Source organism: Bradyrhizobium sp. WYCCWR 12699 (assembly GCF_032144035.1).
In the GTDB taxonomy this organism is placed as follows: Bacteria; Pseudomonadota; Alphaproteobacteria; order Rhizobiales; family Xanthobacteraceae; genus Bradyrhizobium.
The window spans coordinates 227,272-284,942 of record NZ_JAVTJN010000003.1; the positions used below are offsets into that span (position 1 = coordinate 227,272).

General features: G+C 57.6%; 48 protein-coding genes and 2 pseudogenes (2 of these 50 only partly in view). 24 read left to right on the forward strand and 26 right to left on the reverse strand.

The window, feature by feature from the left end; all coding sequences use genetic code 11:
• The 10 genes from RPS27_RS03150 to RPS27_RS03195 form a co-directional block, all read right to left on the reverse strand.
• Positions 1-135, reverse strand: the 5' portion of a protein-coding gene (locus RPS27_RS03150; RefSeq protein WP_128930006.1) for a zinc-binding alcohol dehydrogenase family protein. 861 nt of this gene lie to the left of the window's left edge; 135 of the gene's 996 nt are visible here — the first part of the coding sequence; it begins with the start codon at positions 133-135; its stop codon lies beyond the left edge, outside the window.
• Positions 136-259: 124 nt separating this feature from the next.
• On the reverse strand, positions 260-1,108 hold the full coding sequence (locus RPS27_RS03155) for a fumarylacetoacetate hydrolase family protein (RefSeq protein ID WP_128955136.1): 849 nt from the start codon (positions 1,106-1,108) through the stop codon (positions 260-262).
• 40 nt (positions 1,109-1,148) lie between these two features.
• The gene (locus RPS27_RS03160; RefSeq protein WP_128930004.1) at positions 1,149-2,420 is read right to left on the reverse strand and encodes an MFS transporter; all 1,272 of its coding nucleotides are present in this window, start codon (positions 2,418-2,420) and stop codon (positions 1,149-1,151) included.
• A gap of 25 nt (positions 2,421-2,445) precedes the next feature.
• Complete coding sequence (locus RPS27_RS03165) at positions 2,446-2,883, reverse strand: nuclear transport factor 2 family protein (protein ID WP_128930003.1); 438 nt, start codon at positions 2,881-2,883, stop codon at positions 2,446-2,448.
• Positions 2,884-2,889: 6 nt separating this feature from the next.
• Positions 2,890-3,522: a VOC family protein gene (locus RPS27_RS03170; protein WP_128930002.1), complete on the reverse strand. Its 633-nt coding sequence runs from the start codon at positions 3,520-3,522 to the stop codon at positions 2,890-2,892.
• 311 nt (positions 3,523-3,833) lie between these two features.
• Entirely contained in the window at positions 3,834-5,159 is a 1,326-nt protein-coding gene (locus RPS27_RS03175) for a carotenoid oxygenase family protein (RefSeq protein ID WP_206733113.1), read from the reverse strand.
• A 13-nt stretch (positions 5,160-5,172) separates the two neighbouring features.
• Positions 5,173-5,304, reverse strand: a complete 132-nt coding sequence (locus RPS27_RS03180) for a hypothetical protein (RefSeq protein ID WP_276575769.1) — start codon at positions 5,302-5,304, stop codon at positions 5,173-5,175.
• Between the two features lie 15 nt (positions 5,305-5,319).
• Positions 5,320-8,775: an indolepyruvate ferredoxin oxidoreductase family protein gene (locus tag RPS27_RS03185; protein WP_164933586.1), complete on the reverse strand. Its 3,456-nt coding sequence runs from the start codon at positions 8,773-8,775 to the stop codon at positions 5,320-5,322.
• Between the two features lie 51 nt (positions 8,776-8,826).
• Positions 8,827-9,708 (reverse strand): SDR family oxidoreductase, encoded by an 882-nt coding sequence (locus RPS27_RS03190; protein ID WP_128930000.1) that lies wholly within the window; start codon positions 9,706-9,708, stop codon positions 8,827-8,829.
• A complete protein-coding gene (locus tag RPS27_RS03195; RefSeq protein ID WP_164933585.1) occupies positions 9,705-11,387 on the reverse strand; it encodes an FAD-dependent oxidoreductase in 1,683 nt (560 codons plus the stop codon). The genes RPS27_RS03190 and RPS27_RS03195 overlap by 4 nt, the downstream gene beginning before the upstream one ends.
• 440 nt (positions 11,388-11,827) lie before the next feature.
• On the opposite strand from RPS27_RS03195, the gene RPS27_RS03200 reads away from it, so the two are divergent.
• From RPS27_RS03200 to RPS27_RS03215, 4 genes are all read left to right on the forward strand, one after another.
• The gene (locus RPS27_RS03200) at positions 11,828-12,475 is read left to right on the forward strand and encodes a PadR family transcriptional regulator (protein WP_128929998.1); all 648 of its coding nucleotides are present in this window, start codon (positions 11,828-11,830) and stop codon (positions 12,473-12,475) included.
• Between the two features lie 166 nt (positions 12,476-12,641).
• The gene (gene nhaA, locus RPS27_RS03205; RefSeq protein ID WP_128929997.1) at positions 12,642-13,982 is read left to right on the forward strand and encodes a Na+/H+ antiporter NhaA; all 1,341 of its coding nucleotides are present in this window, start codon (positions 12,642-12,644) and stop codon (positions 13,980-13,982) included.
• 312 nt (positions 13,983-14,294) lie between these two features.
• The gene (locus RPS27_RS03210; RefSeq protein ID WP_128929996.1) at positions 14,295-15,299 is read left to right on the forward strand and encodes an IclR family transcriptional regulator; all 1,005 of its coding nucleotides are present in this window, start codon (positions 14,295-14,297) and stop codon (positions 15,297-15,299) included.
• Between the two features lie 458 nt (positions 15,300-15,757).
• Positions 15,758-16,714 carry a fumarylacetoacetate hydrolase family protein gene (locus tag RPS27_RS03215; RefSeq protein ID WP_164933584.1) on the forward strand — a complete coding sequence of 319 codons (957 nt, stop codon included), beginning with the start codon at positions 15,758-15,760 and terminating at the stop codon, positions 16,712-16,714.
• 233 nt (positions 16,715-16,947) lie between these two features.
• Here the strand turns inward: RPS27_RS03215 and RPS27_RS03220 are convergent, their stop codons facing one another.
• A complete protein-coding gene (locus RPS27_RS03220; RefSeq protein WP_128929994.1) occupies positions 16,948-17,691 on the reverse strand; it encodes an SDR family NAD(P)-dependent oxidoreductase in 744 nt (247 codons plus the stop codon).
• Between the two features lie 495 nt (positions 17,692-18,186).
• Between RPS27_RS03220 and RPS27_RS03225 the strand changes: the two genes are divergently transcribed.
• The 5 genes from RPS27_RS03225 (at position 18,187) to leuD (RPS27_RS03245) (ending at position 24,813) form a co-directional block, all read left to right on the forward strand.
• A complete protein-coding gene (locus RPS27_RS03225; RefSeq protein WP_164933583.1) occupies positions 18,187-20,298 on the forward strand; it encodes an alpha/beta hydrolase fold domain-containing protein in 2,112 nt (703 codons plus the stop codon).
• Between the two features lie 63 nt (positions 20,299-20,361).
• Positions 20,362-21,270: a fumarylacetoacetate hydrolase family protein gene (locus RPS27_RS03230; protein ID WP_128929992.1), complete on the forward strand. Its 909-nt coding sequence runs from the start codon at positions 20,362-20,364 to the stop codon at positions 21,268-21,270.
• A gap of 96 nt (positions 21,271-21,366) precedes the next feature.
• Positions 21,367-22,437, forward strand: a complete 1,071-nt coding sequence (locus RPS27_RS03235; RefSeq protein ID WP_128929991.1) for a cupin domain-containing protein — start codon at positions 21,367-21,369, stop codon at positions 22,435-22,437.
• A 316-nt stretch (positions 22,438-22,753) separates the two neighbouring features.
• Positions 22,754-24,163, forward strand: a complete 1,410-nt coding sequence (leuC, locus tag RPS27_RS03240) for a 3-isopropylmalate dehydratase large subunit (RefSeq protein ID WP_128929990.1) — start codon at positions 22,754-22,756, stop codon at positions 24,161-24,163.
• 17 nt (positions 24,164-24,180) lie between these two features.
• Entirely contained in the window at positions 24,181-24,813 is a 633-nt protein-coding gene (gene leuD / locus RPS27_RS03245; protein WP_128929989.1) for a 3-isopropylmalate dehydratase small subunit, read from the forward strand.
• A gap of 38 nt (positions 24,814-24,851) precedes the next feature.
• Here leuD (RPS27_RS03245) and RPS27_RS03250 read toward each other — a convergent pair whose 3' ends face one another.
• A complete protein-coding gene (locus RPS27_RS03250; protein WP_128929988.1) occupies positions 24,852-25,676 on the reverse strand; it encodes an SDR family NAD(P)-dependent oxidoreductase in 825 nt (274 codons plus the stop codon).
• Between the two features lie 594 nt (positions 25,677-26,270).
• Between RPS27_RS03250 and RPS27_RS03255 the strand changes: the two genes are divergently transcribed.
• Both RPS27_RS03255 and RPS27_RS03260 read left to right on the forward strand, forming a co-directional pair.
• Complete coding sequence (locus tag RPS27_RS03255) at positions 26,271-27,173, forward strand: oxaloacetate decarboxylase (RefSeq protein WP_128929987.1); 903 nt, start codon at positions 26,271-26,273, stop codon at positions 27,171-27,173.
• 72 nt (positions 27,174-27,245) lie between these two features.
• Positions 27,246-28,025: an SDR family NAD(P)-dependent oxidoreductase gene (locus RPS27_RS03260; RefSeq protein ID WP_128955134.1), complete on the forward strand. Its 780-nt coding sequence runs from the start codon at positions 27,246-27,248 to the stop codon at positions 28,023-28,025.
• Positions 28,026-28,079: 54 nt separating this feature from the next.
• Here the strand turns inward: RPS27_RS03260 and RPS27_RS03265 are convergent, their stop codons facing one another.
• The 6 genes from RPS27_RS03265 to gcvA form a co-directional block, all read right to left on the reverse strand.
• Positions 28,080-28,787, reverse strand: a complete 708-nt coding sequence (locus RPS27_RS03265; protein WP_128929985.1) for an ABC transporter ATP-binding protein — start codon at positions 28,785-28,787, stop codon at positions 28,080-28,082.
• Positions 28,780-29,535, reverse strand: coding sequence for an ABC transporter ATP-binding protein (locus RPS27_RS03270; protein ID WP_128929984.1), 756 nt, complete (start codon positions 29,533-29,535; stop codon positions 28,780-28,782). The genes RPS27_RS03265 and RPS27_RS03270 overlap by 8 nt, the downstream gene beginning before the upstream one ends.
• Positions 29,532-30,476 carry a branched-chain amino acid ABC transporter permease gene (locus RPS27_RS03275; protein ID WP_206733114.1) on the reverse strand — a complete coding sequence of 315 codons (945 nt, stop codon included), beginning with the start codon at positions 30,474-30,476 and terminating at the stop codon, positions 29,532-29,534. Before RPS27_RS03275 ends, RPS27_RS03270 begins: the two co-directional genes overlap by 4 nt.
• A gap of 61 nt (positions 30,477-30,537) precedes the next feature.
• On the reverse strand, positions 30,538-31,410 hold the full coding sequence (locus tag RPS27_RS03280) for a branched-chain amino acid ABC transporter permease (RefSeq protein ID WP_128955133.1): 873 nt from the start codon (positions 31,408-31,410) through the stop codon (positions 30,538-30,540).
• A gap of 240 nt (positions 31,411-31,650) precedes the next feature.
• Positions 31,651-32,721 carry an ABC transporter substrate-binding protein gene (locus RPS27_RS03285; protein WP_128929981.1) on the reverse strand — a complete coding sequence of 357 codons (1,071 nt, stop codon included), beginning with the start codon at positions 32,719-32,721 and terminating at the stop codon, positions 31,651-31,653.
• 270 nt (positions 32,722-32,991) lie between these two features.
• The gene (gcvA, locus tag RPS27_RS03290; protein ID WP_128929980.1) at positions 32,992-33,867 is read right to left on the reverse strand and encodes a transcriptional regulator GcvA; all 876 of its coding nucleotides are present in this window, start codon (positions 33,865-33,867) and stop codon (positions 32,992-32,994) included.
• Between the two features lie 151 nt (positions 33,868-34,018).
• On the opposite strand from gcvA, the gene RPS27_RS39595 reads away from it, so the two are divergent.
• From RPS27_RS39595 to leuD (RPS27_RS03310), 4 genes and pseudogenes are all read left to right on the forward strand, one after another.
• Positions 34,019-34,393 (forward strand): helix-turn-helix transcriptional regulator, encoded by a 375-nt coding sequence (locus tag RPS27_RS39595; RefSeq protein WP_164933582.1) that lies wholly within the window; start codon positions 34,019-34,021, stop codon positions 34,391-34,393.
• Positions 34,394-34,674: 281 nt separating this feature from the next.
• The gene (locus tag RPS27_RS03300; protein ID WP_206733115.1) at positions 34,675-35,454 is read left to right on the forward strand and encodes an HpcH/HpaI aldolase/citrate lyase family protein; all 780 of its coding nucleotides are present in this window, start codon (positions 34,675-34,677) and stop codon (positions 35,452-35,454) included.
• Positions 35,455-35,625: 171 nt separating this feature from the next.
• The gene (gene leuC / locus RPS27_RS03305; RefSeq protein WP_128929977.1) at positions 35,626-37,038 is read left to right on the forward strand and encodes a 3-isopropylmalate dehydratase large subunit; all 1,413 of its coding nucleotides are present in this window, start codon (positions 35,626-35,628) and stop codon (positions 37,036-37,038) included.
• 9 nt (positions 37,039-37,047) lie between these two features.
• Positions 37,048-37,682, forward strand: a pseudogene (gene leuD, locus RPS27_RS03310) (3-isopropylmalate dehydratase small subunit).
• A 647-nt stretch (positions 37,683-38,329) separates the two neighbouring features.
• Here the strand turns inward: leuD (RPS27_RS03310) and RPS27_RS03315 are convergent.
• The 7 genes and pseudogenes from RPS27_RS03315 to RPS27_RS03345 form a co-directional block, all read right to left on the reverse strand.
• Positions 38,330-38,656, reverse strand: a complete 327-nt coding sequence (locus RPS27_RS03315; protein WP_128929976.1) for a helix-turn-helix domain-containing protein — start codon at positions 38,654-38,656, stop codon at positions 38,330-38,332.
• 9 nt (positions 38,657-38,665) lie between these two features.
• On the reverse strand, positions 38,666-39,997 hold the full coding sequence (locus tag RPS27_RS03320) for a type II toxin-antitoxin system HipA family toxin (protein WP_128929975.1): 1,332 nt from the start codon (positions 39,995-39,997) through the stop codon (positions 38,666-38,668).
• A gap of 610 nt (positions 39,998-40,607) precedes the next feature.
• Positions 40,608-41,713: pseudogene (locus tag RPS27_RS03325) on the reverse strand (IS630 family transposase).
• A gap of 63 nt (positions 41,714-41,776) precedes the next feature.
• A complete protein-coding gene (locus RPS27_RS03330; protein ID WP_128929974.1) occupies positions 41,777-43,126 on the reverse strand; it encodes an alpha/beta hydrolase in 1,350 nt (449 codons plus the stop codon).
• 12 nt (positions 43,127-43,138) lie between these two features.
• The gene (locus RPS27_RS03335; protein ID WP_232995545.1) at positions 43,139-44,305 is read right to left on the reverse strand and encodes a serine protease; all 1,167 of its coding nucleotides are present in this window, start codon (positions 44,303-44,305) and stop codon (positions 43,139-43,141) included.
• Between the two features lie 8 nt (positions 44,306-44,313).
• Positions 44,314-44,889: a M12 family metallopeptidase gene (locus RPS27_RS03340; protein ID WP_232995544.1), complete on the reverse strand. Its 576-nt coding sequence runs from the start codon at positions 44,887-44,889 to the stop codon at positions 44,314-44,316.
• A gap of 102 nt (positions 44,890-44,991) precedes the next feature.
• Positions 44,992-46,080 (reverse strand): hypothetical protein, encoded by a 1,089-nt coding sequence (locus tag RPS27_RS03345; protein WP_128955132.1) that lies wholly within the window; start codon positions 46,078-46,080, stop codon positions 44,992-44,994.
• A 279-nt stretch (positions 46,081-46,359) separates the two neighbouring features.
• Between RPS27_RS03345 and RPS27_RS03350 the strand changes: the two genes are divergently transcribed.
• The 9 genes from RPS27_RS03350 (at position 46,360) to RPS27_RS03390 (ending at position 56,509) form a co-directional block, all read left to right on the forward strand.
• Positions 46,360-47,685 (forward strand): hypothetical protein, encoded by a 1,326-nt coding sequence (locus RPS27_RS03350; RefSeq protein ID WP_128929971.1) that lies wholly within the window; start codon positions 46,360-46,362, stop codon positions 47,683-47,685.
• Positions 47,686-47,761: 76 nt separating this feature from the next.
• Positions 47,762-48,724 (forward strand): helix-turn-helix domain-containing protein, encoded by a 963-nt coding sequence (locus tag RPS27_RS03355; RefSeq protein WP_128955131.1) that lies wholly within the window; start codon positions 47,762-47,764, stop codon positions 48,722-48,724.
• Positions 48,714-49,175, forward strand: a complete 462-nt coding sequence (locus RPS27_RS03360) for a hypothetical protein (RefSeq protein WP_128929969.1) — start codon at positions 48,714-48,716, stop codon at positions 49,173-49,175. The genes RPS27_RS03355 and RPS27_RS03360 overlap by 11 nt, the downstream gene beginning before the upstream one ends.
• Before the next feature lie 297 nt (positions 49,176-49,472).
• Positions 49,473-49,784, forward strand: coding sequence for a type II toxin-antitoxin system HigB family toxin (locus RPS27_RS03365; protein WP_128929968.1), 312 nt, complete (start codon positions 49,473-49,475; stop codon positions 49,782-49,784).
• Positions 49,784-50,158 (forward strand): type II toxin-antitoxin system HigA family antitoxin, encoded by a 375-nt coding sequence (locus tag RPS27_RS03370; protein WP_074274398.1) that lies wholly within the window; start codon positions 49,784-49,786, stop codon positions 50,156-50,158. Before RPS27_RS03365 ends, RPS27_RS03370 begins: the two co-directional genes overlap by 1 nt.
• Positions 50,159-50,794: 636 nt before the next feature.
• Positions 50,795-52,141 (forward strand): IS5 family transposase, encoded by a 1,347-nt coding sequence (locus tag RPS27_RS03375; RefSeq protein ID WP_128963208.1) that lies wholly within the window; start codon positions 50,795-50,797, stop codon positions 52,139-52,141.
• Between the two features lie 161 nt (positions 52,142-52,302).
• Positions 52,303-53,379 carry an AAA family ATPase gene (locus RPS27_RS03380; RefSeq protein ID WP_128929967.1) on the forward strand — a complete coding sequence of 359 codons (1,077 nt, stop codon included), beginning with the start codon at positions 52,303-52,305 and terminating at the stop codon, positions 53,377-53,379.
• Positions 53,282-55,816 carry a S8 family serine peptidase gene (locus RPS27_RS03385; RefSeq protein WP_128929966.1) on the forward strand — a complete coding sequence of 845 codons (2,535 nt, stop codon included), beginning with the start codon at positions 53,282-53,284 and terminating at the stop codon, positions 55,814-55,816. Before RPS27_RS03380 ends, RPS27_RS03385 begins: the two co-directional genes overlap by 98 nt.
• Positions 55,817-56,365: 549 nt before the next feature.
• Positions 56,366-56,509: a hypothetical protein gene (locus RPS27_RS03390; RefSeq protein ID WP_232995543.1), complete on the forward strand. Its 144-nt coding sequence runs from the start codon at positions 56,366-56,368 to the stop codon at positions 56,507-56,509.
• 432 nt (positions 56,510-56,941) lie between these two features.
• On the opposite strand, the gene RPS27_RS03395 is transcribed toward RPS27_RS03390, so the two are convergent.
• On the reverse strand, positions 56,942-57,671 hold the 3' portion of the coding sequence (locus RPS27_RS03395) for a GGDEF domain-containing protein (RefSeq protein ID WP_128929965.1). 527 nt of this gene lie beyond the right edge of the window; the window shows 730 of its 1,257 coding nt (coding positions 528-1,257); its start codon lies beyond the right edge, outside the window; the stop codon is at positions 56,942-56,944.

Here is a 57,671-nt window from a genome sequence, read left to right on the forward strand (position 1 = left end):
CCCGACCCCGATGGTGTCGGTCCGAATGAGGACTTGCCCAGCCGCCGGTGTGGGAATTGGCAGATCGATGTATTTGAGGACCTCGGGTCCTCCCGGCTTTTCGACTTGAACAGCTTTCATCATGGCTGCGGGCATGAACACCTCCGTGCGCTGAATTGGTAAGGTCGTATTGGCGCGCTTAACCGCGGGCCGTTGTTGAAAGCAGATTGTTGGGTCCGCCTATCGGGAAGGTTTTAAGCGGCCGCTTTCGGGCGAGCTTTCACGTCGGTTCGTCGATCACCGCGTTTTCCAAAATTCCGACGCCTGAGATCTCCACCTCGACCCGGTCGCCAGCGCGCAGCCAACGCGGCGGAACGCGACGCGACCCAACTCCTGCTGGAGTACCGGTCGCGATGATATCGCCTGGCAGGAGCCTGAGAACACTGGACAGATAGCTTATAAGCCGCGGTAACCCATAGATCAGCTGGCTCGTCGATGCCTGTTGAACCACCTCGCCGTTTAAGCGCGTGGAAAGCGCGAGGCGGTCCGGATGCGGGACGTCAGTCGCCGCCACGATCCAGGGTCCTATGGATCCGCTCGAATCGAAATTCTTGCCCGTCATGCCAGTGGCAGAGTGTTTTTGGTAATCTCGGACACTGCCCTCGTTTAGACAGGTGTACCCGCCGACGTAGTCGAGCGCCCTTCCCTCCTCCACTCTGTGGCACGTCCGGCCGATGATGAGAGCAAGCTCCCCCTCGTAATCGAGGCGCTCAGACACTTTAGGCCGAAGCAGCAGCTGGCGATTCCCAACGAAGCTCTCGTGCGTTCGCTGGAAAAAAGTCGGGTAAGCAGGCGCCTCGTTTCCGGTCTCGTCTACGTGAGCTTTATAGTTGAAGCCAACGCAGAACACCCTGGCCCTAGCAGACAGGGGAGGAAGAAACTCAACGTCACCAATCTTCAGGTCAGGCTCGCGTGTCATAAGCTTTTCTGCGCGAGCCCAGCCTTCCGCAGCCACTACTTCATCGATATCAGATAGGCCTTTATCAAACGGCGACAGGGAGATGATGCCGTCGCCCTTCACAAGGCCGATGCTGACCGAGCCATTCCGAGCAAATCGAGCTACTTTCATTGAGATACCTTCTTTTTTTGAGGCGCTGATGAAGGCTGACTCAGCCGCTCTTTTCGCCGTTTTGGCTTAACGAGGCGGATGGGATCAAAGCAAAGATGACTGACGCCGCCAGCATCAGGGCGCTACTGGCGATGAGCGCGATGTCGTAGTTTCCCCGCAAGGCTTGAACCGCGGAAAACATCAGCGGGCCAATGGCTACGCCAATGGCGAACACGACGATAAACAGCCCGATCTTTTGCCCCAGCTGGGCAACGCCGAATTGCCGTGCGACAGTGTATGGGATGAGATCCGACTCTGCTCCCGCTCCAAGCGCAAGAAGAGCTGCGGCCAAATAAACCATAGAAGTCTGCCGTGTCGAGACCAACAGCAGTCCGGCAGCCACAGGACCGAGGCAACCAACGACCGCTACCAACCGTGGAGACCATCGATCAAGCATGGACCCGAGCAAGAAGCGGGCTACCAGCATCGTCATGCCGTATGTCGCCATCACAGCCGCCGCATCGACGGGCCGAAAGCCGCGATCGATCAACAACGGTGTCATGTGGACAATCATACCTTGAATGGCGAGCGTCATCAGTAGGAATGCCAACGCAAGCATCCAAAAAATTGGAGCAGACAAAAGCTCACCGAAGACAAGCTTGGAGGATTGCGCGGAAGCGGCGGACTTCTGAAAGCGCTCCTTGCCGGGAATGAGCCAGATGACGGCTACTGCGCCAAGGATTGCGACCCCAGCGCCGATCGCTGCGTAGCTGTTGCGCCAGCCGTATTCTGCAATGGAAAAGGTGGCGATCGCGGGCATTAACATGATGCCGGCGGCCGAGGCTGCATTAATGATGCCGAGCGCAAACCCACGAAAGGTCGAAAAAGTCCGAGTGACTATGTAGGTGAAAGCCGTGATCCCTTGCCCCGCGCCAAGGAGTCCGAGCAGGCCCATAAAGATTGCAAAACTTAAGGGATCACGTGGAAGTTGACCGAGTGCAATCAGGCCGAGCGCAAACAAAGCGAAAGAAAAGCCTGCAAAGACGCGCGGCCCATATCGGTCGACCAGCCACCCGACGATTGGCTGCGAGAAGCCGGAGCAGAGAGCAGCTGGCGCAAGAGCGGCAGCCACGCTGGCCCTCGACCAGCCCGTATCGTTGACAATTGGCAGCAGGAATGTTCCGAAAGTATAGATTACGATCGGCCCGAAATTGGTCAACATGCCAATTCCGGAACCGAGCACGACCTTTGTTGCCTCTATTCCACGTAGCTGAACCTGCGGCGACAGGTCGCCAACGGCCGGCAGCGCAGGCGTATTAACGCTCGTCATCATCTTCCTCCCCTTTTCAGCTCATGTTTTATTTTTTCTTGAGTTCGGTCACCGTTTTCTTTCTTGCGATCAACCAGCGCCCGTCGCTCCGATGCAGCTCGTCTTCGTAACGGCCAAATCCTGCTACGCCATCAAATGGCAGAGGAAACTGTTGAGGAGTGGTCTCACTGCGCTGGCTGAGCAGAGTTACGTACGCGTGAATAAGAATGCGATCTTCGTTCAGCCATTCCGATCTGATGTTGGAGATCAGGTGTCGGACGACCAGGTTGCGATCGCGGCGATTGATAAGATCAACAAGCATGCCCTTGCCGCGTACAAGGCCATCGCCGCGGTGCCAGACACCATCTTCTGTGAAGAGCCCTGCAGCGGCCTCGGCATTGCCATAGTCAAAATGCTCCATGAAGCTCAAGACCGTCGCTTGAGCCTCGAGGATATCCGCCGCTCGTTCTAGCCTATCCCGCTGCATGGGCCCTCAGATCTTAAGCAGCTGGTCTAATGGCTCGCCGGCGCGGAAGCGCGCCAAGAAATCCTTCGGGTCGACATCAATGCCAGAGGGATTGTTCTTGAAAGCGTCAGAGTCGATGAAGGCCTTGAGTTTCTCGGCGTCGTCAAAATTGTTGCAGCAAAGCTCAACGACGTTCTGGTCTGGATCTGAGAAATAATAGCTTGTCACTGGACCGTGGTTGGAAGCGCGGTGGGCTTGCAGACCAGCGCCGAGCAACAATTCCACGCGATCCAGCAGCGCCGCCAGATTTGCGTGACGAAATTGAAAGTGATTCAAGCCGGGATCGCGGCTGGGCGAGTCGGATAGCTCTGGCAGCTCGAATAGCGCCAGGACCTGCCCATGAACCGGCGAGCGGTCCAAGAACATGAAACAGGATCGCACGTCGCTAGCTCGGGTCTGTTTGGGCGAGCCGGCGAAACGGCGCCGGTTTTCCGGGGCACCGCCAGGATTTGTGATGCTCCAGCTCAATCCCAGCACAGATGAGTACCAGTCGCGCATCAGCTCGTACTGTGCAGTTTGCAGAACGATCTCCGAAACGCGCGGCGAAGGCAGCGCGGAGGTTGCCTTGTGCAGGTCGGCGGGTAGCGATTGGACGCTCATGGGGACAGATTCCTCATATGACACTTTTGACTTATAGTTCTAGGTTATCAGGGCTCGACGATATGTCAACTATTACATATGGCGCCATGCAGCATTTGTCTGGAGTTGAGCGCGGGCGCTTGTTCGTGAATGATCAAACGCCCGTCATGCTGAAGCGGCAACATGCAAGGCCGTCCAAGATCGCCGTCCCTGGCGCGACGGTCGCCTCACGAGCGAAATCAGCCACAGGCAGGTCACCACAAGAGATGTTACATCCTCTTGTGGTTGCCTGTGGCTGAGGTCAGCTGGTTGCTGTCCGTAGTGGAGCCGTGTCAGTTTGGTGCAGTGAGCTCGCTTGAAGGCACCGAGTTGCCGTGCAAGCCGTTGCGTAGCCGCAGCGGTAAGTGAGCGACTGCGACCGGGCCATCTGCAAAATGTTGAGTGTCCAAGATGACGAGGCCGCTCCGCCTTTCGTCGAGCCTGTTGACGAGCGCAATGACGTAGCCGTCTCCCTCCGGCGCATTAGGGGATCGGGGAGCAAACACCGGTTCTTGGACAGACGAGGTGGGACCGGGTAGCCAGCGCTCGCTCTTTCCGGTCGCTATATCCAGGTGAGCGAGGCCGTTGAGGAAAGCGTTGACCGAGGGCGGGCCACAGCGATCCGCGTCATACGGAGCGAAGGGGTCGATAAGGGCGAGAAAGGCATGACGATAGGGCCGCGTGGCGTAACGCTCGTCCACATGGGGGAACTCGCCCATCGTTTGGGTAAAGATCTCGGCCTGAGGAACGGGGCTGTTGCTAGATAGATCAAATGTCCATCTCGTCATGGCTTGACGCAGGGACCGGGGATCAGGCACGTGCCCACTATATTCTGGGAAGAACCAGAACACGTTGTCATTGACGACGGGCAGGTCGAGATAGACTTTGTGTCCTTCGTCCCATGCATTGATGGTGTGGCCCTGGAAGCCGTTCGTCGGCACTGTAAACCAACGAATATCTTTTCCGCTGCCGCGGCGGGGCAGAACCCCATAGATTTGGTCCACATTCGGCTGCCAGGCAAAGGCCGGTTCGCCCTGCTTCAGGCGTTCGATGTCCGACGTCAGCGAGCTCACGGGAAAGACGACATAGTTTTCCGTCACGGCGAAGTCGTGTATCATCGCTGCCCGCGGCGCATTAAACCAAGCTTCATGCACCACGTGTCCGCCGCGATCGATGACGTAATAGGCGATATCGGTGGTCGTCACACCCTTGGCGGCATAACCAAAGCCAATCAGCTCGCCATTGGTCGGATCGATCTTGGGGTGAGCCGTAAATGTCTGACTGGTCATCTTTCCGTCAAAACGGTAGTTACCGATCGTTTCAAGCGTATCTGGCCGCATCGCGACCGGCGGTCCGTCCTCCTTCAGCGCGAGCAACAGCCCATGGTGAACGACGACGTTGGTATTGGCCGTGCTTCGGATAGTACCGGCAACCGATGGATCGTCAGTGAACGGATTGCGGTAGGCGCCGTAGAGGGCGCGGCGCGCCGCCCGCTCCGCAACGAACTTGTCGGTCAGGACATATTTCGACGTAAAGTCGACATGACCATCCTTGAAACGGAAGGCGCCAACCATGCCATCGCCGTTAAAAAAGATGTCACGGCCAAGCTCGGCGGCCATTGTGGTTCGGGAGCTACACGAAAAAGGTGCCGTCGAGATCGGTTGGAATGCGTCCTTCAACGTCAAGATCGAACACGTGTGCCTCTACACGGCCAGGAGCGTCGAAGCCATGATAAATCGGATCGTCAGGGAAACGCTTCGTCATTTGTCACCTCGGTTTTCATGCCTTTAGCGTAGTGCGCGCGCTAGCGTCCAAGTGAGGCGCCGCATTTTCGTAACCTGCGAGCGCCTCCCCAAGGCGCCGCCGGAACAATTCGATCGCCTTTTGCTTCACGTGGCCGAAGCCACGCACCTCGAGCGGTAGCTCAGCAATGGCGACAGCCTGTGGAAGCGATGCCGCTGACAATCGACGGGGTAAGCGGTTCAAGGCATCGATGAATTCGGCGATCAGAGCACGCTCGGTGCGGCGCTCGGCGCTCCTTCCGAAGACGTCGAAGGGTGTTCCGCGCAAGATCTTCAAGGCCGCCAAGATTCTGAAGACGGGCAAGATCCAAGCTCCGAACCGGATCTTGCGCGGCTCTCCCGTTGTCTTGTCGCGGCGAGACAGAAAAGGCGGTGCAAGATAGATTGACAGCTTTGCGAAGCTATCAAACTGAGATCGGACTGCCCGCTCGAACTCTCCGCTCGTATAGAGTCTGGCAACCTCGTACTCATCCTTGTAGGCCATCAGCTTGAACAGGGATCGCGCAGCAGCCAGCGTTAGCGAATGGCCAGTATGAACCTTAGTCTCCGCCTCACGGATGTGGTTGATGACATCAAGGAAACGCTGGCTGTAGTCATTGCTCTGATAGTTGCGAAGAAATGTCGTAAGATCTTGGATCTCCGCCTCAGGGGTGCGCTGCTCAGTCTTTTCGGCCAGGCCTGCTGCAACAAAGACGAATTGAGGGTCGGAAGCTAACCGACGCCCCCACTCAAGCGCAGCGAGATTTGCCTCCTTGGCGGCGCCATTGAGTTCGATCGCCTGGTGGAGGTCCTCAAGGTTAAGGCCAAGCCAGCCTTTCTGATAAGCGCACCCGATCATCATGAAATTGGCGGCGATCGAATCGCCGAACAAAGATTGTGCCAAAGCCGTGAAGGGAAACACCGCGAAATGTTCCGGTTCAACTTGTGTGCTCAGCCGTCTCGTCAGCAAACTCGAATTCACGACGGCCTGACGATTAGTGACGAAATCTCCAGTGATGGACACGTCAGCATTGGCGAGGACGCGGCTCCGCCCTCGGTTGAGAGATGCCATCACGTCCGATGCATTGCCGACGATCTGGTCGCAAGCCAGGAGAAGGTCACAGTGCTCCGCTGGAATCCGCAAAGCATGAATGGGGCCGCCAAGATGAACGTGACTTGTAACCGCCCCGCCCTTCTGAGCCATTCCGATCTGGTCCAGCACCGCGGCCCCTCGACCTGCCAGGTGTCCGGCCATTGCCAGCACCGCGCTCGTCGTCACGATTCCGGTCCCACCTACGCCGGCAAGAAGAATGCGGCTGTGTTGCGGCGGCGCAGCGCTCACCAGGGGCAGCAATGGTTGGTCGATCGTAAGCTGCGGTTTTGGCCCGCGGTTCACACGGGCACCCTCGACAGTTACGAAACTGGGACAGAAGCCTCGAATGCAACTGAGATCGGTGTTGCAGCTCGATTGATTGATTCTTCGCTTCGTACCTAGTGGAGTGTCGACCGGCTCCACGGATAGGCAGTTTGACTTGATCGAGCAATCGCCGCAGCCTTCGCAGACCAGCTGATTGATGAAGACGCGGCGGCTGGTTTCCTTCAGTTGGCCACGTTTGCGTTTCCGCCGGCGCTCGGTAGCACACATCTGGTCATATACGATGATGCTTACACCCGGTTGGGCTCGCAATTTGAGCTGTACGGCATCAAGTTCGTCGCGATCCACCACCTCTCCCGCCAGGGAGTGGACCTCGGCATGCTCACGATAGGACGCCAGATCATCGGTGACCAAAATTATTGTGCTGACGCCCTCGGCCCGGAGCTGGCGCAGAAGCCGCTCGAGGGAAAGGTCGCCATCGACTGCTTGACCGCCTGTCATCGCGACAGCACTGTTGTAGAGCAGCTTGTAGGTGATGTTCAGCTTAGCAGAGACCGCCTGGCGGATTGCGAGCAGGCCTGAATGGAAATACGTGCCATCGCCCATATTCGAAAACACATGCGATTCGTCGGTGAACGGAGCGAGGCCGAGCCAGTGGATTCCCTCGCCGCCCATCTGGGAATAGCTGAACGTGTCAGGGCGATTGCGCGCGGCTAAACCGTGGCAGCCAATCCCAGCGAGAGCTCGACTGCCATCTGGCACGGCTGTCGACCGGTTATGCGGACACCCGGAACAGAAGAATGGACGCCGGGATGCGGGCACATCTGCAAATCCGCGTTGGTTCGTGTGCCGGCGCAAGCGTTCGCCTCGTGCTGCTACGACCTGATCACCGGATATCCTTGCGATGACCGCCGCGATCTGGACAGCAATCTGCTCGGGCGTTAGATCGCCCGTTGCAGAAAACATCGGGTGTTGCTCCGGTCCACATTTGCCCCAAACCGAGGGAGCCTGTGACCGGCCGTAGAGTATAGACTTTACTTGGCGCTCGATCAGCGGCGCCTTCTCCTCCACGATGACGAGCTCCTGCAGGCCTTCGGCAAAGGCTGTGAGGCCCTGAGGCTCTAGCGGCCAGATCATCGCCGGCTTGTAGAGAGCCAGCCCGAGCTCGATCAGCCGTGAATCGTGAAGGCCCAGCAGGTCGAGTGCTTCGCGCAAATCATTCCAAGATTTGCCGGCCGCGACGAAACCGACCCGCGCGTCCTTAGGCCTCACCGCGACGCGATCGAGACCGTTTGCCCGGACATAAGCAAGCGCAGCCGGCAAACGGAATTCATGCTGCCGCCGTTCCTGATCGAGCGGCAAGTCAGGCCAGCGGTTATGCAGGCCAATGTCCGGCACAGTGACGTCGGGCCGAACGGGCAAATTACCTAATTCTGCGGCCGGCACGGTGCGTGTACTGTCGGCCACTTCCGTCAGCACTTTTAGCGCAACCCAAGATCCCGTCAGCCGCGACATGGCAAAGCCGTGGAGTCCATAGCTGACGATCTCGCCGGGATCAGCCGGGTAGAGCAGCGGGAGGAGGAGACTGGCGACAGTCTCGTCGCTGTAGCAGGCGACCGTTGAGGATTTTGCCAGATGATCGTCACCCACGGCGACGACCACCCCGCCGTTCGGCGAAGAACCTTGCGAGTTGCCGTGCCTAATCGCGTCCGCCGCGCGATCCAGTCCAGGGCCCTTGCCGTACCACAACGCAAAAACACCATCGACCCGGGCGCCGGGTGATTGATGGATCTGCTGCGTACCGGCCACGGCGGTGGCCGCGAGTTCTTCATTGACCGCCGGCTGCACCACAATCTTTTGGTCGCTCGTTAGCCGCTTCGCAGAGGCAAACGCGGCATCGAGCGTACCAAGGGGTGAACCCCGATAACCGCTGACGAAACCCGCGCTCGACAAGCCATTCATCCGATCTCGCTCGGCCTGTAATAGCATCAGGCGGACGAGCGCCTGCACTCCGCCGAGGAGAACTGTTCCGCCGCGCTTGGAATAACGATCATCGAGCGAGATAGAGGAATTACTCATTCGCAACTCCATTGGATGCGCTGGCGCAAAAGACTTTCCGGCACGCCGGCATTAGCTCCGTGCGGTATCGATAGCGGAGCTGATCTGCACGCCGGGTGGGGCCGGCAAGTCGCCCGGAACGAACATGTCTCCCATCAAAGGCAGCGCCGGATCCACGCTATAATGCGTAAACTCGCGCACCCCCTCGTCATAGAGCACCGTGTCGTCAATCAGAAAGTTGCCCGTGAAGGCGCGCGCAGGCTTTGAGAGGATGGCATGGGCTGCGTCGGCCATGCTCTCCGGCTTGCGGCAATGACGCATTCCGTTCTCTCCGAGCAATGCAAATTGGATGGCAGCCGTCGCAATGGCGGTTCGGGGCCAGAGAGCATTGACAGCAATACCGCGATCGGCAAATTCCGCGCTCATGCCGAGCACGCACATGCTCATGCCGAACTTCGCCATGGTGTAGGCGGTGTGCGGCGCGAACCACTTGGGCGTCATGTCAAGCGGCGGAGATATCATCAAGACATGCGGATTAGCTGCCTTCATCAGGTGCGGAAGGCATGCCTTGGTAGTGATGAAGGTCCCGCGTGCGTTGACTTGAGCCATCAAGTCGAAGCGCCGGATATCCGTTTGTAGGGTGCCGGCCAGATGGATCGCTGATGCATTATTGATGCAAATGTCGATGCCGCCGAACGTCTTTGCCGCTTGGGCAACGCCGGCCTCGACGGAGGATTCATCACGGACGTCGACGGCCAGCGGCAACGCCCTGCCCCCAGCTCGCTCGATGGCTTCGGCGGCAGAATAGATCGTGCCGGGAAGATGCCGGTGCGCCTCGACAGTCTTGGCTGCAATTGCAACGTTGGCGCCGTCTTGCGCGGCTCGCAGCGCAATGGCGAGCCCAATGCCTCGGCTTGCGCCGGTAATGAACAGGGTTTTGCCGGTCAGACTCATGAGGCCACGCTGCCCATGCTCAAGGGAAGCGTTCTTAATGCCGACGTGCCCTGCACGCCGCCCGCGCCGCGGATGCGATCAATGAGCCGCGCCGGCTCTTCAGGAATAGCGTCCCCAATCCAGCTGATGTGTCCGTCCGGGCGGACCAAAGCGTAGCGGCGCCCGTAGACGGCGATGGTGTTTGGCTCCGGGATGAGCTGATGACGGATTGGCAGCCCAACCGCGTGCGCCGCACGGGTCAGACCGCCCACAGCAGCACCCACCTCCGATGCGAACTCCAGCAGCACGAACCCACGACCGAATAAGTCTAACGTGGAGTGGCCCGGCGAGAGCCAAACATGAGGTGCGCGGCCGCCGGCCTCGGCTACTTGCACGAAGTTCGCGACATCGGGCTCGGCTCGTTCGAACGATTCAGCGACGACGATCGGCGAATTGCGATAGACCGCCCCAAGATGAATTCCGAACGACCTCCATTCCCGCTGCATGGCCTGCTGGGTATAGGCTCCTGTTGCGCGCCGCGCCGTCTCGCCCGCAGGGCCTTGGTCGAGCAGCATCGGCTCTGGAGGAACCGAGCGCATCGCGGCTAGGTTCGCGGACGCCTGCGACACGTTGCGCATGGCGATCGGGCGCCGCTCTGTGTCGTAGCTTTCCAGGAGTGTGGGGCCGCCCCACCCCTCCAACACAGCTGCGATCTTCCATGACAGATCAACCGCCTCGGCAATGCCCGTATTCATGCCGTATCCGCCGGTCGGAGAGAGCTGATGGGCCGAATCGCCGACGAGGAAGCAGCGCCCGGAGCTGAACTTCGGCGCAGTGATCTCACGACGGGACCACGGCAACCAAGAGAGCACCTCGTAGTCAACATCGGCTCCGATTCCTCGTCGCACAAAAGTGTTGATCTGCGCCTCGCTCCAATTGGGCCAGGTCTCGTCGCCGAGCAGTTGAAGCCGCCAGGTATCGCGCCCGTCTATATTGACGAAGCTTCCCCAAACCCCCTCAGGCCCGACTAACACGTACCGATACGCCCGTTGGGCGAGCGTCTTCTGCGCCAGAGCCGGACACCGAACGAAGATGTTCGTGCTACAACTCAATACCTTGCTGTTTGTCGGACCAAGCGAGAGTCGCTGTGCGACTGTGCTGCTTGCCCCATCGCAGGCGGCAAGGTACTGCGCACGCACGCATAGTGGTTCGCCACCAAGCAGCGGGCGCACGTGAGCGATGACGTGGTCGCCCTTGTCCTCGAATTCCTCTAGGCGGTGCTGATACAGCAACTGGTTGGTCGAGTAGCTCGAAGCTGCGTTCTGGAGTACGGGGTCGAAAAAATTTTGAGGGCATAGCTCGTGCTTTTGCGGGCTAAACGGTGGCGGGACCGCGTGCGCTTTATCAGGGTAGACATCGCGCGCCAGTTCGTGGCCGAGGACCCCCGTCGCATAGACGATGCTGACCGGCAGATCGCGAGGAAACCCGGCCATTTCGATGGCCTCGACAATTCCCCAGCGTCGGCAGAATTCCATAGTGCGAATGCCGACATTGTCCATGCGAGGATGAACCATCCGGGCCGTCGGCCGCTCCTGCTCTATGAGCAGCGCTTCGACACCGCGCCAACCGAGATCGATTGCAAGCGACAAGCCGACCGGCCCTCCGCCGACTATCAAGACGGGCGTATCGATCGTTTCCACGGACATTCCTCCTGAATTGAACTGCTCGCCGGAGACCGTCTGGCCGCACCGGTCAATGGGCTGCGGCGCTAGAGGTGGTGTTTCGGCAGCGACCGAGGCTTTCCAAGAGGCATGCCCCTGCCCTGCATTTTTGAGAATTGGCCGGGCGCGCTGCTCTCCGGAACGTCCCTCTGCGGGCATGCCACTCATTCTTCAGAGGCCCTCGCAATAACCCGAACGCCGGCTGCGCAACGGGGCTTAGTGGGCATTCGACGCCGGGAAGCATCGATTTCCTCCATATGTCATATATTACATATGTGAGTAACAGGCGAATGTGCATATGTCAAATGTTGCCGATGGTAAAAGCTCGCCCTCCAGACTATGCAGGGTCAGGGCAAGGTCACTGAATGCTCCGTAAGAGCGTGATTGTGCTTGGAGATTAGGCGAGCTTGGAACTAGCGATGGCGAAGAAGAAGACGACCGTAAAACGGAAGGCCCCTGCGGCAACTCCTCCAGCAATTCCGACGCTTGGTTATGTCATTCTGACGAGCTTGGCCCACCATCCTCATACCGGTTATGAGCTGACTCAATTGATGGGCCCCCCGCGCAATTACATGTGGGAGGCCAAGCACAGCCAAGTCTATCCGACGCTGCAGCTGCTAGCGGAACACGGCTATGTCACGTTCGAGGACATTGCGCAGGAAAGCAAACCGGACAAGAAGGTCTACGAGGTTACGGAGCGCGGCCTCGAAGCTCTCAAGGAGTGGGCGAGAAAAGGTCCGACCCATGTGCCTGTCCGGGACGAGTTCAGCGTAAAGATGGCGGCATTGCGGTTGCTTCCGCCCAGTGAAGCTGTGGCCGTGCTCAACCGGCAAATCGAGCTCGTTGAAGGAGAGATAGCGGCCATCAACCTACACTTGGTCGATTTTGTTGATCGTTTCCGTTTGCCGGAGCCGGCACAGAGCAATCATCGCCAATTCTGCCTGCTATCTGCCATTCGACTCTCGCGCGACCTGAAGCTGACGGCTATGGAAGCCTATCGAAAATTGGCCGGCGAATTGTCGCGCGCCACTGAGCCAGCCAAGGCATCTAGAGCACAGTCAAAATGAAGACCCTCGGCAGTTTACAGCCATCTGCCGCTGGCCCTTGTTCCAGGGTCTCGTCCCGACGTTGAATTGCCACCATTACCCTGTATAGGGACGCATGGGTGTTCGCTGCATTGGGGCGGCGTCAGGTAACGCGATGGTCGGGCCGCCACGCGGACGATCTGCGCCTATGAACCACGATCCTAAATTCGGCGATCTTCCGACAGCTCAGCGATTGGCAGAACAGGCTGCGAACACACTTAACCGATTTCTGCATATTGAGGCAGTAAGCGGCGCGGTGCTTCTCGTTGCAGCAGCCGCGGCCTTGATCTGGGCGAATTCGACCGCGGCCCCGAGTTACCACCTCTTTTGGACTCTCCCTGTCACCATTGGCCTTGGTGAGTACGTCTTTTCCCAGTCGCTGCATTTCTGGGTGAATGACGCATTGATGACCGTCTTCTTCCTTGTTGTGGGCATGGAGATTCGGCGGGAGGTTCATGAGGGCGCACTGAGCCGCTTTGACCAGGCCGTTCTGCCGCTGATTGCTTCGGCCGGTGGCGTCCTCGTTCCCGCGCTTATCTATCTAAGCCTCAACAATGATGCTGCTCGGGGACACGGCTGGGCCGTGCCGACCGCGACGGACATCGCCTTTGCTGTTGGCGTCCTCGCCCTGCTTGGACGAAGAATCCCGGTCAATGTGCGAGTGTTCCTACTCGCTCTAGCGATCATCGACGACATCATTGCGATTTTGATCATCGCCGTCTTTTACACCGAAACTCTGCAATTAGGCGGCCTTGCTATCGCAGCCGTTGGCGTTCTCGGGGTCTTGGGATTCCAGCGGATGGGGATCGGTGCGGCATCGCCATATGTGGTGCCAGGTTTGTTGGTTTGGGTCGGATTGTTCGTTGCCGGGGTCCACCCAACACTTGCTGGAGTGGTGCTCGGGTTGATGACTCCGGCTCGCCCCATAGCGATGCGAGAACCTCCGCTGGAGGTGGCGTCGCAAGCGCTCGGACAGTTGAAAACTGGCGATGCGATGAAAACAGGAGATCTGCATTTGTTGCAGCAGCCGTTGCGCGACCTTCGCATAGCTCACCGTGAGATTTTGCCGCCCGCGTCGCGCGTGCAGATGGTACTTCATCCGTGGGTAGCTTACGGAGTGATGCCAATGTTTGCGCTGGCGAATTCGGGGGTCAGCATAAAGGGCGCGGATCTACCCGCTGCCGGCCTGCTGGTGACGATGGGCACCGCACTTGCTTTGATAGTGGGAAAGCCGCTTGGCATTTTCGGAGCGGCCTGGATCGCCGTACGATCGGGGTTCTGCTGCCTTGCTCCCGGGGTTTCTTGGGGCGGCGTCTTTCTCGTCGGACTGCTAGCGGGCATCGGCTTCACCATGTCCATCTTCATCTCGATGCTGGCCTTCTCCAGTGAAGGTTTTTTAAGGGCAGCAAAATTGGGCGTGTTGTTGGGCTCGGCCATAGCCGTGACGCTCGGCCTTGGCTGGGGCGCCTTCTACGTGCGACGTTCGTGACGTCGGTTCGTGTCCTTCCAGGCTCGGCACGGCCCGCGATATCGTCGCTGTCACGATCATCGGTCCGGTTTGTTGATCCGACGTAGCCTAGCAAAACCTGCCACCGCGCAGGGCGACATCGGCTCTTTTGCGCTTCCAGATCGGCTACTCCAGCAGAGGAGCTACCAAAGTTTGCGCTCTCACACGGCCATTCAGCCGGCAGTAATCTTGATAGGCTGCCCAGTTGTGCCTGGCGCTTGAAACAGCCCAGCGGCCGGTTAGTTTCTCTCGGGCTTTTAGCCACTCGCTCCCCAAGTCTCAACCGACCGCCGCTTGAAGCACGGCACGGAACCGAATAACGATCTTGATCCGAACCACGGCGCAGCCACCGCTATCAAAGACATGGCCCGAAAAAAGAACCTCCGCTCGGATCCGAAAAAAGCTAAGGGCCTTCCAGCTGGCGGCAGGCTCCGGTCAAAGGGAATGCCGCTGCGTGAACGGGAGGACGGGGAAGAGGCCGGCAACGGCATCCGTGCCATGCTCGTTGGTCTATCAATGCTACAGGCGATCGCGAAGGAGCGCCGGCCGCTTCCGCTTAAGGATGTTGCCACCGTCAGCGGACTCAGCCCGAGCCGGGCTCATAGGTATTTGTCAAGCCTGCTCGCGGCGGGCTTTATGGAGCAGGACGTCAGATCAGGCCATTACGCTTTGGGGCAAGCCGTTGTCGAATTAGGATTGGTTGCCCTCGGTCAATTGGATCACATTCGGATCGGCGTGGATGCGCTCGTCGCCTTCAGTGAGGAGACCGGCTTTGACGGACATCTCTCCGTTTGGGGCTCATTTGGTCCGACGGTGGTGCGTTGGCAATCCGGACGCTTGGGCTATCATTTCCGGATCGACGAAGGCCGCGTGCTCCCGCTCTTATGGTCGGCAACCGGGCGCGTGCTCATGGCCTATCGCGAGGGAGGGGAAATTGCCCCGCTGGTGAAGCAAGAGCTTGCCGTGTGGAATCGCGAGAACCCCGAACAGCAGATTCGGCGCCAGGACGTGACGCGCATGTGTGCGGCGGTTCGCGAGTTCGGTCTCTCAGCATCGGTTCCATCGCAGCAACGCAATGGTCTGCTCGACCCCGTATTTCCCACAGTCATCAGACTAGGATTGGAAACCACAGCAGCGCCGATTTTCGATCATCGCGGCCGTGTGCCAATGGCCCTCACGTTTTTTGGGTCAGTCCATGGTTCGTCCATCAATAGCGAACCTGCACTTCAAAAGAAGCTCCGCGCCGCCGCGCAAGCAGCTTCGCGGCGCCTGGGCGGCCTAGCCGAGCCGCCAACTTAGGAGCATTGGTCTCGCAAGAGCCAGCAGTTGGACGAATGTTGTGGAAGTCCAATCATTGGCTTGCCGCTCGACACGCCGCGCCGCAGCGTCCACATTCGGTCATGGAAGCCAATGGCCGCAGACGAGGTGAAGCCGAGCGCAGGTGGCGGGCTCGCTCCTTCACTCCCCTCCCGTCAGAGACTTGGCCGCGAGCTACGGTCCGGTCGCCTTTCCGAGGCCGCTCTCCTTACCGTCATGCAAGCCCCGACCTGCCATGCTTTACATCAGAGTATTCGGTGCTTCGCTGTGCAATTCGAGTAAAAAATTGCGCTGTTCCAGCGCTTGCAAAATTCCATACTATTTTGATTGGTGGGTTTGACGCCTAGTGACATTGCGTCGGTCGCGACGTGCAGCGTCGGATGCGCCTTGGTTTATGCACCTTAGGCGGCGGCTTTCAGCGGGATGCGAGGAGTACTTCGATGAAACTAGCTTTGTTCAACGAGTTCATACCCGGGGCAATCAAAGAGAATGAAATTGTCGACATCACAAAGCCGGTTTCCGCGCTCGCGAAATGCGGGCCTCAATACCTGATGGAAGGTCTGATGACTAACTGGGCGACCTACCGGCCGCTCTTGGAGGATTACGTGTCGCGCACGAAGGGCCGCCCAGTCTCCGAAGTGCGGCTGAGAGCGCCGCTGCCGCGACCATCTAAAATTCTGTGCGCCGCAGCGAACTATAAAGAGGGGATCGAAGGCAATATCAGCGATCTTGAGTTCTTTCACAAATCGCCATCTGCGATCATTGGCGATGGCGACACAATGATTCTTCCTAAGGTCGAAGTGACCATCGTCCATCACGAATTGGAACTAGGCGTGGTCATAGGCAAGACCTGCAAGGACGTCTCGGAGAGCGAAGCGTTGGATTATGTTTTTGGATACACGATCGTTCAAGACGGGTCCGCACGCGGCATATTGTCGAACGGTCAGATGTCATTTTTCACGCAAAAGAATTGGGATACGTTTGCGCCTCTTGGTCCCTTGGTCGTGACAAAGGATGAAGTGCGGGACCCTCACGATCTGCAGGTCCGGCTTTGGGCCAACGGCGAGCTACGGCAGGACTACCACACAAGTGACATGGCCCATCGAATCCCGGCGCTCATTCACAAGGCCTCGATGTTCAATACGTTCTTCCCAGGCGATATAATCGCGACAGGCTGCAACCGTCAGGGTTTAGGTCCGATGCAGCATGGCGATACCATCGTTCAGGAAATAACGGGGCTCGGTCGGCTGACGACGTTAGTGGAGGACCCTCTCAAGCGCAGCTGGCCATACGGCGTCGATGCCGAGTTTGCAGACTTCGTGAAGAAGCCGCGCACCCAGCGTGGCGCTCTGGGGCCGCCGCGGATCGTCCCCGCGAATTCGCGGCTGCCGACCTAGTTCAAGCGGTCCGACCCGCGGTTCGCACTGTCAGATCTTTCAAAAGGGCTGAGCGGGCTTGGCAGCGCGCCATGCCTGCTCTGTCGACACCGAGCCATCGCGGGCCTGTCTAGGCCCGATCTCATCTGCAAATTAGGCTGGTCGCCTTATCCAAGCGTGCCAGCCTTAGCCTAGCCGTCATGATCCAGTGTCGACTGGACAGGTGACAAGTTCCGTTCGGTAGGACCTCCCTATCACTGATAGGCCCGACCTCCGTCGCAGACATAGTTGCTGCCTGTGATGTACTGAGCCTCCGAACTGACCAGGAACAGCAAGAGATTTGCTATTTCTAGGGGAATTGCCAGCCGCCTCAGCGCGTACCTCGCCAGAAAAGCGTCTTGTTGCGAGGCTGACTTTCCGGCCAAAAATCGGTCCATCATCTCAGTATCGACGGCCCCCGGGCAGACGCAGTTCACTCGTATATCGGGCGCCAACTGGGCAGCAAGTGTCTTGGTAAATTGGATGACGCCGGCCTTTGCGGCTCCGTACGCCGCGCTGCTTACACCGGGTCGTATACCTGCCAGTGCCGACACGTTGACGATGGCTGCTGCTCGAGTCTTTCGAAGATGTGGCAATGCTGCTCTGCAGACCAGGTAGTGAGACGTAAGGTTGGTGCGAAGACTCGCGTCCCAACGAGCTAAGTCGATATCTTCTAGAACAGCGGCCTCGGCATTGCCGACGCAATTGATGATACCATCGAGACAGCCCATAAGGGCCGCGGCGTCGTTCACCGCGGCAAATGCTTGCGCCTCGTCGGTAAGATCCGCCGCAATAGCGTGTCCTCGCGTCAACCTGGCGACCTCTTTCAAGCAATCGAGCCGCCGTCCGACAACAGTCACCACCGCTCCTTCCTCGGCGCATCGCATGGCGGTGGCATGGCCGATTCCGCTTCCGCCGCCCGAGATCAAAATGTGACGTCCAGCCAGACGGCCAGCCATTATTGTTTAACCTCGCTCGCAGCAGGGTCGCATCGATTGGTGCACGTCGCACTGCTATGTGGCGGCGGTGCGCTTTGAACGGCCCCGCATAGTGGAAAGCTGCACCGAACAGGAGAGATCAGCTGTTTCATAGGTCAGCAAAAGTTGTGTAGCGGCGGGCGTATGCATGCCGCAGGGCTTGAGGGTATCGCCGGAACTTACAATCGGTGCGACTAGCGGAATAGGACAATACTGCGCCGCATACTTGTGCGACGGAAAGAGTTTGGCTTGGGGTTTGCCGCCAGGACTGGGCGCTGCTTGACAAACGACAGAATAGGAAACACGTTTACCAAAATGACAAGGCGGCAGCGCGACGTAGGTCGATGATTGACCGGGCAGTGAGTAGCCCGGAAAGCTCGCCTTAACCCGCAGCGCTCTGGTCGGTTCGACGACTGGTGAGCTTAACCTGCGAATAAAGGATATCGGTCACAGATGTCCAACTACGGGAGGATGGCTATGCGTGCCCTGATTGTCGGAGCCGGAGTGGCCGGACTGGCTACGGCGGTTGCTTTGCGTCGTAACGGCATCGACGTGACCGTCATCGAGCGAGCGGCGGAGTTAAGCGAGGTTGGAGCAGGTGTTGTCCTTGGACCTCATGCTATGCGCGTTCTTGAATCGCTGGGCATTGCGGCGGAGATAAAGCGCTCGGATGAGCCGCCCGAGACGATTACATTTTATGATATGGTGAGCGGTGAGGTACGCAATCGCACCCAACTGGGCGAAGCGGGAGCCAAGCTGTATGGCGCCCCGCTTTACAAGACGCATCGCCGCGATTTGATCGACGCTCTTGCAAGACATTTGGACGGAACGGAGATCCGGCTCAACTGCTCTGTTGTCGATGTGAAGCAAGATGATCGAAGTGTTACCGTCATTCTCGAGAGGGGTGAGGCTGTTCTTGGCGATCTCCTAATCGGAGCCGATGGCCTGCGTTCCAAGGTGCGAAGCGCAATTTTTGGAGAAAGCGAGTCGATATCTACGGGCCTCCTCGCCTGGCGGACCGTTCTACCAACGACGCTTCTCAGCAAAGCGCTAACATTGGATACCAATGTGTGGAGCGGTGCGGGTCGCCACGTGGTTTGCTATCCGATTCGTCGCGGCAAACAGTTTTATGCAGCCTTCTACGTACCTGCCGATGAGATCCATCGTGAGGACTGGGCCACAGCTGGGGATGTCGCGGATTTGCGCGCCTCATTTAAGGACGCCTGCAAAGACGTCCGAGAGATCACTGAGGCTGTAACCGAAGCTTTCATCACGGCGATCAATTATCGTTATCCCCTGCCAGAATGGCATCGCGGGCGAATAGTTCTGATTGGCGACGCGGCCCACCCGGTGCTGCCGACATCCGGCTCCGGTGCGGCGATGGCGCTCGAAGATTCGGTGGCGTTGGCGGCTTGTTTGCACCGGAGCGGGAGCAACTTGGAAGCCGCTTTTTCCGAGTTTCAAGCGCGGCGGAAGCCGCGGACCACTCGGTTGCTTCACCAAAGTCGCGGCGATCTTACGGCATTTCATGAAAAGGCACCCGAGCGTCAGGCGGCTTACGGACGGATGGGGCGGGGCATGCTGAAGCTCGACCAAGCTGGGTATGAGCGGTTTGCGTGGCTCTATGGCTATGATGAAGTCGCCGAATCAAACAAGCCATTCGACCTGTTTAACGCCAGTCCATTGGTGCGGCCGTCGCGGCCGGCCGCCGCCCGCGCGTTCGATCTTTGGTCGAATGCTCTCAAGTTCGAAGATGAAGACTGGATGAGCGAACGGGCTGCTTACGAGCGGTTCATGTCGAGTCTATGTGCGTTGCCAGAGGATGTGTCGGTAGAAACCGTCGACTGCGACGGGGTGCCTGCGTTATGCGTCATTCCCCCCGGCGGGAAAAGTGGTCCTGCCGTTCTTCATCTTCATGGGGGAGGATATGTGTTTGGTTCGGCTAAGAGCTCGGTTTTGCTTGCAGCTGGTCTAGCGCGCGCGATCGGTGGCTGGGCGTTGGTACCCGAGTTCCGACTTGTCCCGGAACATACGCCAATGCAAATGCAGGAGGATGTGCGAGCGGCCTTTGCGTGGCTTTCGCGGCGCGCAGACCCAGTTGCAGTCAGTGGCGAATGCTCGGGCGGTGGTCTTGCTTTAAGTCTCGCCGCAAAGCTCCGTCACGAGAATGTCACTCGGCCCGCCGCCCTTTATCTCCTGTCGCCCTTTGCCGATCTCACGCTGACGGCGGCCAGTATCGACGGCAATAGACGAACCGAGCCCTGGATGACCCGGCGGCGACTACTGACTTTGGCTGGTGCGTTCATCCAAGACCGAGAGCCCGATGATCCCGCCATTTCGCCGCTTCGCGGAAATCTTGCCGGGCTACCACCGATGCGCGTCTTTGCGGCGCGTGGAGAAGCCCTCGCTGACGACGCTCGTGCATTGGTCGCTGCTGCTAAATCGGCGGGCGGAGATGCCGAACTGCACTTGTTCGACGATAGCATTCATAGTTTTGCGCTGTTCGAGTTTCTGCCGGAGACGGACGAGTTCTTTCGCGCGATTCGGCGCCACGCCCACTCCAACACTTACGTCGGGGCGACGCCATAGGGTTAGGGCATAAGCCGGCGGCTTGGCTGCCCTAACCGCTCTATCTGGATAGGAGAGAATAATATGCGGCTCTGTCGTTTCGATGGAAATCAGCTTGGTATCGTGCGAGATGGCGAAATTCTCGTCGTTACCGAGGCGCTGGACGTGCTGCCCAGCCTCAAGTGGCCGTTTCCGCAGCACGACATCATGATCGAGCATTTGGACCGCGTCATCGCCAAGGCACAGGAGCTGGCCGGGCGCGCTCGACGCATTCCCGTGAGCTCGGTTCGGCTTGATAGCCCCGTCGCTAATCCGTCTAAGATCATCGCTGCCCCTGTCAACTATCAGCTCCATCTCGACGAGGGGACGAACAATCAAGAATTGCGGCAGGGCCGATCGGAGGTTCAGACGATCGACAGAGCCGGTCTTTTTTTGAAGGCCAATAGTTCGCTAGTGGGCCCGGGATCGCTGATCAGACTGGGCGATCCGACGCGAAGGCACGACCCCGAAGCCGAGTTGGGTGTTGTTATAGGTCGACGGGGTCGCAACATCCCGCAGGCAGACGCCTTGCAGTATGTCGCTGGGTACGCCGTTGCTGTCGACGCGGTTGTCCGTGGTCCCGAAGAGCGGAGCCTGCGGAAATCAATCGACACCTATTCCGTCTTGGGACCCTGGTTGGTTACGCGAGATGAGATTCCCGATCCCGGGGTTCTTGACCTTTATCTGAGCATAAACGGCAAGGAGAAGCAGCGATCGAATACGCGACACCTCATATGGTCGGTTCCCAAGCTGATCGCGTTCGCGTCCGCCTATTATACACTTCATCCCGGCGACATCATCATGAGCGGCACTCCCGAAGGAGTATCCGAAATTGTACCGGGCGACCGCGTCGTCGTTGGCGTACAGGATATTGGCGAAATGACGCTCCTGATCGAGGCCGGCGATTGGTCGGCGGACGAAATGCTCCGATCACCGCGCATAGCCAAAAATTAGAGGAGGCGCAGTCCTCGTCCTGCAATTTCATGCTAGCCGGCAGGTCTAATCAACCGCAGCGTGGCGGCAAGCTCGAACTAAAGTTGAGGAACCAAAATGTCGAACAGCACGGCTCAGCCAGATCCGAAACATGCCGATCCCACAGCCGAGCGGGCCGATCGTATGAAGCGGCTGAGTATCATTCCCATCTGGAATACCAGCGGGGTCGCCGAAGAGATGGGCTACAAGGCGCGCGGCCATGTATGGCGGTGGCGCGACTTGCACGCTGAGTTCGAGGAAGCTGTTAAGACATCATTGGCCGGGCCGGGCACTGAGCGCCGAATTCTTCTGTTTGAGAATCCCGGGATGCCACGGTCCGCAGCAGCAACGCCTACGCTCAATGGCGCGTTGCAGATGATCCTACCTGGCGAAGTCGCACCGGCGCACCGGCACACCTATTCAGCGCTGCGCTTCATCTTGTCGGGAAGTGGTGCGTTCACGGTCGTCGATGGCACGCGCGCGGATATGCACGAGCTTGATCTTTTGCTCACGCCTGGAGGGTGCTGGCATAGTCACGCGCACAATGGCGGGACGGAGCCAATGGTTTGGTTCGATGCGCTCGATACCCCATTCGTTTCATACATGCGAGCCGATTGTTTCGAGATGCATCCTAGCAAATCCTTAGAACCCTATACCAATACTGTGGGCTCTTACGAAGATATTGGCGCGCTCGGAATGCTACAAGGTCGGACGCGCGCGCAACCGCCGGCCTCGCCCCAGTTGGTGTACAAATGGGCTGCCGCCGAAGCAATGATACAAGCCGGACTGGACCGCGACGATGATGACCCGTACGAGGGTGTCGTTTACGAATACGTAAATCCTATCACGGGTGGGCATGTCATGCCGACAATCGCCTGTCACGTGAACGGATTCCGTAAAGGCTTCCACTCGAAGGCACGACGACGCACATCGAGTAGTCTTTGTGTTGTTGCGAAGGGAAGCGGTGCCACCATTATCGATGGCGTCAAGCACGAATGGTCAGAGCGCGATGTGATCGCAGAGCCGGCTTGGTCGTGGTGCGAATATATTGCGTATGAGAAATCGATTCTGTTCCGGACAAGCGATCAGCCTATATTGGAACCTTTCGGTTTGGCTCGCCAAGAAGATCATCCGAACGGACGTCAATAGGCAGCTTTCGCCTCTTGCAATCGTTGTGCCCGGCGTAGTTGTTTGCGCAGGCAATACCCGTTGGCTCGCTCCGCGTTTCCAGAAAGTTGCTCTTGTAGATAGCGCAGGCCTGATGCAGGCCGATCGTTCTATTTTGCGTGGACCGCGAGTACTTAAGCGCATCTGACGCACAGCATCGATTTGCTAGCCGGGCAAAAGGGGTGTTTGCAATTTTCTCCTATTGGGCAATGTCCGAGGTTCTTAACTTCCCAAAGCTCGTGTACGGCTCGCTCACCTCGTGAGAATTCAAGCCCCTTGGGACAAGTCGATTAGCGCCATGGCAAACAGCGAAACTCTGTTCGACAAGATCTGGCTGTCGCATGTTATCCGGGAGATTGAAGATGGCGTGTTTCTTCTTCATGTGGACCGGCACATGGTTCATGAATGCACATCGGCTGCCGCCTTCGAGGGCTTGAAGCGTGCTGGCCGCAAGACCCGTAATCCCGAACTGACCTATGCTGTTGTCGATCACATCCTTTCCACGGCGAAAGGTCGTACGGGAGAGACGTTCGCTGGTGGTCGGGAATTCGTGCAGCTGTTACGTGAAAATTGTCAGGCTCATAAGATTGAACTCATTGATGTTGACGATCCTCGGCAAGGCATTGTCCATGTAATCGCACCTGAGCTCGGCATCGTCTTGCCCGGCACAACACTGGTATGCGGCGACAGCCATACGGCAACGTGTGGAGGACTTGGTTGTTGGGCTTGGGGCATTGGCACCAGCGAGGTGGAGCATGTGCTCGCGACCCAGACAATCGTCCAGCGGCGGCCGAAACGCATGCGTATCAATTTCGAAGGCAAGCTCAACCGAGGGGTATACGCCAAGGATCTCATTTTGAGATTGATTGGTCAGATCGGCGTTGCGGCGGGACGTGGCTACGCTGTGGAATATGCCGGCAGCGTCATACGGTCTTTGTCGATAGAAGAACGCCAAACCATCTGCAATATGTCGATCGAGTTCGGTGCGAGAGCTGGACTTATAGCTGCCGATGACGTCACATTCGAATATCTCCACGATCTGCCTTATTCGCCCAAGGGAGAAATGTGGGAACAGTCATTGGCTTACTGGCGTTCGCTCCCGACCGACCCAGAAGCGGTTTTCGATCGAGAGGTCGATGTTGATTGCACGAGCATCGGCCCGCAGGTCACCTGGGGGACGACCCCCGAGGATGTTGGCAGCGTCAGCGATCCGATTCCTGATCCCGCGGCGGTTAACGACCTTGCGCGTCGCGCCGCAATGGACCGTTCGCTGACTTATCTCGGTCTTGAGGCCGGTCAGTCTCTCGAAGGGCTCACCGTCGACGTGGCGTTTATCGGTTCATGCACCAACAGCCGCCTTTCCGATATAGAGGCTGCCGCCGAAGTCGTGCGGGGGCGCAAGGTCGCTTCGCATGTACGCGCGCTTGTGGTACCCGGCTCAGCGCAGGTTAAACATGCCGCTGAATCTCTGGGGCTCGACAAAGTCTTCCTGGAAGCTGGGTTTGAGTGGCGGGAGGCCGGATGTTCCATGTGCGTCGCCATCAATGATGACTTTGTAGGACCCGGTAAGCGTTGCATCTCTACGTCGAACCGCAATTTCGAGGGGCGCCAAGGCCAAAAGAGTCGCACCCACCTAGCCAGTCCCGCCTCGGTGGCCGCCGCTGCGATTGCCGGGGCGGTAACGGACGTCAGAAGGTACTTAACCTAGGCCGCCGGAGAATTCGTATGGAGAAATACACACGTGTCGAGGGTGTCGCGGCCAGTTTCCCGCGCCCTAACATCGATACAGACGCGATCATTTCGGTCGCTTGGCAACGCAGCTTGAAGAGCAATCCGGGGGAAGGCCTGTTTGCGATCTGGCGGTATGATCTGCAAGGCCAAGAGGTGCCGGACTTTATCTTGAACCGCGCCCCCTTTCGCAAGAGCAAAGTTATTGTTGCGGGAGCCAATTTTGGTTGTGGCAGCTCCCGCGAGTTCGCGGTTTGGGCCCTGGTACGGTTCGGTATTCGCTGCGTGATTGCACCCACCTTTGGCGACATTTTTTACGAAAACTCGTTCAAGAACGGGCTGCTACTCGTCACGTTACCGCAGGCAGAGGTTGATGAGATCCATCACCACCTGGCGACCACGAACGATCCGACGATGTCGGTGGATCTCGAAAGCTGCACCATCGAATTACCGAACGACAGGACAATCGCTTTTAACATTCCAACTGCCCGTCGCGCAACGCTGCTAGAGGGCCTCGACGAGATTGGTCAAACGCTAAGATTCGTCGCCGACATTGAGGACTTCCAGCAGAAGAGCCGAGCGTGCCAGCCCTGGTTATACGCGCGACCTGAACCTCGGCATTCTCCCTGAGTGGGGCCGACGAACCAGAGTTGCGCGGTTAGGCGAATCTAAAGCGTTTTTGTCAGACCTGCATCCGCATCGATAGCAGCCCCTTGCAGGAGACGACCGCGATCTGACAAGACAAATCTAACCAGCGCCGCGATATCCTCAGGCTCGCCGATTCGCGCAATGCGCAACTCGCGGCTGAGCTGATATTCCATTTCGGCAGGGTCGATGCGTCGTTCGCGGCTCTCCAGCGTCAGGCGCTTTGTCAATCTGTCTGTCCTCACCAAGCCGGGATTGATACAATTGACCCTCACGCCGTCCCTAATGCCAAGCTCGGCGAGGAATTTGCTGAAACTATTGAGTGCGGCATTCACTGGCGAACCGATAGCGAAATAGATGTCGGGTGTTCGGCCGCCTGCACCGGCGATATTCACGACGGATCCACTCGTCTGAACAAGTGTAGGCCAGGCCGCCCGACAGAGGCGCATTGCACCAAAGAATTTTAGGCCGAAACCATCCTCCCAATCACTATCGGGCAGCTCCAGGAAGTGCCCCCGCGTGGTCGCACCGGCGTTGTTGACAAGAATATCAATCTTCTGAAAAGCGGCCAAGGCCCGGTCGATCGTCCAGGAAACGGTTTCCACGTTTCGCAGGTCGCCAGCAACGACCTCTACCCTTGTTCCAAATGATCGTGCGCGTTCGGCAACGCTGTTGAGCATGGCCTCATCCCGGGCGACGATAACGGAATCGACGCCTGCTTGCGCGAGCTCGAGCGCAATGGCAGCACCGATGCCTCGGCTTGCGCCCGTTACGATCGCAACCTTGCCCCGGAGGGACGCATCTTCGCCTCCCGCCAGGCGAGGCTCCTGTTTGGTGTGTCCTGTCATCGTGGAAGTCTCCGTGTCTGGTCGATTGAATGGGATTGTTGACAGAACCGGCCACACGCATCGGGACGCAACATTAGTCTGAGCTGCCCAGATGTGTGCCTTGCGAGCTCGGTTGAGTAAAAGGCCAGGCTCGACCGGCCTTGGCGCCTGTCGAGATCTACTCCATGTCGTCACGTCGGACACTGACCCAGCGAACCAAGAGACCACGCGCTTGGCTGAGTGCACTATGGCATGGCGCACCCTTTGGCTAGCTAAGGTGGCCACTCGTCATGCGACCTCGTCCATGAAAGAAGAGTGCGACGTTCTCCTCTGGCTTGAGCAGTACTAGCCCTGAGGCCCGCCGTGTCGCCACAGGATTTTGCGCGAGTACAGGGTTTTAGGCGCTGATCCGCTAGCAAGAAATTGCAATGCTATCGGGGCAGCCCATCGTGCAATTTTCTCCTAGTGATGCCGGCGCCTGTCGGTTGATAGTACACGTGCTTTATGAAACGTGCTGAGTCCAACGATGGTCTTCTGCACTGGAGCGACCTTCACTAACCGCTTTCACGGTTGTCGGACTCGCGTCGTTGCCGTACTCGCATCATTGGGTGTCTTTTGAAAGCTCGTATTCCTCTGCGCAAGGTCATGGAAGCCGGACGACCGCTCGTCCTTCCGGTTGCTCAAGATGCTTTTGCCGCCCGGCTGATAGGGCGGGCTGGGTTCAAAGCGTTTGCAATTGGTGGGTCGGCAATGCTTGCTGCCCGTTACGGGTTGCCGGACCTAGGCATTGCGGCGCTTGGCGAGATGGTCGCCGGTATTCAGGATATTGCGGCGGCCTCCGATCTACCCTTCATCACCGATGGCGATGACGGCTACGGTGACATCAAGAGCGTTGTTCGCATGATCCGCGCGTACGAGGCGCTTGGTGTTGGCGCCGTGATCCTGGAGGACCAGGCTCGCCCGAGCAAGCAACCCGGCGATAATCCTGCTCCTGCTGTTGTCGCGATGGCAGAATTCGAAACAAAGCTTCGGGCAGCTGTTGATGCCCGCAGTTCAGGCGACATGTTGATTATCGCCCGCACGGACTCCTTAACAACGCTTGGCCTAGATGGCGCCCTAAAGCGAGCGGAGCGCAGCTTAGCCGCGGGCGCGGATGGTGTATTTATTCCAGGATTGAAAGCACATGACGATCTCGTGACGGTTGGGAGTGCCTTCCGGGGGAAACACCAGCTGCTTGCCCTAACTGAAGATGGGAAAGCGCAACTGCCGCGGGCACAAGATCTCTTTGTGATGGGCTACGATCTTATCGCTTATCCGAGTTATTTGATGCTGCGGACCACAGAAGCGATGGCGAGCGCGCTCGCAGGGTTGTTGTTGTCCACGGCCGACGGGTCCCCTCTCCCGGCACTGGCCGATTTTCCGGCGGCTCGCGCGGCCTTTGCTGAGGCGGTCGGACTTCGAGACTGGCAGGCGCTCGACAAAGTTGCCCGGTCCCAGGCCTCTGCGCCCGCCACGTAACTCGTCCGCGGTTCCGCATTTTCGGACTGCTGCGATGGAAATCTCGGTGCTAGAGCAAGCAAGGATAGTTTAGTGCAGATTTCGCTGAAAAGCCGAACCGCAATCGTAACGGGCGGAAGCCGAGGCATTGGCCGAGCGATAGCTCTGGCGTTCGCCGAGGCCGGCGCTTCTGTTGCAATTCTCGCCCGAGATAAACAACAAGTGAGTGATACCGCCGACCAGATAAGTAGCACAACCGGTCAGCGCGTGATTGGAATCTCATGTGATCTCGGAAACAAATTGCAGATTGACCAGGCCTGGTCGAGGCTCTCCCCCGACTTCAGTCATGTTGACGTCCTCGTTAACAACGCAGGCAACGCTGCCCACGAGCCAATATCGGGAGTTGAGTGGGACGCACTCCAGTCCGATTTCATGCTGAAAGTCGGAGGGGCACTTTACTTAACTCAGCGTTGCCTCTCTGGAATGCGAGCAAGACGCTGGGGACGAGTTGTCAATATTCTCAGCATTGCGGCAAAGGCCGGTACCGGCGCCGCTCCGTCGGCGCTGAGCCGGGCGGCCGGCCTATCCATGACGAAGCTGCTGGCTAACGAATGCGCGCCGGATAACGTCCTTATCAACGCCATCTGCCTTGGATCGATCGAAACCGACCAGTGGAAACGAATGCACCGGTCCACCGCACCGCAAGCGAGCTACGAAGACTTCGTTTTGCAGAAAGGAAAGAGCGTGCGTCTCGGTCGGCTTGGAACTGTGACCGAGGTTGCGAATGTGGCCTGCTTTCTAGCCTCGGACCTAGCCTCGTTCGTAACGGGAACAGCCATTAATGTCGATGGAGGCAATTGTCCCGTACCGTAACCTCGGCACTGGTATCGTTGCCGGTAGGTATGTAATCGGAGGTCGTCTACCTCCCTAGCTGATGCCAACGAGGCTCGATAGAACGGACTTATTGCCCGCCAGATCGTTGCTTTTGCCGTTCCAAACCACTTGGCCTCGATCCAGAATTAGGGCCTGGACCGTTAGTGACAGCGCTAGATCAACATGGTGTTCTACGAGGATAAACGTCATATCGCTTTCTTTTCTGATGCGTTTGAGCGCTTCCACAAGCTGGTCAACAATGACCGGAGCCAATCCTTCGAACGGCTCGTCGAGAATAAGCAAAGCGGGATTGCTGACGAGCGCTCGGCCGACAGCCAGCATCTGCTGCTCTCCACCCGACAAATGATTTCCGAAGTTCTGCCGTCGCTCAGCAAGCCGGGGGAATAGCTCAAACACGGATTCAATGTTCCACTTTCCCCGATCAACCCTTGCAACGGAAAGGTTTTCCTCTACCGTCAGGGAAGGAAAGATCTCTCGTTCCTGAGGCACGTAACCGAGGCCCAGGCGAGCCCGCTCGTAGGTATCGATGCCTCCGATCTCGCCGCCGTCAAATGTGATCTTGCCGGAGGCCATTTGCGTTAGGCCCATAATGGTCGCAAGCAGGGACGTCTTGCCGACACCATTGCGTCCCAACACGGCCAATGACGACCCTCTCGGGAGCGAAAGAGCCACGTTTTCAATAGCCGCGGCGCCATAGCCATATCCTGCGGTGACAGCTTCCAGTCTCAGCAAATCAGTCATTGCGCGCCTGTCCGAGGTAAACCTCTCGTACCTTAGCATCTGCTCGAATCTCGGACGGGGTTCCCTGCGTCAGCACGCTTCCCTCTGCCAACACCGTGATACGGTCAGCGAAACCAAAAACGATCTGCATGTCGTGCTCGATGACGATGACTGCGAGGTCGGCGGGCAACCGCCGCAGCAATTCCGAAAGTTTTCCGCTGTCTTCTTTCGGCAAGCCAGCAGCAGGTTCGTCGAGAATGAGCACCTTTGGCTTGAGAGCCAGCGCCAGCGCGAGCTCAACGAGCCGCCGTTGACCATATGCGAGATTGGAAATCAATTGGCATGCCGAACCACTGAGGTTAAAAACGTCTAGGAGCCGCTCGAGTTCGATCAGAACCTGCTTGCGCCTATTGAGCGCGCCCCACAGTTTTGCGTCGATATGCATATTTGCAACGACCGCGAGGGCAATATTTTCGACCACCGTCATGGACGGGAATAGCGAGTTTATTTGAAACGTTCGCGCGAGCCCCAGAGAGACTCGGCGTTGCGGCGAATACCGTGTGATGTCACGTCCTTCAAGTCGGATCGACCCAGAGGATGGAGCCAACGCTCCCGTGATGAGATTTACAAGGGTGGTCTTTCCTGCGCCATTCGGACCAATCAGAGCGTGTCTTGCACCAATCTCAAGGCGGAAGTTGATATTACGCGTGACGGCGAGAGCACCGAAGCTTTTGTGCAGACCGACGATTTCGAGGACCGTATCATTCATGGTTTCCGCCTGCGATCGAGGAGATAGCCACCCATACGATCAATCCAGGGACCAACGCCTTGAGGTGTAAACCTGACGGCGAGAATGAGGAGTCCACCCAGCATAAACAACCAATTGAAGGGGTCTATCGCCGCGGCCCGATCAGAAAAAATGACGAAAATAATGCCCCCAATGAATGCGCCGGTCAGGCGCCCCATCCCGCCGATTAGCAACATGATGAGGACGTTTCCGGATAGCAGGAATGAGAGTGAGTCGGTTGCGACAAGCCCGGTGACTTGTGCGGAAATTGCACCGGCCACACCCGCTATTGCTGCCGAAATCGAATAGATGAGAAGCAACCGTGCGGCGACCGGTACGCCTAGCATGCGCATGCGTTGGTCGTTGTCGCGTATCCCACGCAGAACATATCCAAATGGCGAGTTTACCAAGATCCGGGCAAGGGCAAACACGAAGGCCAGCACGCAAAGCGAATAGAGATAGGCAGTATGGCCATAGAGGTCGAACGAGTAACGTCCCAAGATGGGTGCGACCTGATACCCCGCAAGGCCATCATCTCCGCCCGTTACTGATTTCCAGGTTGTCGCAACTTGGAGGACGACGGCACCAATGGCGATCGTGAGGATGACTTGAGTCAAGCCGCGAACACGAAGAACCAGCAAACCCGTGACGAAGCCGAACGCGCCGGCAGCTAGCCCTCCTACCACAAGGCCGGTCAAGGGTTCAGATAAAACATTGAGCGCAAAAAGGGCGGCGGCGTAGGCTCCGATACCAAAAAAGACGGCATGACCTAAACTTTCGATTCCAGAGTAACCGATGGCGAGATCGAGCGACAGAGCCAAGATGATCATGATGATGACTTGGGTGCCGAGCTGGTGATAGGCGCCCAAGAAGAAATAAGCGAAAATTGCAAGCGCCCACACCAGCGCATCGCTAAGTCCCAAGCGGTGGGATCCAAAGGACGCGGCGATGTCCCGTTTAGGTGTGTCCTTTGAGGGAGTTACCTTAAGCACGGCCATAAAGCCCAAAAGGTCGAATGGACAGAATGAGGGCCAGAAGAATGTAGATGCCGAAAGCGCCGGCCGCCGGAAAGAGATAGCGAAAATAGGTATCGAAGATGCTATAGCCGAGCGCGGCGATAAGCGATCCTTTGAGACTGCCAAAGCCGCCAACCGCAACGACGATCAAAACCATGACCATATAGTTCGTGGCATAGTATGGCTGCAGCGGCAGCATCTGCGTTCCAAGTACGCCGGCTATGGCCGCTAACGCGCACCCAGCAACGAAGGTCTGAGCGAACACCCGCCGCACATTGATCCCGACACAGCGAGCCATGCGCGGATTATCGACGGAGGCGCGCAAGCGGGCGCCAAAATCGGTCTGTTCGATGACGTACCAAATCAGGCCTGCGATTGTCAGGCTGACGATTGAAAGAAAGCTACGGTAAGCAGAAATCGATATCTCTTCAAAATGCCATGCTCCCGCCAGGAATTCAGGCGTTGGTAATGTATGCGTCAGCGAGCCATAACCGGCGTTGATCGAGGCGATCATTATGAATGTGAGGCCAATTGTCATCAGGATTTGACCGAGAGCACTCGTCTCATAGATCCATCGATATACGGTCCGTTCAAGAATGGCCCCGAGTATCGCCGTGATTGCAACAGCAATCGGAAGCGCGGCGAGCAAACCCAGGCCAAAATGATTGACGAGCGAGAGTGCAGTGTAACCGCCGATCATGGCGAAACCACAATGTGCAATGTTTAGAAGACGCATCACGCCGAGCGTGATCGTCAGGCCAGAGGAGATCAGAAAGAGGATCATCCCGAAGGACAGGCCGTCGATCAAAAGCGATATACCCGTCGTCCAGTAGCTATTCACTTGATCCCTCAAACACCGCCTGCATCACAAGCATGCTGCCAATGGCCATTACGTCCCGCCGCATTGGCCTGGAGTCATGCGGCCTGATTCTACTCCCCTATTTTCGCGCGCCTAAACGTCGTCAGCGCGAGGCAGGATTGGCCTCCTTCCAGGGATCTTTGAGATTCGGAATTACGGCGACCTGTTTATTTACGAGGACGCCGTCGATCTTCTCGACCTTTCGGATATAGACGTTTTGGATCAGGTCCCGTTCGACCGGATCGATCCGCGCGGGCTCTCCCAGGAGTACCCTTTGGCGGCCGCCAAGGCTTTTTCACCATCAAGTTTCCCGTCGGTTGCTTCGGTCATATGGGCGATCAGGTGTATGCCGTCCCACGCCTCAACGGTCCCGATATTAGGTATGGCGCCCTTCCCGTATTTTGCTTCCAGCGCATTGACGAACTCCTTATTCGCGGTGCTTTCTGGCGAATGAGGACCATAAAAGAGAGAGGAATATACACCGATGGCCAGTTCGCCGGTTTGTCCCAATGCCGCGAGGGGTGCCTCCTCGGTTTCACCGAGGCCAAAGTACTGCAAGCCCCGTTGTGCCAAGCCGCGCTCGAAATACCCTTTGAACAGTGCAACGGAGATGGGCCCGTTCGGGACGAACGTAAATAGAACGTCAGCGTTCGCGTCCTGCAGCCGCTGGAAGTAGCTGGAGAAGTCAGTTGTATCCAAAGGCACCTTTACGACATCGACGATCTTGCCGCCGAGCTTGCCGTAATTGGCATCATAAGCTGCAATTGCGTCGTGACCGGGGGCGTAGTCGACGGCAAAGACAACAGCTTTCTTCTTGCCCTGATCAATAGCATAGCGCGTGATGCCATACGCCAATTGCCAGATGGTGCAGCCCACTCTTAAAAAATATGGCGATTTACGTGTGGTATCTGCGGTATTTGCGTTGAAAATGACGAAGGGAATTTTCGCTTGCGTCACAACATCGGCAACGGCTACCGCGTTAGGCGTGAAGTCCATACCGCCGAGAAATTGTACCCCCTCTCGGGTGATCAGCTCTTGAGCGAGTTGTTTCGCTCGAGCGGGATTTGGGCCGCCAGAATCACGATAGAGGACCTCAACGGTGTGGCCTCCAAGCTTTCCTCCGTGCTTCTCGACATAGAGGTCAACGGCTCGTTTGAATTGGACGCCCCACTCGGCATAGGGGCCGCTAAAAGAGCCGATGATGCCGATCTTGACCTCGGCAGAATGCGCATCTGTAGAAATGGACAGTGAGGCAAGAACCGCCGCGAAGGCCAGCAAGCTGAAGCGCTTCATTGTTTCCGTCCCCCTATTTGTGCACCGCCATGCGCCGCAAGCAAGGCGACGACTGCGCCCATCGTTCGGCCCAGATAGAGGGCATTAGAGGAGTGCATTCTTGTATAATCTTGCGGGACGCCGGGACTGTTAGTCGCAGGTCGCGGAGGGCAGACCAGTTAAGGGCTGCTCACGCTATATTACGCGGATGTCACAAGGTCCATGTCCGGGGCTGAGAGTCGCTTCTTTCCCGTCCATTTCAGATCGATGGATCTGACGGTTGCCGCCGCCTCACCGAGCAGCCATTGCGCGGAACGCGACAAGTGCCGGCAAATCGCTCTTTTCGGTTGGATAAGCGAGATAGAATGCCATCTGGTTGCGGACAATGAGATTGAACGGTGCGATCAGTCGGCCGGTTTCGAGATCCCTTTCAATCAAGGGAAGATGCACAATTGCAATACCAAGGCCGTCGATAGCTGCTTGGCACGCGAGCCCCGAGTTTTCAAATCGTAGGCCCGTGTTGGCCGGGACCTGCGGCGCGCCTGCAGTCTGGAGCCATTGCCGCCAAAAATCCGGGCGCTGCAAGGAATGGAGAAGAACGTGATGATCGAGTTCGTGCGGATAGCGCGGGACCGGCATTCCATTCGCAAGCTTGGGGCCGCATACGACGATGAGCAGTTCGTCGAACAGATGTTTGGCCTCGAGCCCAGGCCACTGGCCCAATCCGTACTCGATCGAGGCATCGATGCCTTGCGCTTCAAAATTGGCAGGGGATTGTTGTGAGGTTGAGACCTGAATTTCCACCTGCGGATATTGCTCGCGAAACCTCGCGAGGCGAGGGATCAACCAGCGCATGGCAAAGGTGGGTAAACACCTAAGCTTTAGGACATTGTGTTTTGACGACGCGCAGATCTCGGACGTCGCGGACCTTATCTCGTCAAACGCAACCTGAAGCCGCTTATGATATCGTCGAGCCTCTTCCGTCAGTTCGATGCGACGATGCTTACGAACAAATAACTTTATTCCGAGGTGGGTCTCAAGTACCGCGATATGCCTGCTGACGGCCCCTTGGGTAATGCAAAGCTCTTCCGCCGCTCGACTGAAATTGCCATGACGCGCCGCAGCATCGAAGGCTCGTAGCGCATTCATGGGCAAGTATTGGCCCATAACCCATTATTCTCCCTAGGTTTTCGCTTATATCGCAAAAACTCATGCAAGTCATCAGTTAACTTGCTTTGCGCGGCATGCTGATCGCCTTCATCCTCAGCCCCGCGATGAAACTCGTCCACTGCAGCAAGAGTTGGACATGACTTGTGGGATGGAAACGGCAGTCGTATCGGCAGACGCATTCTCTGCTCCGCCCGGCGACCCTGACGGAAGCATTACAGAAGTTGCGCTCGCGTTTATTAAGAAGAGCCCTGAGATCAGGATTACGCTTCGCGATCTTGAGCGTCAGACGGGCGCAAGTATCTTTCAACTGATTAGGGCATTCCGAAGAGATTTGGGAGTAACGCCCCATGCCTATCTGATAAAACGGCGCGTCGCGCGCGGCGCTGATCTTCTTCTTCAGGGAGAGCCAGCGGCACAAGTAGCTTACGAGGTCGGTTTCGTTGACCAAAGTCACTTCACGAAGCACTTCAAGCGTGTCCACGGCGTGACGCCAAAGCGCTATGTTGCGGTAGCCACCAGCTAGCTGGCAAATCGAGCGCATGAGAAGTTCGCCACTGGCGACAGACCTTTTGCAAAAGCTTGTCTAGAGTTCTTGAGGGTCTAATCCGCTCCGGCGCACAACAAGGCGCGGTTGCCGGCGCAATCGGAGCAGTCAAGTGATCACGCGGTCAGTGGTGTACTTGTTGCGCGCGGCGTCGACGACATTCCGATGCCAGCAGCCGTCAACAGGATATCGAGGCCAGTCGTCATATTCACAGCAAAGAAAGCTTCCTTATGGCCCCCTTTCGAGGACTAAATCGCCGCATGGCCGAAAATGGCCATTTACTGAACGGCTATTGCGCGATCCCCGATGCGTTTTCGGCAGAACTTTATGCTCGACAAGGCTTCGACGTAATCACGCTTGACCTGCAGCATGGTCTCATCGGGTACGATGCCGCCGTCGCGATGCTACAAGCCATTACGGCCGTGGACGTGCTCCCGTTGGTACGCATCCCCTGGCTCGACCCGGCAATCATCATGAAAGCGCTTGATGCAGGTGCTCTTGGTGTGACATGCCCTATGGTCAACACGGCAGCGGACGCTGAGCGCCTCGTCCAATATTGCAAATATCCACCGATGGGCCAGCGCAGCTTAGGCCCCGTCCGTGCGGCGACGGCCTATGGCGAGGACTATGCTGCGCATGCGAACCGGGAGCTCAGCGTCATCGCTATGATTGAAACCGCTGAAGCCGTCGCCAACATCGAGAGTATTCTTGATGTGCCAGGTCTGGATGGTGTCTATATCGGACCAGGCGATCTCTCGCTGTCCCTGAACAGGAAGCCGCAGCTGGAGGAGTTTGATACCGAGGTGGACGCTGCCATCGATCGCGTTTTGAAGGGGTGCATTAAGAAGGGTCTGATTGCAGGCATTTTCGCACCTGGTCCCGAACAAGCGTGGCGCATGGTCACGCGTGGCTTTCGATTCGTCACGCTTTCCACTGACGCTCGCGCATTGGCGTTCCAGGCCAAGTCTTGGGTTGAGAAGTTTCGACTGCTCAGTCGAGAGCCGTCCCGTGTTACCGGTGCATCGGGCCTGAAGGGGTAAGGACTAAATATCAAAAAGTGGGCGACCGGACCATAAGCCCTCATCCGCTCGAAATTGCAATTTCTTACTAGTCGACGAGCTCCTCCTGCATCAAGACCGGTGTCGCCGATCACGCAATTGGCGTGAAGCCTACCCGCTCTTAGCGTGGGAGCAACTCGGCCATGGTGTAACATGATCCAACCGCGGTCTATCTTTGAAAAGATCTGGAACAGTCATGTCATCCGGGAAATGGGTGACGGCGTCTTCTTGCTCTATGTCGATCGCCACATCATCCAGGAATCGGCGAGCGGACAAGCATTTGATGGGCTACGGCGCGCCTCGCGATCTGTGCGTCGACCTGATCTCACTTTCGGTGTCACGGATCACATCGTTTCGACACGTCCTGGGCGCACGGTCGATTCGAACCCCGAGGGGCGCGAGCTAATCACCTTGATGGAACGGAACTGCAGCGAACACGGAATTGAGCTGTTTGACTTGGCTGATGCCAGGCAGGGTATCGAACACGTCGTGGCGCCGGAGCTCGGGCTTATCACGCCAGGGATGACTGTTGTTTGCGCAGACAGCCATACACCAACAAATGGCGCGCTCGGTGCCTATGCGTGGGGTTTTGGCACAAGCGATGTCGAGCACGTTCTAGCAACCCAAACCGTACTTCAGCGCAAGCCAAAGGCGCTACGGGTGACGTTCGCCGGACGTCTGGGAAAGGATGTCTGTGCCAAGGACCTCATACTTTACTTGATCGGCAAAGAGGGAACACAGGCGGCGCGCGGATATGCCATCGAATATTGCGGACCCGTCATTCGTGCGATGTCCATGGAAGGCAGGATGACGATCTGCAACATGTCCATTGAATTTGGTGGACGTGCTGGCATGATCGGGCCGGACGATACCACGTATGAATATATCGCTGGCCGCGACTATGCTCCCAAAGGTGCGCATTGGCAGGCCGCATTAGATCAGTGGCGCACTCTTAACACAGACGAGCAAGCTCTCTTCGACAAGGAAATCAGGGTTAACTGTAGCGAGATTGCCCCCCAGGTGACGTGGGGGACAACACCTGGCGATGTCGTAGGTATCGACGAAAACATCCCAGATCCCGTGTTGATTGGCGATCCTGTCCGTCGCGCCATGGCGGAGCAGGCGCTGCACTATATCGGCCTCAAACCTAATCAGCCTCTTGAAGGCATTCCGATCAACGTCGCCTTCATTGGATCCTGCACCAACAGCCGCCTATCGGACCTTCAGGCGGCAGCGGCCATCGTCAAGGGGCGCAAGGTCGCCAAAGGCGTGCGGGCGCTGGTTGTGCCTGGATCGACGTCGGTCAAGCGCGCGGCTGAGGCCCTCGGTCTAAACAAAGTATTTCTCGATGCAGGCTTCGACTGGAGAGAGGCCGGGTGTTCAATGTGTCTGGGGATCAACGACGACCAAGTCGCGCCAGGTGAGCGCTGCATGGCGACCTCTAATCGCAACTTCGAGCATCGCCAAGGACCAAATAGCCGCACGCATCTTGCAAGTCCGGCATCGGTGGCGGCGGCCGCCGTGACGGGTGTCATCACCGACGTTCGCAAGCTCGCGCACGCATAGAGGCGGCAAATGGAAAAGTTTGTGACGTTGGAAGGTGTCGCCGCAGTGCTGGCGGACCCGAATATTGATACAGATGCAATTATCCCTGCCCGCTTCATGCGTTCTGCGAACGCTAATTTGGGTAAGGCCCTGTTCGCCAACAGCCGATTTCAGGACGACGGATCCGAACGCGCCGACTTTGTGCTGAATATTCCGCCATTTCGGAGCAGCTCGATCCTCGTGGCAGGCGATAACTTTGGCTGCGGCAGCTCGCGAGAAGCAGCAGTCTGGGCGCTGAAGCAATTTGGTATTCGCTGCGTTATCGCGAGAGCTTCGGGGAAATATTCTTCGAGAACTGCTTCAAGAATGGCGTTCTTCCGATCACATTGCCCAAAGCCGACTATGAGCAAATCCTAGGCGCGCTTGCGAAAGACCCCGGGCGTGAAATTAAGGTCGATCTTGAGCGATGTGAGATCAGGATGTCGTGTTCGCTATCGATACCGTTTGTCGTGTCGCCTTCGCGTCGGACAGCATTGCTTGAAGGGCTCGACGATATCCAGCTGACGCTGCGTTATGTCAGCGATATCGACGCATTCGAGGCCTTCGACGGGGTCGCGCGGCCATGGATGCGTCGCCCCACGTCATCTTTTGGCCGATCGCCGTAGAGCTGATGACGTCAGTTTCGTGGTGGGAGCCTTGGCAATTCAAGGCTCTGTCGTCCGGTGAACGCTAGCGGAAACGAAAAGACGCAAATGGTTACGCATTCCACGACATTTGATGATACGAATCTCTTGGAGCGAGCTTGGGTTTAACGCGCATCCAGCCCGGGCTCGGCTTCTCTCCTATGCGAAAAGCCTCGCGACTTTCGCTGGGGATATGGAGCGCTGTCTTTGTTTGTGAACCCCACGGCTCAAGATTATGACATTGTCCTCCTGGGTACGAGGTCAGTTCTTCAGTTCAAGACATTCGTCCTCCAGTCAAGTTTGAACGAAGATCTTGCAGCAACGCCACGGGGAAGCCGACCGGCCGAAGATGTTCGAAGGCGACCAAGGTGGATGAAAAGAGGCCAAGATCTCGCAGAATTGCACTTCGACGCAACCTCTTGCCGCTGTTTTTTGCGATCAGCGTCGCTCCTTTGGTCGGCCAAGGGCTCGCCCGGCACACCGGCAGTGTCATCTTGAAATAGACCAGCGTACCGGATTTGCGCCTCCTCAAAACTCCAGAGCATTACGGACCGTTTGCGAACACGCCAAAGAGATTCCTCACGAATGGCCATTCGGAAGAATCTATTCGGTTCGAGACGCGCTCATCATCAATGTGGCCCGGCAGATTTCTCATCTTCGCGAGAGGCCGTTGTCGCCCCAGCAGCGATCGGAATAAAGCCGATTTGGAAACCGAATGCGCGACCTATTTTGTCTAGCGTTTGCGCAGTAGGATTGGCCGCTCCTCTTTCAATGTCGGCGACTTGGCGCGGTGTCAGCTTAAACAGTCGGGCGAACTCAATCTGGGTGAGCCCGAGGGCTTGACGCATCTCGGCGACAGCCTCCGGCAAGCGGAGAGTACCCGCGCGCGCTTTGGCTGCAATTGCGGCGCGACGATCTCGGATCTCCTCTTTCGTAGGTTTACGCCATCTGGCCATGAGGCTCGCCTAATCTGTCACATTGCGCAGTTTGGCAACACCGTTCGCCATATCTTCGTTGCGAATGATTGCATTCGTCACGACGGAGACCGGCACGCCGCACTTTCTTGCAATCTCTGGAAGGGCCCGGAGAAGATCTTCCTTAGCTGCCAAAGCGGACATCAATTTGTGGGCGGGCACCTTGGGGCTAGAAACTGTCTCACAGACGAGCCTCCAATCAGGATTGGTGTCCTGTCCTCCACCATCGAGCATGCACCCCCACCTTGTGGAACGGACGATGCCCGCTGTCGCGATCTTCATTGGTGCGAAATCGAACAAGGGGGCGAGACGTATGCTTCCATCCGGGAATTTTCTAAGCGCGGCGTTTCGACCATGATTATCGGGATTGCCCATAGCCAGGTTCAAGACATCTCGCAGCAGATACTCCGTCGTGTCCTCCAGCGGACACGACGAGACCTGTTGGATTGTTTTCAGATAAGTTTCGTGCCTGCTCTGAAATGCAAACTCCGCAACGCCAATCGCAGAGACCAGACTCTCTTGTCCGTAGCGGATTAGACCACCCGACGTCACCCTGCGGTCAAACCGTGGAATGACAAGCACACCATTGCCGTAGGTGCTCGTGCGTTCGACGTTGACGCCAAACTCTTTTGCGACCACCGAATAGCCCGATTCAGACTCCAGGATCCGCTGATCCACCGGCTCATCACTACGCAGAAGCTTTACGATGATAAATTCGAGGGCGTCCGCGTCCGGGACCATCGAATTCGGATACCAAAGTCCGTCTCGGGAGCGAGTCAGTGACACCTTGGGCCAGTCACCTTGCAGCCCACTCGAACCCGAGGCAAGCAAGGAAAAGCGATCAGCAACTTCGAGAAACGCATCGCTCCGATCGAGAATTTCTTCCATAGTGATTCCCGCGACCGATATGTCCTGAAGACGTTCGACCTCCTGATCATATGCTTCTTTGATGCGAATATTGCCGACGGGAGAACTCGCAGCTCTCATGAGAAGATGGACTTGGGTAGAAGGCGCCTCGACCGGAAGGTTCAGAAATCGCGCGATCCTCTCGGCGTGGTGACCTTGAGGAATTAGGTCCAGTAGAAAAGCTGGCCAGGTGCTTGCTGCGCGATCCACCAGATCGACTGGGGCGTTGATCGAGTAAGCATGTACGCCTTTAAGGGGACGGTCTTCCGCAAATGGAATGGCGCCGAACTTGGCAAAATAGCCCATTTCGTAGCTAGTTCTGGAAGGCGTCGTGTAGCCCTTTTCGGGGGCTTCCAAGTTGACAATGGCCGCCTCGTGCCACGTGCCTTCTATGAAAGTTTCTACAGTCAGGTCCATTTACAAATCCCTTTAGGGATGTATATGGCAGGTGAGCTCAAGAATCAACCCATTATAATGGAAGTATTAATAGCGGAGGATCCGTTCGGACACTGCAGTCGTTGCCCATCATGCTTTTGGCCTGCCGGATCTTTGCGCCGCCACCACGGACTGAGCGGCCCCTCAGAGATGCTCGCCCCGCGATCAAGTGCGGTGACGGCGCAGCCCTGTATTCAGCTCTCATTCTGATGGGCTTCATGCTGAAGAGCGGACCCGGCCAGAGGACCCAGAGGGCGCCTCCTTCGGCAAGACCTAAAAAGCGCAAAGGCTGGCTGTTATGATGGAGCGTCGCACGCTCAAACATCAAAAGCCCGAACGGACTTTTACCATCAACTGAGTAAGCGGCACTCGTACGACGAGATGCGCGCTATCCCGATCCAAACTGTGGTCTTCCCGGGCGCATGCATGTACGGTCCCCGATCTCACCACGGCCCGCTTCTCACTATCGTGCAAGACTGCTCGATTCCGCGAAAGCTGCGCGACATTTGCTGCCGTTACATAAAGGCTTCGAAATAGGAACGAGCCGCACATCAACGAGGATTAATGCGCACGCCCCCCTAGTCACGTGAATCTAAAGTTCGCCGCATAAAGTCTGCTGGGCTTTGTGGCAGAAGCGTTTGACGGAAGCCAAGATCTGGTCTGCAGACTTGGTCCATTTGAAGGGCCTCGGGTTATTGTTGTGCAGTTCGATGAAGGTACGGATGTCGGCCTCGAGCTGTCTGACGGAGGTGTGAACACCTCGCTGGATCTGCTTTCTGGTGAGTTCAGCGAACCAGCGCTCGTTCTGATTGATCCATGACGCGGAAGTCGGCGTAAAGTGGACATGGTTGTGCGGCCGGCGAGCGAGCCACGCCTTGATCTTAGGTGTCTTGTGGGTGGCGTAGTTGTCCATGACGATGTGGACCGCAAGCCCCTCGGGGATTTGAGCGTCGATTTCCTTGAGGAACTTCAAGAACTCGACCGCCCGATGACGCTTGTAGCATTTGCCAATGACAAAGCCGGAAGCGACATCGAGCGCGGCAAACAGTGTGGTCGTGCCATGTCGCACATAACTGTGCGTGCGACGTTCTGGCATCCCAGGCATCATCGGCAAGACCGGCTGCTCGCGATCGAGTGCCAGGATCTGGCTTTCTCATCAACGCTGAGGACAACGGCTCGGTTCGGTGGGGATAGATAAAGGCCGACAATGTACCTTGTCGACGAACAGTGGATCGCTCGACAACTTGAATGTCTGGCTACGGTGCGGTTGCAAGCTGAACGCCGACCACATTCGGCGGATCGTGGTGTGGGAAAAGCCAGTTTCCGCAGCCATCGAGCGGATCAACCAGTGCGTCGCGTCGGCCGGCGTCGTACGCAATGTCCGCTCGATTACCTCAGCAACCTGATCGTCGTCGATGGTGCGAGGGCGGCTCGGGCGGGCTTCATCAAGCAGGCCATCACAGCGATCCTTCTAAAAAAACCGACGGCGCCACTTGCCAACGGTGTGTTCATGGATGCCGAGTTCAGCAGCCACAGACTTGCTTGGCAGGCCATCCGCACATCGCAGGATCGCGCGGCATCGCTCAGATAGCACCGCGCGACACGATGACGACGAACTTGCCTCTCTAGGTACGTGCGCTCCTGCGGACTGAGCACTAACGGCGCGATCGGCCGGCCTCTCACACCTGCATTCCCCACAAGCGCTCTCCTCTACAAAGATTCGAGCCATCAACTAATGTGATGAACTTGCGTTCCAGATGACTAGTAAGGATACATCCAATAGGTCGCGTTGAGCTCGTTAGGCATCGAGCGCAAAGTTGGGGTCCGCTGCGGTGGCTTGAGGTGGCTAGATGAGGAGATGATCCGGCCGATATCGTCGAGGACCGCCCGGCTCGTTGAATAGGTACTATGATTGAGCGCGAACATTTCGCTTCCGACCGCAGAGACATCGATCGTCTCGATGCCCGAGACGAGAGTTGGACCGCTCTTAGTCACATAGCCCATTCGCGATTTCGACTGCGCCTTCTTCATCGAGGCGAGCAGAGCCAGATCAGTTGACGAGGCGTACACGGTCACCGCACCCGCGGCCGCTTTGATCTGGTTAGCCCGCTCCAGATAGAGGTCACGGTCGACGTCGGGTGCTGCGAAAATCAGCTCGGTAATGCCAAGCGCTGTTTGGCTCAGCGCTGCCTGCTGCAAGGCGCCCAATACCACTTCGCTGCCAAGGCTGTGTGCGATCAGGATGATCCGCGAAACGTTCCCCTCCGTCTTGATGAGCTTGAGAAGATCGAACAATCCATCGGTGGCATGCAAAGCACTTTCGCGGTCGTAATCGTAATCCGCCAACCCGCCTTTCGAGGGCCAGGAATAAATCATGACGCGGCCCTTGTAATTTGCATCGAAGGCAATCTGAGCGGCCTTGAACGCTGCATCCGAGAAAGGAACATTGTAGCCATGGACGAACAGCATCAGGCTGTCGGCAGGATTGGCGATCGCGGAGGCAAACTCCTCTCGTGAGAGCTTCGATAGAGTCTGGATTCGAAAGTGCTTTCCGTCCTGCTCGGCCTCTGTCCAAATGCCGTACAGATATGTCTTTGGCGTTTCGACTTCGCCCATCTTGTGAACGATCGGTATGCTCACAGTCACGCAGCCATAGGTATTCGTGGCCGAACGATCATAGGTGATCTGTTTCAGCTGCAGATTCGGGCCTCCCATCACCTCGCGGTTGGTCGCAAAATAAACGGGCACCAAGCCCTTGATGGCGGGCTTGTTGGGAGCCTCGGCGCCAGTTGGCGTCGGTTTCTCGGGAGGTGCTTCCTCACTTGCCTCACCCGTTGTGGGGCGATGATAGCCATAATCATGGCGTCTCGGACCATAATACCTCGGGCCGTAATACCTTGCGGCATGATGGTGATATCCTGTCAATGCACGCCCGTGGTGCTGATGCGTGTTTTGGGCTTGGGGCTTTGACGGTCTCGAGATAGGTGCTTGATGAGCGCAGCCGACGACAAACATGCAGACCAGAGCAATTAAAGCCGCGCGGAGCTGCCGGAACGACGAGAGCCAGTGCAGCGCATTTGAAGAATCGGCTCGCAATGTCGAGACGACCATGGCCCCTCCTCCTTACTTCGCAAGAACTTGAGATAGATTGACGGTAGCACCGAGCCATCCACGGTACCGATCGACGGCGGGTCCACTGGTCAGCTTGTAGGTGAAGCGCGCCTCTGCACCGCCATCGTTGATGGCGCAAGCAATGTTGCCGGCTCCGTTTGCCGTCTCGACATGCCAGGAGCAGCCGGTGATACGGTAGCCCGGCTCGGCTGGGAACGTCTCGGCGTAGTCGGCCGAATGCTCGGCAAACACGACGGGATGATCATCCTTGGTCTTGTCGACGGTGTATGAGCGCTCGATCTGCTTGAGCTCGACGAGTTGCGATAGCGGAACATTGACGATGAGCCGCCGGTCTTCTGGAAGCAACGTGTGAAGCGCGCCGGCCAGGATCTCGGGAATTTTCACGCCCTGATTGGCTTGCGTCTGCACATGGGTCGAGTTGAGCTTGCTCCAGTTCTCGAATGAGATTGTAGTGTCGACCCATTTGGTCCAGCAGACGGATGGTTGGGGGATAGCCGCAATCAGCTTGTAGAGCGGACTCGCGGCTATGACCGTGGCAGGAATGATGAAATTCACTCCGTTGACCTGGGCATCGTTCCATTTGACGATGCCGCCGACAGCGATACCGAGGAGCGCGCCGAACTCGTTGAACGCGGGACCTCCGCTGTTGCCGACGTTCATGACAGTATCGGTTTGCCAGCGCCCATTTGGGCTGGTTTGATTGCTGATCAGGCCGCTCGATATGCTCAGATCCAGGTCGAGGGGATAGCCGAGCAGATAGAGTTGGGTTCCCATTGGGGCCTGCTGGCTTTCATTGATGACCGGCATTGGGCAGCGCGATGCTCCGCCGCTGTTGCTGGCCGGCTGGGCCAACTCGAGAAGGGCAAGATCGTTGGCGTCGTCGCGGTGAATCGCGCTGACTTTGATTGGGTTTGCGTTGCGCGAGCCAAGGCGAGCATCGACCTCAAAGCTCTTGTAGTTTTCCTCGCGTCCGACCACATGGCTGTTGGTGAGCACGAGGTTGTCGCCGATCAGAAGGCCGGAGCCGCCTCCGACTTCCTGCTTGCCGTTGTACATAACGCCGACAAACTGGACATGAACAGTCCTGACGTTATAGCGCGCGGCGATCTGCACCGCGGCGCGATCGGCTAGCGCCTGCCCGGAGATGACAAAGAGCAAGGCGAGGGTCAGGACGGATAAAACGTTCTGACGGCTGCGATATCGAGTGGGCTGAGTTGTCCGCTTCCGTTCCATGCTGGATTACAATAGTTCATGATGGAATTGGGGTCGTATTTAGTGACTTTGTAGTCGCCGACCGATCCTGAAAATTTCTCGTTGCGGCACTGTTCCGGAGCATCGTCGCGGTTCTGCTCGTGAGTAAAGCCGAGCGCGTGCCCGAATTCGTGGACAGCGACCGCACGAATGCAGAATTCGCGCTTATTGATGCATCCTTTACTCCAATGATTGGAGCTGAAATTCAAGGTCATGCCCGAAGACTTGCCATCGAGATACTTGCCGACGACGTCGGTGTGCGCGCCCTCGTCGGCGATGCGCACATGGACGCCGGCTGCGCCCTCTTTACAGGCAGGCCAGGTCTTGGCGAACCAAACGCCTCCTTGTGCTGCGCTTTCCCAGGTCTCGGCCACGGCTTTTCGGACGAGTTCTGCATATTTCTGGTCATGAGGATTGAGGTTTTCCCAGCAGACCGGGATTTCCTTCACGTCCCATTTGGAGCTGCGGATCACAGTTCCGAAGAGCTCCATCTCCGACACCCCTGAGGGAAGCGCAGGCTGAGCCTTCGCGCTGCTGCAGGGGAGGAGCACGAGAAGAACCAGCAATCCGAGCAGGCAGTAACGAGTCATGTTTTATTGAGTAGGCGTTGGAGATGGCGGGAAGACTGGCACCGGCGCGAAGATAAAGCCGTTCGTCCGCGGGCCACCACCAGCCCTTGGCCGGCGGGCTGCGGCCCCCCCGCTCTCCGGCAACTCCTGCGACTTTTCCCCTCCCGGGATTGGTGTCGTGTAAATCGGATTGTCCTTTGATCCGAGCGCCGGCTGTTTGGCTGCATAGCTGGCCGAGCCAGACTTTGCTCCGTTGGCCAAGACGGCATTCGGCCCATTGATGTAGATACCGAGATTGCTGAATTGCTGCGCAGATGCGGAGGCTTGGATGGCGGCCGGTGTCCAGCGCGCCGATGTAAGGGAGTATTTGGCCTCGATGCCTCCGGTCACTTGGATCGAAAAAGTATAGGTCATCTGCGCTGGCTCAGCTATTTCCGATGGCATAGCCGGCGTCAGGTTGTTGGCGGCGATCAAAATTGCATTGTCGCGCAGCCAGGCCGCCAATGGCTTGGAGGCATCGACGGTGATGCGCTTGAAAGCGGCCCGTTCCGGATATTTGTTTTCGGCGAGAGCTTCGAGCTCGAGGAGCTCGGTCGGCGTTCCCCGGTAGCAGCCGCGCTCATATGTTGCCGGGCTAGATGCCAGCGGCAAGGTATCAGACGCAAGCTCGGCATTCTGTTTCAAGAGAAATGACCAGATCAGGTCGTAGGTGTCCTGCGCCGAAGCCGTGGGGCCGACATGGGTCACTTCGGCGGTGGTGGCACTTAGAACGCGCTTATAGTCGAAGGCGGTGCCGGACCCGACACCGCCGGTATCGGTTACTTTCAGTTCCAGGAAGAAGGTGCCGTATAGGAACGGGTCGATGTCGAAATGGGCGAAGCGGTCGAACGCCTCTTCCGGCCTGGTCTTGTAGATCTTGAGGTAGTGCTTCCGCCTTTCGCGCTCGATCTGATAAAAGGTGACGACCTCGCACCGGATCGATTTGAGAAAATATGGCAGTTCGCCGGCTGTGATCACGCCAGTCTGCGGATCGTGCACATAGTACAGGCTGGTGCATCCGCCCATCGCAAAGCAGGCGCCAAGGCAAGCCGCGGCCCGGCTGATCTTCCACATCGATTGTGCCCCCTGTCCGCTTCGCGTCGCTCGCGCGCGGATCTCCCGCCCAGATTGAAATGCTTTGCTCGTGCTTCGTCAAGAGTATCGGAAGCCATATGCAGCTTTTCGTTGCCATCGTATAATTCGATGCAGAGTTTCTGCGCGTTCTGACATTCAGAGCAACTGCGCCCGCAGCTAGATGATGAGACGCGCGTAAGTCACAGTCGGGCCGATTGCAAATAGCGAACCGTACGCCTATCAATGGCACATATTGGCGAAGTCGTTTGGACGAGTCGTTTGCCTGGGCCTGCGGACAGCCGCCTGAAGACAACGGAGTTCGGCAAGTGGAAGAAGGCAGCTGGTGAGCTTGCTCAATCACAGGCCTCGATGACGCATGCCAGAAGGGACGAACTGAGGAAGGCTCTGATCGAGCTCGACAAGTTGTTCCGCAAGGCGCCGCCGAGCGTGTACAAGGCTTACCGCAATCTTTCGGAGCGGCGTCTTGAAGAATCTGCCCGGAGTTTCGGTGACAGCGTCGGAGAAGGCCGCCTCCTTTGGTCCGTTTCCGAGGAGACCCCCGAGCAGGTTGCTGTGTCGCTTGGAGGTCTCATCCGGGCCATCGACCGCGTGCTGCTCGAGCGGCGGTCGCAATGGCCGATTGCATCGGGCGAGTGGCGCCTGGAGGCGCTCGGATGCTGGTTCATTCCGCGACAGGGCGTGAGCGCCGGCCGCCCTGCCCGGCGGAGCCAAGCCTATTCAAAGCGAGGCCTGCTATTTCATCGGATCCTGCCCACCTTCATTGACGGCTATGCCGTCGAGGTGGTCGATAGCCGTACCTTGCATAGTGCCGCTCAAGACCCCACGAATTGGAAAATGGGCGCCTGCCTTTTCGAGGCGCTCAAGCTTGAGGCGGAGTTCGCAACGGTAGACGGGGACAAGCGTTTCATCGTCAGCGGCGTCGATGCGCCGGCGGCGGGGAACGCGGTCTTGCTTCAGATGGCGAACGCGTTGCAGGAGAACTGCATCGCAATCGTCTGGCCCGAGCTCACGGTACCACCAGGACTGCGAGAAAAGATCGTCAAGTTCATCCGCGAGCGAGATGTGGCCGACCCGCTGGAGCCTCCGGAGATCGTCATTCCGGGAACGTGGCACGAGGTGGCAGGCAAGGAGATTGTGAATCGGGCCCGGATTTATGACGGTTATGGCGAGGAGCGGCTCGTCTACGACAAGATCGCCCCTTACGCCGATGACGACTGGGGGATCGAAAACATAACTGCTGGCGAGCGGATGTGCGTGCTTGCGACTGAAGGCGCCCTGATTGGCGTCGCAATTTGCCTCGACTTCTGTGACGTCTGCGACACGCCCTTCAGGGACCTGGATGTCGATGTGATGCTGGTCCCCTCGATGGGGAACGACCGCACCATGCAGGGCCACCAGACGACTGCGAGCCAGGTGGAAGTGAAGTTCGGCACGCGAAGTTTTGTCGTGCAACATCCCACCCACAACCGCTACGGGGATGGCCGGCTTGGTACTATATTACCCCTCCTCAAAGAGCCGAACGCTGTTTCCGCCCGGGAACTCGGTCAAAAGACCGTTTGGACTGCCTACAAATGGGGCCGGTGACACCCTAGATTCAGAGACTAAAATCAGAGTAAAGCGTTGTAAAATGATCTTAAGGGTTGTGACGTAGGGTATGGCCATGTCGGACGTAGCATTGGAAAAGATAGAGAGCGGCGAGGCCACCGCGACTGAGGCGCGGAGCGTCATTTCGGAATTCCTTAAAGAGGGATCCGAAAGCAGCCTGGAGCGTATTTACGCAACACTTGGGGCTTGGCTCTGGAATTCTCTGGAGAGCCGGCGCCGCGATCCGGAGCTGCGGGAATGGTTTGATATTCTGCGTCGGGTGAGCGCCTCGCTCGCGCCGAAGAATGCCGCCTATGCCGAGCGCTTCAGAGCGTTTTACGATCTTCTGCAGATGTCGATCAACACCGCCAAGGTTGCTCGTCCAAGCGAGGTCATGCACCGTCAGCATGTCGTCGAGATACTTCGGTTGTTGCGGGATGCACCGTCGCGTCAGCTGGAGAAGACGGTCATTGCTAAGAAACTGGATCTGAAGGATGCCAATCTCAGCCGCATTCTTCGCCTGATGACCAATGCGCGTTTTGTGGAACGAACGGCGGCTGGAAAGTTTGCTCATTTCGCGCTGACGCGCGATGGCCTTATGGCGCTTGAAAGGCACGAAGGGCCCACAGCAAGGGGCGCTGGCCAATTGGCGCAGCTTATGCGCAGGAAAATGGGTCTCAGAACCCACCCTGCCCTCACGGCTGAAGAAAATGTCGTTCTTCGCAGCCTGTTTGATTTGCCGAGCCCGATGCATCCTACGTTGCATGCGGCGGGACTAGTGATGCGTGACCCGCTTGGCGTCCGTCAGGTGATGGAGGACTACCTGCTTCATCCGCCGGCACCGACAGCTCCCGGCTATATGAAGGCGCGAACGAAGAGCTCGTATCATGGCTCGTCGGTGACGGTCGTGCAGGTGAAGAAAGCCGAAGGTCACGGCGCCTCCACATCGATTGAGGCGGTGAACAGTCCAAAGCCCGTCTCGTTCCCTTCGGGTATGCTGCACTTGAGCGCAGGAGAGGACTCCGAGCATGTCGAATGAGGATCTCGGGGCTTCGACAACGGAGCAGGCGCAAGGCGAATCGGAATCGCTAGTATTGTATGGAAACACCCTGCTCGATCGGTTGACCTTTGTTTCGACGACGTTCAGCTCGCTCATCATGAGCATGGGAAGGGTCGGGCGCGACAACCGCGAGGTGTTGGTGCCACTGGTCGAAGTCAGATTCGAAGGTCCCTCTGGCCAGGACGAAAGCGCCTTGAAGTCTTTCTTTTCGGAGCTCGTGCCGCTGGAAAACCTCGCCTTCGTCCTCGAAGACATCTCGGGTGATCTTGCAACTGTTTGCCACCAGCTGAGCGCTGTGAGCGAGGGACCGGTCAAGCCTGATCTCAGGCGGCTTGCCGAAACGAGCAGGTTCCTGCAGGACGCCAAAAGCAACCTGGACAAGTGTCTCGCCGATCTGGAGCGAATTGGTCAGCCGCCCAATCTTCCCTAGCGGAAGTCTTGAGAGCATCTGCGGCGAGACGATTCTTTTGCTTCTAACGCACAAAATTGTCCAGTCGCAATTGACCGCGTCATTCTGAGTTCGAAATGCGATTTTGATTTATCAACCGCGGGGCGTGCCTAGAAGCGTTCGCGGCGGGCTTCGGCTTCGCCGCGAAAGTGCGAGCCGATCGGATCGTGAATTAGCCCCGAGTGGCAAGACTATCTTACTGTCGGCGGGCGGCATGCGTTTCCCAAAAATGGAAATTCCCCTCTTCCATTTTTGGGAAATCGACGGTAGTATCCCTTCATGCTGGTGGTCGGCACGGACCTTGGTGAGCGCTATTTTGCCGAACGCTCTGGTCATCGGGGCATCGATGCAGCGCGCGCTCAATACAGGGCATGGCTGGCAATTGCTGAGGCTTCGGACTGGCGGACGCCGCAACAGGTGAAGCGATCGCATCCCAAGGCAAGCATCCTGAAAGGCGGACGCGTGGTGTTCAACATCAAGGCCAATGACTACCGCCTGATCGCCATGGTTCAATATCGTGATGGCGTGTTGATGATCCGCTTTTTCGGCAGTCATGAAGACTGTGACAAGGTGGACGCGGAGACGGTGTGATGAAGGCAACATTGATAATTATCCAGAACCAGGCCGATCATGAGGCGGCCAAGGCGCTTGTCGGCAAGCTGATGCAATCTAACGAGGCTGCCGATCGAGCGCGTATGGTAGCTCAGGCTCGCCTTATCGAGGCTTATGAACGCGCACGCTGGCCGCGCAAAGCGCCGCCGTTGCCCGATTTGCTAACCTATCTGGTGGAACAACATGGTTTGACGCGCGCTGATCTTGTGCCGCTTCTGGGCACTGCTAGTCGCGTCAGTGAGGTCATGTCCGGCAAGCGCGAATTGAGCATGACGATGGTGAAGCGTCTGCGCGAACGTTTCCATATTCCAGCGGATTTGCTGATCTCCGCGAGCGGAAGTGTTGCGGCTTAGGTCAATCGGGACCATGACTTTCGATAGGGGGCTACTTTGCTCGGCGGCCGTGAATATTTGCATCGACGCGAGAAAGTTCAGCGCATGCGATTCCAACGCCTTTTAGGGATTAGGGTCATCCATTGCTTGCAGCAGCTCGACTATGCACGGATACGAGCATCGGCGCCCCCGGTGGGCTTGATCCATTTGCTCACGATTCTCGCTCCGGAACAGGTCGAACGCCGGTATTGGACTGCGACTTGACGGCATTGAACAAAAAGTGAACAATCCCCTGACGACCCCTCTCGGATGGGCATAAAGCGCCAAAGCGCGCGAGGCGAGTGCTCGAAGGCTCTGCCGGACTTTCGGTCGGCGCTAGCTATGAAGGCTGGCTAGTTTTGTCAGAGGCAGGCAGTCAACAGGATGACGGGGAATGCTTGAGCAGGCAGAACAGACTCGACCAGTCATGACGGCGGACGAGAAGTCTTAGTCGTCCGTGAGGAGCGGCTAAGCGATTGAGGTAGAATCGCATTTATCGTTGTGGGCTGTTTTGGGATTGCAGGGATTTGATGCTTCGGGCCTCGGAACCTTGCGATTTCATTTTCAGGATTCCGTCGAATCGCCAGTCATGATTCCGTCGTCGCATCGGAGGTGGCGATGCGACCGAAGAAGCAAAGGACGACGGGATCTGGCGATCTGTTCCGGGCCAGACTGGACCAGATCATCAACATGAAGCACGAGCTGGTTCAGCTCGCCGGCAAGGTCGATTGGGACTGGGTCGACGGCGAGATCGCGCCGCTCTACAGCGAGAACGGCCGGCCGGGGATCGCGACCCGCTTCATGATCGGGCTGCTGCTGCTCAAGCACATTTACGGCCTGTCCGATGAGGGGGTGTGCGAGCGCTGGGTCCACGACCCGTATTTCCAGTACTTCACCGGCGAAGAGTTCTTTCAGCACGCCTTCCCGCACGAGCGCTCGGACCTGAGCCACTGGCGCAAGCGGCTCGGCGACAAGCTGGAGCTGCTCTTGGCCGAGAGCCTGCGGGTGGCGCACGAGGCCGGCGCGTTGCGCAGTCAGGACCTCAAGCGGGTCACGGTCGATACCACCGTGCAGCCGAAGGCCATCACCTTCCCGACCGATGCCAAGCTCTTGCACGCCGCGATCAAGGGGCTCAACCGTCTGGCGAGGAAGCACGGGGTCAGGCTGCGGCAGTCCTATCTTCGCATTGCCAAGACCGCGGCCATGATGGCGGGGCGCTACGCCCATGCCAAGCAATTCAAGCGGCATCAGCGGCAGTTGCGCATCCTGCGCAGCCGGCTGGGCCGGATCATCCGCGATATCCGCCGCAAGATCGAAGGTCAGACCGTGCTCGAGAACGCCTTCGTCCTCCCGCTCAGCCGGGCCTCCCAGATCCGCTCGCAGCAGCAGCGCCAGCGCGGCTGGAAGCTTTATTCCTTCCACGCTCCGGAGGTCGAGTGCATCGGCAAGGGCAAAGCAGCCGCCCCTTACGAGTTCGGGGTCAAAGCCTCCATCGTCACCAACAACCGCCGGGCTCCCGGCGGCCTGTTCGTGCTGCACGCCAGGGCGCTACCGGATAACCCGTACGACGGTCACACCTTGCGGGATGTCATCGACCGCACCGAGACACTCACCGGCTGTGCGATCGAGCGGGCCTATGTCGACAAGGGATACCGCGGCCATGACGCGCAGAACCCGCGCCGTGTCTTCATCTCCGGCCAGAAGCGCGGCGTCTTCGGGGTCATCAAGCGCGAGCTGCGCCGCCGCTCCGCCATCGAACCCATCATCGGACACCTGAAGGCCGATGGTCACCTCGGCCGCTGCTACCTCAAAGGCCGCGCCGGCGATGCGGCCAACGTCATCCTCTCCGCCGTCGGCCATAACTTCCGGCGCATCCTCGCATGGCTGAGAGCTCTCTGGTGCCTCTTCCTGGCCACCCTCATCGCCGCCAGCAGCGACGGCTCACCGCTCAAATCGGCTTCTTAACGGACGACGTCTTATTTGTTGCAGCTTTTCAATATGTTAATCCCCGCCGGATAGGCTCGCCGAGCGACCCCGGCAAGGAACCTTGGTTATCGGCGAGTTGTTCACAAGCTGGGACCATTTCTAGCAGCGTGGGCGCGCAATCCTGTAATAGGCTGTCTGTCATGGCCAAGAGCGACTTACTCATATCTCTCGTGCGCGCCGGTGTGACCGGCGATCGGCCAATGATGCGCTCGGCGGTCGAAGCGATTGTGGCTGATGAGCGCGCAAAGAGTCATCACGCGCTGGCCGATCGGCTTGAGCGAGCGCTGCAGACGATAGCTGTGACGCCGCCAAGTCTGGTTGCCTCTCAGCGGTCTCCGCAAGCTGCTGGGCGCGACACGATTTTAGAAGTTACGCCACGCATATCTCTCGATGAGCTGGTTTTACCCTTGCCTGCGCGCGCCGAAGGGATGCAGCTGATCGAGGAGCATGTGCGGGCAGACGTGCTGCGGGCAAGCGGATATGAGCCGCGGCATCGGGTTCTCCTGTCTGGTCCTCCAGGCAACGGCAAAACTTCCTTTGCAGAAGCGATTGCAGAGGGCCTTTCTCTGCCGTTTTTCGTGGTGCGGTACGACGCGCTCGTAGGAAGCTATCTAGGCGAAACAAACGCGCGTCTTCGCGCGCTATTCGACTATGCGCGAACCCAACCTTGCGTTTTGTTTTTCGACGAGTTCGATGCGATTGGAAAAGAGCGTGGAGATGATCACGAAACGGGCGAAATCAAGCGCGTTGTTTCGTTTCTCTTGATGCAGATCGATAAACTTCCCAGTTACGTGGTAACAATAGCGGCTACGAATCATGCTGAATTGCTTGATCGAGCCGTATGGAGACGTTTTCAGATAAAGATTGCATTTCCCGCTCCGCAAGTTGCGGAAATCGCACATTTCATAGAACGAATTTATATGGGCTGGCCCGAGCGCCCTTCGCTGTCGGCTTTTGAACTCGCGCAAAAGATTGACGCAACCTCCTATGCTGAAGTGCTTGATTTCTGTCAGAACGTTCGACGGCGACAAATTCTTGGTCTTGGTGAGATCTCGATCGATTCTGCGGTCAAGACTGAACTCGAATTTTGGTCATCGAGAGTAAAGCCAGAGAACCTGCATGGCGGCCGATCCAACGAAGCCTCTGCTGCGACTGACGCCAGGCAATCAGGCGGCAAGACCAAAAGGCAGGCCGCAACCGATCCCCAGGCCGGCTAAATTCACGGCTGCTGCACAGAATGCAGCATTTGGCCCCCGCTTCCGTCGCCTCGAACAAGTCTTGGGTCGAGACCCAAGCGGCTTAACTTTGCGATCAGACCCGTCCGCGCTGGCGCCAGAGCGGCTGCTGGTTTTTGAGGTTCGGGGGGCAGTTGCGAATTTTGCGAATGCGATCCGAAGAGTGCCTGGTCTGGAGCTCATCGATGAAGAGGAGCTGGAGGGCGATGAGAAGGACAAGTCGCCTGAGGCCTATCTTCTTGTGCCAGATGTCACGGCTTTGCAGAACATCCTGTCGCTCTGGAAGAGATGGGTATCCGGGCAAGCAATTGGGGAGGGGTTCGCACCCTGGCGGGATGTCTTTGCGACGCTCCGTGACATCAGAGTATGGGGGCCGGGAGATCGTGTTCAAGATGGTGATCGAGAGATCCTTGCGCACGAGATCGAGCTCATGGGAGATGAGGAAATTCTCCCCGTTGAGATCGAGCTTGTGTTTCGATCGTCGGAGGACATGGCGGCTTCGAACCAACAAGGAGTCATCAGCGAGATTAGGGCGGTCGGTGGCACTCTTGTGACGCAGTGCCGGATCCCGGACATCGCCTATCATGCCCTTTTGGCTAACCTGCCAGTTGCCGCGATCCGGCAAATTACCGAGCGCTCCGCGACCGGGTTGAGCGGCATGGACCCGGTCATGCACATTCGGCCACAGAGTATTGTTGCGCCGGTGCAAGTCGAAGACGCCAGTCAGCTCCAAGGCGGACTGGGACCGCTTCCTTCTGAAGGCCAACCAATTTTGGCCTTATTGGATGGCGTGCCCGTTTCCCAGCACCCTCTGCTTCGTGATCGAATGAATGTCGACGATCAATTCGATTTAGAGGGCGCAGCCGTCGTGGCTGAAAGGGCTCACGGCACAGCTATGGCTTCTCTGATCGTGCATGGCGACCGAAACACCAATGAGCCGCCGCTGGCGCGCCGCATCCATTGCATACCGCTCTTGGGGGCTGCTGATCAATTTCCTGAGGACCGGCTGATTGTCGACCTGGTTTATCAAGCTGTGGTCTCGATGCGGCGCAACGACGATCCGAGCGCTCCGTCAGTTGTGATCGTCAATCTTTCGCTCGGCAATGTCCGAAAGCCATTTCATGGGCGGCTGTCGCCCTGGGCGAGGTTGGTCGACAGATTGGCCCATCGATATGGAATTCTGTTCTGCGTGAGTGCCGGCAATCACGCCGGCTCATTCGAGATAGCATCCATCCCCACCATGGCTGCTTATGAAGCGACGGACCAGCCCGATCGGGCCAGACATACGTTGTCCGCGCTGTCGCGATTGATCACTTCTCGCCGGCTGCTTTCACCGTCGGAAACAGTGAACGGGATCACGGTAGGCTCCGCCAATATCGACGCCGTTAGCGCAGCCGATCGCCGTAGCGCTAGAGGCAGGGTCGATCCGTATCATCCGATGATCATCACCAATCCATCCAGCGGATTGGGTCCAGGATTTGCAAACGGCGTCAAACCGGATATTTTGATGCCTGGCTCTCGTGAGCATTTAACCATGGTGGCCAGTGGAACGGCGCTTGCTGTAAGGCCAAGTGGACCTGCTCGACCGCATGGGCTCAAGGTTGCAGCTCCGCCGCGCGAGGGCAGCAGCAATTGGGAGCATTACACTTCCGGCACAAGTGCTGCGGCAGCTCTGGCCTCCAGGACGGCTCACAGAATTCATGACGCTTTGGAAGACACGTACGGGCAGGACTTTCTGTCCCTGCCCCACCATCAGCGCGCCGCGCTTCTCAAGGCGCTGTTAGTGCATACAGCCTCGTGGCCGCAAGATAGCGCCGAGCTCATCAAGAGCGTGCTAGGTCCAGCTGATGCAAAGCAATTCGTCAGGCAGAAGGATAATATCCGGCGCTTCTTAGGCTACGGCGTTGTTAGTCCGGACGATGCAATTTATTGCGCTTCCGACAGGGCGACGTTTTGGGCCGTCGGAACGCTGGCGCAGGAGACAAGACGTTCGGTTGTTGTTCCGTTACCGGCTTGCATGAGCGGCCAATCTCTCCCCCACTCGGTGACCGCAACGCTTGCATGGTTCACGCCCGTGCATCCCGGTCGACAATCGTATCGCTCAGTGAAGCTTTCGCTTTTGGCGAGTTCAGATGAGATCGATCAGTTCCGCGTGCAGCCATCCAAGACGCAGCCTGATGTCAATCAGGCAAGCAAGGGGACCGTTTTCTCTCGGCGCTGGCTGGGCGACAAGGCGCCGGCTCTGACAGTCGATTCTGAAATCGAGCTGATCATTCAACGCGAGCCTGACAGAGGCAGCAAGATAGACGAGCAAGTTCCGTTCGGCGTTGCTGTAACCGTAGCCATGCCAGGCATCATTGAGGTCTACAATGAGGCTCGAGCGCGGATTGCGCCGCCCATTGCCGTTCCGGTCCGCTAGCTCGATTGTGCTCGACCTTTGAAAGACGGATCTCACCAGCGATGGGCCTGCCTAAGGTGCCCGGAGGTGCCGCATCAATCCAAGAGGTTGAAATCCCGGGCCAAACGGCGCAGCTTTTGCACCTTTGAAATTCTCAGGTTCTCAGGCAATGAAGCCCAAGGTCTCTGGTTGCTCGCCTTCGATTCCCGCAGCGTGGACGGTTTCGTGTTCGGCGCGAGCTATCCGGCCTTGAAGAATCTCATCTCGTAAGATCGGCGACGTCCGCCTCCTCTAATGCCGCTGAACTTTCGGGAATATGTCGTTGAGCGCACAGTTTTCAGGAGCAGGGACGATTTTTCATGACCGGCGTTTGCCCGAAGCCGGTGCTCCGGCCGGCTATGCCGCCCTCATCGACGCTTATCACCTCTCCGCTCCAATTCCACGGACGCTCTCGGCGATCGGGACCAAGCATCGTATCCTAGAGCAGGATGGCTGGCGCCTTTACACACCTCGGCACGCCCCAGAAGCTTCCCTTGAGGCGCATCTAACATTGCGCTGAAATACGAGGGCGTGGATCTTGCCGTCCTGAAGCGGCTTTTTCTTGCTGTGGCCGAAGGCGAAATCGTCGAGCTGGTCAAACAGAAGCTGACCGGTCTTTACAGGCGTCGCATCTGGTTCCTGTATGAGTGGCTGCTCGGTCGAGAGCTGAACTGAGAAAGATCTTCCGAATGAAGCCAGAGTTCTTCAAGGGTTCGACACGTTCTGCGCCGGCGTCGAGCGTTTAGTCGATATGCCCGAGAGGACGCTGAATAACCTCTTCGGCTTTCTTCGGCAAAATCAAGGTAAGCTATCAAACCGCGCACGAGCCAATGAGTTCGCGGCGCTGACCCAAGAGGAAGTCGAGAGGATTGAACAGTTATACGCAGGTTCATTTGGCAAAGCAGAGCCGTAGCCAAGTCTCTGCCGTGCAGCGAGCGAGTATCGCTTTTTCAGATCCTGGAATCTGAATATGACTGCTCAAGTGGATCAGACTCGACGCGAGATCGGCTACCCCAGCCCGGATCGGGGGAGGCACGGAAGCAATCGAGAGCTTAGCGTATGTCCCTGGCTTACGCAGCTTCCCACGGGTTTGCCCAAGCAGGAAAATCAAACCCCTCGTGCTGCTTCTGAGGACGACGCCATAAACGTCAATGGTTCAGTCAACGAGCGAACGGTGGCGTCGGCCACAAGTGGAGGCCAGACCTGATTACGTCCTTTGCCTTTGGCGGCATACAGGGCGTGATCGGCCGCAGCAATTAATTCCAGAGGAGACAAATCCGACGGCGAACAAGCTGCGACGCCAAAACTGGCGGTGACGATGCCTAAGAGGCTCCGGCCTTCATTGGGGATCGCAGCAATTTCGATCGATCGGCGAATGCGTTCGGCCAGCCGCACGGCATCCATCATCGCCATATCCGGCAGGATTATCAGGAATTCTTCGCCTCCATATCGGGCGACGAGGTCACCCGTCCTTCGTATCTCTGCCTGAAGTATGGCGGCGACTCGTTTCAGGCAGAGGTCGCCTGCAGCATGTCCGTAGCGATCGTTCAAGTGCTTGAAATGGTCGATATCGATCATGACAGCTGAAACGGGCGATGCTCGGCACTCGGGGCGAGACCAAACTCGCGACAGTTCATCATCAAGATGCAGCCGGTTTGCTAACCCCGTCAATGGATCGCGGCGTGAAGCGGCGTCCGCATCGGCGTGCCTGAGCCGATCTCTCAGCGAATAGAGGTAGGCTCTACGGAGATCGCGCTCCATTGTATAGTTTGCGATCAGAGTGATGTAACCGCAGATGAGGAGCTGAACGATGATGGTCACCGCTATCGGGGCGGAG

Coding starts and splice junctions, on each gene's coding strand:
- RPS27_RS03155 (WP_128955136.1), bottom strand. CDS start 1,108: ATGAAAGTAGCTCGATTTGCTCGGAATGGCTCGGTCAGCATCGGCCTT.
- RPS27_RS03160 (WP_128930004.1), bottom strand. CDS start 2,420: ATGATGACGAGCGTTAATACGCCTGCGCTGCCGGCCGTTGGCGACCTG.
- RPS27_RS03165 (WP_128930003.1), bottom strand. CDS start 2,883: ATGCAGCGGGATAGGCTAGAACGAGCGGCGGATATCCTCGAGGCTCAA.
- RPS27_RS03170 (WP_128930002.1), bottom strand. CDS start 3,522: ATGAGCGTCCAATCGCTACCCGCCGACCTGCACAAGGCAACCTCCGCG.
- RPS27_RS03175 (WP_206733113.1), bottom strand. CDS start 5,159: ATGGCCGCCGAGCTTGGCCGTGACATCTTTTTTAACGGCGATGGCATG.
- RPS27_RS03180 (WP_276575769.1), bottom strand. CDS start 5,304: ATGACGAAGCGTTTCCCTGACGATCCGATTTATCATGGCTTCGACGCT.
- RPS27_RS03185 (WP_164933586.1), bottom strand. CDS start 8,775: ATGAGTAATTCCTCTATCTCGCTCGATGATCGTTATTCCAAGCGCGGC.
- RPS27_RS03190 (WP_128930000.1), bottom strand. CDS start 9,708: ATGAGTCTGACCGGCAAAACCCTGTTCATTACCGGCGCAAGCCGAGGC.
- RPS27_RS03200 (WP_128929998.1), top strand. CDS start 11,828: ATGGCGAAGAAGAAGACGACCGTAAAACGGAAGGCCCCTGCGGCAACT.
- nhaA (WP_128929997.1), top strand. CDS start 12,642: ATGAACCACGATCCTAAATTCGGCGATCTTCCGACAGCTCAGCGATTG.
- RPS27_RS03215 (WP_164933584.1), top strand. CDS start 15,758: ATGAAACTAGCTTTGTTCAACGAGTTCATACCCGGGGCAATCAAAGAG.
- RPS27_RS03220 (WP_128929994.1), bottom strand. CDS start 17,691: ATGGCTGGCCGTCTGGCTGGACGTCACATTTTGATCTCGGGCGGCGGA.
- RPS27_RS03225 (WP_164933583.1), top strand. CDS start 18,187: ATGCGTGCCCTGATTGTCGGAGCCGGAGTGGCCGGACTGGCTACGGCG.
- RPS27_RS03230 (WP_128929992.1), top strand. CDS start 20,362: ATGCGGCTCTGTCGTTTCGATGGAAATCAGCTTGGTATCGTGCGAGAT.
- RPS27_RS03235 (WP_128929991.1), top strand. CDS start 21,367: ATGTCGAACAGCACGGCTCAGCCAGATCCGAAACATGCCGATCCCACA.
- leuC (WP_128929990.1), top strand. CDS start 22,754: ATGGCAAACAGCGAAACTCTGTTCGACAAGATCTGGCTGTCGCATGTT.
- leuD (WP_128929989.1), top strand. CDS start 24,181: ATGGAGAAATACACACGTGTCGAGGGTGTCGCGGCCAGTTTCCCGCGC.
- RPS27_RS03250 (WP_128929988.1), bottom strand. CDS start 25,676: ATGACAGGACACACCAAACAGGAGCCTCGCCTGGCGGGAGGCGAAGAT.
- RPS27_RS03265 (WP_128929985.1), bottom strand. CDS start 28,787: ATGACTGATTTGCTGAGACTGGAAGCTGTCACCGCAGGATATGGCTAT.
- RPS27_RS03270 (WP_128929984.1), bottom strand. CDS start 29,535: ATGAATGATACGGTCCTCGAAATCGTCGGTCTGCACAAAAGCTTCGGT.
- RPS27_RS03285 (WP_128929981.1), bottom strand. CDS start 32,721: ATGAAGCGCTTCAGCTTGCTGGCCTTCGCGGCGGTTCTTGCCTCACTG.
- gcvA (WP_128929980.1), bottom strand. CDS start 33,867: ATGGGCCAATACTTGCCCATGAATGCGCTACGAGCCTTCGATGCTGCG.
- RPS27_RS39595 (WP_164933582.1), top strand. CDS start 34,019: ATGGAAACGGCAGTCGTATCGGCAGACGCATTCTCTGCTCCGCCCGGC.
- RPS27_RS03300 (WP_206733115.1), top strand. CDS start 34,675: ATGGCCGAAAATGGCCATTTACTGAACGGCTATTGCGCGATCCCCGAT.
- leuC (WP_128929977.1), top strand. CDS start 35,626: ATGATCCAACCGCGGTCTATCTTTGAAAAGATCTGGAACAGTCATGTC.
- RPS27_RS03315 (WP_128929976.1), bottom strand. CDS start 38,656: ATGGCCAGATGGCGTAAACCTACGAAAGAGGAGATCCGAGATCGTCGC.
- RPS27_RS03320 (WP_128929975.1), bottom strand. CDS start 39,997: ATGGACCTGACTGTAGAAACTTTCATAGAAGGCACGTGGCACGAGGCG.
- RPS27_RS03330 (WP_128929974.1), bottom strand. CDS start 43,126: ATGGTCGTCTCGACATTGCGAGCCGATTCTTCAAATGCGCTGCACTGG.
- RPS27_RS03340 (WP_232995544.1), bottom strand. CDS start 44,889: ATGGAGCTCTTCGGAACTGTGATCCGCAGCTCCAAATGGGACGTGAAG.
- RPS27_RS03345 (WP_128955132.1), bottom strand. CDS start 46,080: ATGTGGAAGATCAGCCGGGCCGCGGCTTGCCTTGGCGCCTGCTTTGCG.
- RPS27_RS03355 (WP_128955131.1), top strand. CDS start 47,762: ATGTCGGACGTAGCATTGGAAAAGATAGAGAGCGGCGAGGCCACCGCG.
- RPS27_RS03360 (WP_128929969.1), top strand. CDS start 48,714: ATGTCGAATGAGGATCTCGGGGCTTCGACAACGGAGCAGGCGCAAGGC.
- RPS27_RS03365 (WP_128929968.1), top strand. CDS start 49,473: ATGCTGGTGGTCGGCACGGACCTTGGTGAGCGCTATTTTGCCGAACGC.
- RPS27_RS03370 (WP_074274398.1), top strand. CDS start 49,784: ATGAAGGCAACATTGATAATTATCCAGAACCAGGCCGATCATGAGGCG.
- RPS27_RS03375 (WP_128963208.1), top strand. CDS start 50,795: ATGCGACCGAAGAAGCAAAGGACGACGGGATCTGGCGATCTGTTCCGG.
- RPS27_RS03380 (WP_128929967.1), top strand. CDS start 52,303: ATGGCCAAGAGCGACTTACTCATATCTCTCGTGCGCGCCGGTGTGACC.
- RPS27_RS03385 (WP_128929966.1), top strand. CDS start 53,282: ATGGCGGCCGATCCAACGAAGCCTCTGCTGCGACTGACGCCAGGCAAT.